The organism is Pyrobaculum organotrophum (assembly GCF_055384425.1).
In genome coordinates this window covers 665,154-721,945 of the sequence record NZ_AP042430.1, presented here as the reverse complement: position 1 = coordinate 721,945, position 56,792 = coordinate 665,154, and the positions used below count along the sequence as shown (strand labels likewise).

General features: G+C 46.6%; 57 protein-coding genes and 7 pseudogenes (2 of these 64 cut by a window edge). 38 read left to right on the top strand and 26 right to left on the bottom strand.

The features are described 5' to 3' along the window. Positions 1-31, bottom strand: partial view of a hypothetical protein gene (locus ACZ49R_RS04300; RefSeq protein ID WP_464733880.1) — the 5' end (the start) only. Its footprint begins 98 nt before the window's first position; only the first 31 of its 129 coding nucleotides appear in the window; the start codon lies at positions 29-31; its stop codon lies beyond the left edge, outside the window. A gap of 149 nt (positions 32-180) precedes the next feature. Between ACZ49R_RS04300 and ACZ49R_RS04295 the strand changes: the two genes are divergently transcribed. The 3 genes from ACZ49R_RS04295 (at position 181) to ACZ49R_RS04285 (ending at position 2,710) form a co-directional block, all read left to right on the top strand. Continuing rightward, positions 181-765, top strand: a complete 585-nt coding sequence (locus ACZ49R_RS04295; protein ID WP_464733879.1) for a GTPase domain-containing protein — start codon at positions 181-183, stop codon at positions 763-765. A 405-nt stretch (positions 766-1,170) separates the two neighbouring features. Then, entirely contained in the window at positions 1,171-1,482 is a 312-nt protein-coding gene (gene cutA, locus ACZ49R_RS04290) for a divalent-cation tolerance protein CutA (protein ID WP_464733878.1), read from the top strand. Next, positions 1,475-2,710, top strand: a complete 1,236-nt coding sequence (locus ACZ49R_RS04285; protein WP_464733877.1) for a 2,3-bisphosphoglycerate-independent phosphoglycerate mutase — start codon at positions 1,475-1,477, stop codon at positions 2,708-2,710. The genes cutA and ACZ49R_RS04285 overlap by 8 nt, the downstream gene beginning before the upstream one ends. 242 nt (positions 2,711-2,952) lie before the next feature. On the opposite strand, the gene ACZ49R_RS04280 is transcribed toward ACZ49R_RS04285, so the two are convergent. Further along, complete coding sequence (locus ACZ49R_RS04280) at positions 2,953-3,777, bottom strand: hypothetical protein (RefSeq protein WP_464733876.1); 825 nt, start codon at positions 3,775-3,777, stop codon at positions 2,953-2,955. Between the two features lie 399 nt (positions 3,778-4,176). Between ACZ49R_RS04280 and ACZ49R_RS04275 the strand changes: the two are divergent. Then, positions 4,177-4,631: pseudogene (locus ACZ49R_RS04275) on the top strand (zinc ribbon domain-containing protein); the annotation flags it as partial. Between the two features lie 97 nt (positions 4,632-4,728). Next, complete coding sequence (locus ACZ49R_RS04270; RefSeq protein WP_464733875.1) at positions 4,729-5,325, top strand: orotidine 5'-phosphate decarboxylase / HUMPS family protein; 597 nt, start codon at positions 4,729-4,731, stop codon at positions 5,323-5,325. A gap of 86 nt (positions 5,326-5,411) precedes the next feature. On the opposite strand, the gene ACZ49R_RS04265 is transcribed toward ACZ49R_RS04270, so the two are convergent. Beyond that, a complete protein-coding gene (locus ACZ49R_RS04265) occupies positions 5,412-6,533 on the bottom strand; it encodes a DUF763 domain-containing protein (RefSeq protein ID WP_011762810.1) in 1,122 nt (373 codons plus the stop codon). 47 nt (positions 6,534-6,580) lie between these two features. Between ACZ49R_RS04265 and ACZ49R_RS04260 the strand changes: the two genes are divergently transcribed. Then, on the top strand, positions 6,581-7,870 hold the full coding sequence (locus tag ACZ49R_RS04260) for a phosphomannomutase/phosphoglucomutase (RefSeq protein ID WP_464733874.1): 1,290 nt from the start codon (positions 6,581-6,583) through the stop codon (positions 7,868-7,870). Between the two features lie 28 nt (positions 7,871-7,898). Here the strand turns inward: ACZ49R_RS04260 and ACZ49R_RS04255 are convergent, their stop codons facing one another. Continuing rightward, on the bottom strand, positions 7,899-9,290 hold the full coding sequence (locus tag ACZ49R_RS04255; RefSeq protein ID WP_464733873.1) for an FAD-dependent oxidoreductase: 1,392 nt from the start codon (positions 9,288-9,290) through the stop codon (positions 7,899-7,901). A gap of 165 nt (positions 9,291-9,455) precedes the next feature. Here ACZ49R_RS04255 and ACZ49R_RS04250 point away from each other — a divergent pair. Beyond that, positions 9,456-9,869: pseudogene (locus tag ACZ49R_RS04250) on the top strand (zinc ribbon domain-containing protein); the annotation flags it as partial. 252 nt (positions 9,870-10,121) lie between these two features. Further along, complete coding sequence (locus tag ACZ49R_RS04245) at positions 10,122-10,292, top strand: hypothetical protein (RefSeq protein ID WP_245218327.1); 171 nt, start codon at positions 10,122-10,124, stop codon at positions 10,290-10,292. Positions 10,293-10,325: 33 nt separating this feature from the next. Here ACZ49R_RS04245 and ACZ49R_RS04240 read toward each other — a convergent pair. Then, positions 10,326-10,918, bottom strand: a pseudogene (locus ACZ49R_RS04240) (hypothetical protein); the annotation flags it as partial. A 148-nt stretch (positions 10,919-11,066) separates the two neighbouring features. Between ACZ49R_RS04240 and ACZ49R_RS04235 the strand changes: the two are divergent. Together ACZ49R_RS04235 and ACZ49R_RS04230 are read left to right on the top strand one after the other, a co-directional pair. Continuing rightward, on the top strand, positions 11,067-11,414 hold the full coding sequence (locus ACZ49R_RS04235; protein ID WP_464733872.1) for a hypothetical protein: 348 nt from the start codon (positions 11,067-11,069) through the stop codon (positions 11,412-11,414). A gap of 253 nt (positions 11,415-11,667) precedes the next feature. After that, positions 11,668-11,805, top strand: coding sequence for a hypothetical protein (locus ACZ49R_RS04230; protein ID WP_464733871.1), 138 nt, complete (start codon positions 11,668-11,670; stop codon positions 11,803-11,805). 43 nt (positions 11,806-11,848) lie between these two features. Here ACZ49R_RS04230 and ACZ49R_RS04225 read toward each other — a convergent pair whose 3' ends face one another. Both ACZ49R_RS04225 and ACZ49R_RS04220 read right to left on the bottom strand, forming a co-directional pair. Then, positions 11,849-13,165 (bottom strand): NfeD family protein, encoded by a 1,317-nt coding sequence (locus ACZ49R_RS04225; RefSeq protein WP_464733870.1) that lies wholly within the window; start codon positions 13,163-13,165, stop codon positions 11,849-11,851. Continuing rightward, positions 13,162-13,953 carry a slipin family protein gene (locus ACZ49R_RS04220; protein ID WP_464733869.1) on the bottom strand — a complete coding sequence of 264 codons (792 nt, stop codon included), beginning with the start codon at positions 13,951-13,953 and terminating at the stop codon, positions 13,162-13,164. Before ACZ49R_RS04220 ends, ACZ49R_RS04225 begins: the two co-directional genes overlap by 4 nt. A 229-nt stretch (positions 13,954-14,182) precedes the next feature. Here ACZ49R_RS04220 and ACZ49R_RS04215 point away from each other — a divergent pair, with 229 nt between their 5' ends. Both ACZ49R_RS04215 and ACZ49R_RS04210 read left to right on the top strand, forming a co-directional pair. Then, positions 14,183-14,500, top strand: a complete 318-nt coding sequence (locus ACZ49R_RS04215) for a hypothetical protein (RefSeq protein WP_464733868.1) — start codon at positions 14,183-14,185, stop codon at positions 14,498-14,500. Continuing rightward, positions 14,497-15,528, top strand: a complete 1,032-nt coding sequence (locus ACZ49R_RS04210) for a V-type ATPase subunit (RefSeq protein WP_464733867.1) — start codon at positions 14,497-14,499, stop codon at positions 15,526-15,528. Before ACZ49R_RS04215 ends, ACZ49R_RS04210 begins: the two co-directional genes overlap by 4 nt. Here ACZ49R_RS04210 and ACZ49R_RS04205 read toward each other — a convergent pair. From ACZ49R_RS04205 to ACZ49R_RS04195, 3 genes are read right to left on the bottom strand one after another with little or no spacing between them, the layout of a single operon-like run. Then, a complete protein-coding gene (locus tag ACZ49R_RS04205) occupies positions 15,525-15,806 on the bottom strand; it encodes an ATP synthase subunit C (protein WP_011762800.1) in 282 nt (93 codons plus the stop codon). The genes ACZ49R_RS04210 and ACZ49R_RS04205 overlap by 4 nt on opposite strands. Before the next feature lie 14 nt (positions 15,807-15,820). After that, positions 15,821-15,970, bottom strand: coding sequence for a hypothetical protein (locus ACZ49R_RS04200; protein WP_011762799.1), 150 nt, complete (start codon positions 15,968-15,970; stop codon positions 15,821-15,823). Positions 15,971-15,992: 22 nt separating this feature from the next. After that, the gene (locus tag ACZ49R_RS04195) at positions 15,993-16,592 is read right to left on the bottom strand and encodes a V-type ATP synthase subunit D (RefSeq protein WP_464733866.1); all 600 of its coding nucleotides are present in this window, start codon (positions 16,590-16,592) and stop codon (positions 15,993-15,995) included. A 46-nt stretch (positions 16,593-16,638) separates the two neighbouring features. Between ACZ49R_RS04195 and ACZ49R_RS04190 the strand changes: the two genes are divergently transcribed. Together ACZ49R_RS04190 and ACZ49R_RS04185 are read left to right on the top strand one after the other, a co-directional pair. Then, the gene (locus tag ACZ49R_RS04190) at positions 16,639-17,409 is read left to right on the top strand and encodes a GTPase (protein ID WP_464733865.1); all 771 of its coding nucleotides are present in this window, start codon (positions 16,639-16,641) and stop codon (positions 17,407-17,409) included. An 84-nt stretch (positions 17,410-17,493) separates the two neighbouring features. Beyond that, positions 17,494-17,967 carry a hypothetical protein gene (locus tag ACZ49R_RS04185; protein WP_464733864.1) on the top strand — a complete coding sequence of 158 codons (474 nt, stop codon included), beginning with the start codon at positions 17,494-17,496 and terminating at the stop codon, positions 17,965-17,967. Positions 17,968-18,068: 101 nt separating this feature from the next. Here ACZ49R_RS04185 and ACZ49R_RS04180 read toward each other — a convergent pair whose 3' ends face one another. Beyond that, entirely contained in the window at positions 18,069-18,623 is a 555-nt protein-coding gene (locus tag ACZ49R_RS04180; protein WP_464733863.1) for an NERD domain-containing protein, read from the bottom strand. A 765-nt stretch (positions 18,624-19,388) separates the two neighbouring features. On the opposite strand from ACZ49R_RS04180, the pseudogene ACZ49R_RS04175 reads away from it, so the two are divergent. Continuing rightward, positions 19,389-20,024: pseudogene (locus tag ACZ49R_RS04175) on the top strand (transposase family protein); the annotation flags it as partial. A gap of 194 nt (positions 20,025-20,218) precedes the next feature. On the opposite strand, the gene ACZ49R_RS04170 reads toward ACZ49R_RS04175, so the two are convergent. After that, entirely contained in the window at positions 20,219-20,446 is a 228-nt protein-coding gene (locus ACZ49R_RS04170; RefSeq protein WP_053240339.1) for a hypothetical protein, read from the bottom strand. Between the two features lie 45 nt (positions 20,447-20,491). Between ACZ49R_RS04170 and ACZ49R_RS04165 the strand changes: the two genes are divergently transcribed. After that, the gene (locus ACZ49R_RS04165) at positions 20,492-21,157 is read left to right on the top strand and encodes a TIGR00296 family protein (RefSeq protein WP_464733862.1); all 666 of its coding nucleotides are present in this window, start codon (positions 20,492-20,494) and stop codon (positions 21,155-21,157) included. On the opposite strand, the gene ACZ49R_RS04160 is transcribed toward ACZ49R_RS04165, so the two are convergent. Beyond that, entirely contained in the window at positions 21,117-21,581 is a 465-nt protein-coding gene (locus ACZ49R_RS04160; protein ID WP_464733861.1) for a hypothetical protein, read from the bottom strand. The genes ACZ49R_RS04165 and ACZ49R_RS04160 overlap by 41 nt on opposite strands. Positions 21,582-21,644: 63 nt before the next feature. Here ACZ49R_RS04160 and ACZ49R_RS04155 point away from each other — a divergent pair. Then, a pseudogene (locus tag ACZ49R_RS04155) lies at positions 21,645-22,102 on the top strand (transposase family protein); the annotation flags it as partial. A 95-nt stretch (positions 22,103-22,197) separates the two neighbouring features. On the opposite strand, the gene ACZ49R_RS04150 reads toward ACZ49R_RS04155, so the two are convergent. Then, positions 22,198-22,929: a TrmB family transcriptional regulator gene (locus tag ACZ49R_RS04150; RefSeq protein WP_464733860.1), complete on the bottom strand. Its 732-nt coding sequence runs from the start codon at positions 22,927-22,929 to the stop codon at positions 22,198-22,200. Positions 22,930-23,006: 77 nt separating this feature from the next. Between ACZ49R_RS04150 and tes the strand changes: the two genes are divergently transcribed. Beyond that, positions 23,007-24,728 (top strand): tetraether lipid synthase Tes, encoded by a 1,722-nt coding sequence (gene tes / locus ACZ49R_RS04145; RefSeq protein ID WP_464733859.1) that lies wholly within the window; start codon positions 23,007-23,009, stop codon positions 24,726-24,728. Between the two features lie 249 nt (positions 24,729-24,977). Here tes and ACZ49R_RS04140 read toward each other — a convergent pair whose 3' ends face one another. From ACZ49R_RS04140 to ACZ49R_RS04130, 3 genes are read right to left on the bottom strand one after another with little or no spacing between them, the layout of a single operon-like run. Next, positions 24,978-26,828 carry a hypothetical protein gene (locus ACZ49R_RS04140; protein ID WP_464733858.1) on the bottom strand — a complete coding sequence of 617 codons (1,851 nt, stop codon included), beginning with the start codon at positions 26,826-26,828 and terminating at the stop codon, positions 24,978-24,980. Then, the gene (locus tag ACZ49R_RS04135) at positions 26,825-27,589 is read right to left on the bottom strand and encodes an ABC transporter ATP-binding protein (protein ID WP_464733857.1); all 765 of its coding nucleotides are present in this window, start codon (positions 27,587-27,589) and stop codon (positions 26,825-26,827) included. The genes ACZ49R_RS04140 and ACZ49R_RS04135 overlap by 4 nt, the downstream gene beginning before the upstream one ends. Continuing rightward, positions 27,580-28,716 (bottom strand): ABC transporter permease, encoded by a 1,137-nt coding sequence (locus ACZ49R_RS04130; RefSeq protein WP_464733856.1) that lies wholly within the window; start codon positions 28,714-28,716, stop codon positions 27,580-27,582. The genes ACZ49R_RS04135 and ACZ49R_RS04130 overlap by 10 nt, the downstream gene beginning before the upstream one ends. A 53-nt stretch (positions 28,717-28,769) precedes the next feature. Here ACZ49R_RS04130 and ACZ49R_RS04125 point away from each other — a divergent pair, with 53 nt between their 5' ends. The 5 genes from ACZ49R_RS04125 to ACZ49R_RS04105 all read left to right on the top strand — a co-directional run bounded on the left by ACZ49R_RS04125 (position 28,770) and on the right by ACZ49R_RS04105 (position 33,595). Further along, positions 28,770-31,340, top strand: coding sequence for an MMPL family transporter (locus ACZ49R_RS04125; protein WP_464733855.1), 2,571 nt, complete (start codon positions 28,770-28,772; stop codon positions 31,338-31,340). Between the two features lie 141 nt (positions 31,341-31,481). Beyond that, the gene (locus ACZ49R_RS04120) at positions 31,482-31,664 is read left to right on the top strand and encodes a hypothetical protein (protein ID WP_464733854.1); all 183 of its coding nucleotides are present in this window, start codon (positions 31,482-31,484) and stop codon (positions 31,662-31,664) included. Continuing rightward, positions 31,661-32,272 carry an HAD family hydrolase gene (locus ACZ49R_RS04115; RefSeq protein ID WP_464733853.1) on the top strand — a complete coding sequence of 204 codons (612 nt, stop codon included), beginning with the start codon at positions 31,661-31,663 and terminating at the stop codon, positions 32,270-32,272. The genes ACZ49R_RS04120 and ACZ49R_RS04115 overlap by 4 nt, the downstream gene beginning before the upstream one ends. Positions 32,273-32,296: 24 nt before the next feature. Further along, complete coding sequence (locus tag ACZ49R_RS04110; RefSeq protein ID WP_011762765.1) at positions 32,297-32,518, top strand: hypothetical protein; 222 nt, start codon at positions 32,297-32,299, stop codon at positions 32,516-32,518. A gap of 84 nt (positions 32,519-32,602) precedes the next feature. Beyond that, positions 32,603-33,595 (top strand): TIGR00269 family protein, encoded by a 993-nt coding sequence (locus tag ACZ49R_RS04105; RefSeq protein WP_464733852.1) that lies wholly within the window; start codon positions 32,603-32,605, stop codon positions 33,593-33,595. Here ACZ49R_RS04105 and ACZ49R_RS04100 read toward each other — a convergent pair. After that, positions 33,578-34,234, bottom strand: coding sequence for an ACT domain-containing protein (locus ACZ49R_RS04100; RefSeq protein ID WP_464733851.1), 657 nt, complete (start codon positions 34,232-34,234; stop codon positions 33,578-33,580). The genes ACZ49R_RS04105 and ACZ49R_RS04100 overlap by 18 nt on opposite strands. Before the next feature lie 72 nt (positions 34,235-34,306). Between ACZ49R_RS04100 and ACZ49R_RS04095 the strand changes: the two genes are divergently transcribed. After that, positions 34,307-36,706: a valine--tRNA ligase gene (locus ACZ49R_RS04095; RefSeq protein WP_464733850.1), complete on the top strand. Its 2,400-nt coding sequence runs from the start codon at positions 34,307-34,309 to the stop codon at positions 36,704-36,706. On the opposite strand, the gene ACZ49R_RS04090 is transcribed toward ACZ49R_RS04095, so the two are convergent. The 3 genes from ACZ49R_RS04090 to ACZ49R_RS04080 are packed head-to-tail and all read right to left on the bottom strand — an operon-like array spanning position 36,698 to position 40,502. Further along, positions 36,698-38,932 carry a DEAD/DEAH box helicase gene (locus tag ACZ49R_RS04090; RefSeq protein WP_464733849.1) on the bottom strand — a complete coding sequence of 745 codons (2,235 nt, stop codon included), beginning with the start codon at positions 38,930-38,932 and terminating at the stop codon, positions 36,698-36,700. The two genes, ACZ49R_RS04095 and ACZ49R_RS04090, sit on opposite strands and share 9 nt — an antisense overlap. Beyond that, positions 38,929-40,011 (bottom strand): MFS transporter, encoded by a 1,083-nt coding sequence (locus tag ACZ49R_RS04085; RefSeq protein ID WP_464733848.1) that lies wholly within the window; start codon positions 40,009-40,011, stop codon positions 38,929-38,931. The genes ACZ49R_RS04090 and ACZ49R_RS04085 overlap by 4 nt, the downstream gene beginning before the upstream one ends. Continuing rightward, entirely contained in the window at positions 40,008-40,502 is a 495-nt protein-coding gene (locus ACZ49R_RS04080) for an adenosine-specific kinase (protein ID WP_011762771.1), read from the bottom strand. Before ACZ49R_RS04080 ends, ACZ49R_RS04085 begins: the two co-directional genes overlap by 4 nt. An 80-nt stretch (positions 40,503-40,582) precedes the next feature. Here ACZ49R_RS04080 and ACZ49R_RS04075 point away from each other — a divergent pair, with 80 nt between their 5' ends. The 9 genes from ACZ49R_RS04075 (at position 40,583) to ACZ49R_RS04035 (ending at position 50,132) form a co-directional block, all read left to right on the top strand. Next, entirely contained in the window at positions 40,583-40,978 is a 396-nt protein-coding gene (locus ACZ49R_RS04075) for a Fur family transcriptional regulator (RefSeq protein WP_464733847.1), read from the top strand. 249 nt (positions 40,979-41,227) lie between these two features. Next, the gene (locus ACZ49R_RS04070; RefSeq protein ID WP_464733846.1) at positions 41,228-42,478 is read left to right on the top strand and encodes an NAD(P)/FAD-dependent oxidoreductase; all 1,251 of its coding nucleotides are present in this window, start codon (positions 41,228-41,230) and stop codon (positions 42,476-42,478) included. Beyond that, positions 42,475-42,642, top strand: a complete 168-nt coding sequence (locus ACZ49R_RS04065; protein WP_011762774.1) for a hypothetical protein — start codon at positions 42,475-42,477, stop codon at positions 42,640-42,642. Before ACZ49R_RS04070 ends, ACZ49R_RS04065 begins: the two co-directional genes overlap by 4 nt. Before the next feature lie 55 nt (positions 42,643-42,697). Next, entirely contained in the window at positions 42,698-43,846 is a 1,149-nt protein-coding gene (gene sucC, locus ACZ49R_RS04060; protein WP_464733845.1) for an ADP-forming succinate--CoA ligase subunit beta, read from the top strand. Continuing rightward, positions 43,843-44,724, top strand: a complete 882-nt coding sequence (gene sucD, locus ACZ49R_RS04055) for a succinate--CoA ligase subunit alpha (RefSeq protein WP_464733844.1) — start codon at positions 43,843-43,845, stop codon at positions 44,722-44,724. Before sucC ends, sucD begins: the two co-directional genes overlap by 4 nt. Positions 44,725-45,030: 306 nt before the next feature. After that, positions 45,031-46,230 carry an aminotransferase-like domain-containing protein gene (locus ACZ49R_RS04050; protein WP_464733843.1) on the top strand — a complete coding sequence of 400 codons (1,200 nt, stop codon included), beginning with the start codon at positions 45,031-45,033 and terminating at the stop codon, positions 46,228-46,230. Beyond that, positions 46,227-47,435: a threonine ammonia-lyase gene (gene ilvA, locus ACZ49R_RS04045; protein WP_464733842.1), complete on the top strand. Its 1,209-nt coding sequence runs from the start codon at positions 46,227-46,229 to the stop codon at positions 47,433-47,435. Before ACZ49R_RS04050 ends, ilvA begins: the two co-directional genes overlap by 4 nt. A gap of 475 nt (positions 47,436-47,910) precedes the next feature. Further along, positions 47,911-48,627, top strand: a complete 717-nt coding sequence (gene alaXM, locus ACZ49R_RS04040; protein ID WP_464733841.1) for an alanyl-tRNA editing protein AlaXM — start codon at positions 47,911-47,913, stop codon at positions 48,625-48,627. After that, positions 48,627-50,132: a cation:proton antiporter domain-containing protein gene (locus tag ACZ49R_RS04035; RefSeq protein WP_464733840.1), complete on the top strand. Its 1,506-nt coding sequence runs from the start codon at positions 48,627-48,629 to the stop codon at positions 50,130-50,132. Before alaXM ends, ACZ49R_RS04035 begins: the two co-directional genes overlap by 1 nt. 12 nt (positions 50,133-50,144) lie before the next feature. Here the strand turns inward: ACZ49R_RS04035 and ACZ49R_RS04030 are convergent, their stop codons facing one another. Next, positions 50,145-50,507 (bottom strand): hypothetical protein, encoded by a 363-nt coding sequence (locus ACZ49R_RS04030; protein ID WP_464733839.1) that lies wholly within the window; start codon positions 50,505-50,507, stop codon positions 50,145-50,147. A gap of 210 nt (positions 50,508-50,717) precedes the next feature. Here ACZ49R_RS04030 and ACZ49R_RS04025 point away from each other — a divergent pair, with 210 nt between their 5' ends. Next, positions 50,718-51,686: a hypothetical protein gene (locus tag ACZ49R_RS04025; protein ID WP_464733838.1), complete on the top strand. Its 969-nt coding sequence runs from the start codon at positions 50,718-50,720 to the stop codon at positions 51,684-51,686. Here the strand turns inward: ACZ49R_RS04025 and ACZ49R_RS04020 are convergent. Both ACZ49R_RS04020 and ACZ49R_RS04015 read right to left on the bottom strand, forming a co-directional pair. Then, positions 51,676-52,497: an HD domain-containing protein gene (locus tag ACZ49R_RS04020; protein ID WP_464733837.1), complete on the bottom strand. Its 822-nt coding sequence runs from the start codon at positions 52,495-52,497 to the stop codon at positions 51,676-51,678. The genes ACZ49R_RS04025 and ACZ49R_RS04020 overlap by 11 nt on opposite strands. 178 nt (positions 52,498-52,675) lie before the next feature. After that, entirely contained in the window at positions 52,676-52,852 is a 177-nt protein-coding gene (locus tag ACZ49R_RS04015; RefSeq protein WP_464733836.1) for a hypothetical protein, read from the bottom strand. A 425-nt stretch (positions 52,853-53,277) separates the two neighbouring features. Here ACZ49R_RS04015 and ACZ49R_RS04010 point away from each other — a divergent pair, with 425 nt between their 5' ends. Next, positions 53,278-53,469, top strand: coding sequence for a hypothetical protein (locus ACZ49R_RS04010; RefSeq protein ID WP_464733835.1), 192 nt, complete (start codon positions 53,278-53,280; stop codon positions 53,467-53,469). Continuing rightward, entirely contained in the window at positions 53,448-53,795 is a 348-nt protein-coding gene (locus ACZ49R_RS04005) for a hypothetical protein (protein WP_464733834.1), read from the top strand. The genes ACZ49R_RS04010 and ACZ49R_RS04005 overlap by 22 nt, the downstream gene beginning before the upstream one ends. A gap of 184 nt (positions 53,796-53,979) precedes the next feature. Here ACZ49R_RS04005 and ACZ49R_RS04000 read toward each other — a convergent pair. Then, positions 53,980-55,231 (bottom strand): annotated as a pseudogene (locus ACZ49R_RS04000) (zinc ribbon domain-containing protein). A gap of 466 nt (positions 55,232-55,697) precedes the next feature. On the opposite strand from ACZ49R_RS04000, the pseudogene ACZ49R_RS03995 reads away from it, so the two are divergent. Next, a pseudogene (locus ACZ49R_RS03995) lies at positions 55,698-56,012 on the top strand (zinc ribbon domain-containing protein); the annotation flags it as partial. Between the two features lie 151 nt (positions 56,013-56,163). On the opposite strand, the gene ACZ49R_RS03990 reads toward ACZ49R_RS03995, so the two are convergent. Further along, a complete protein-coding gene (locus tag ACZ49R_RS03990) occupies positions 56,164-56,301 on the bottom strand; it encodes a hypothetical protein (RefSeq protein WP_167827628.1) in 138 nt (45 codons plus the stop codon). A gap of 187 nt (positions 56,302-56,488) precedes the next feature. Here ACZ49R_RS03990 and pyrB point away from each other — a divergent pair, with 187 nt between their 5' ends. Then, positions 56,489-56,792, top strand: the beginning of a protein-coding gene (gene pyrB, locus ACZ49R_RS03985) for an aspartate carbamoyltransferase (RefSeq protein WP_464733833.1). Its footprint extends 611 nt past the window's final position; 304 of the gene's 915 nt are visible here — the first part of the coding sequence; it begins with the start codon at positions 56,489-56,491; its stop codon lies off the right edge, out of view.

The window sequence follows — 56,792 nt, the reverse complement described above, 5'->3', positions numbered from 1 at the left end:
CTATGATGTATTTCTTTTCCACTATACTCATAAAGTGATTATCAATTCCTAAATGCTTACTCCTAAAGCTCTCGATAGACTTGGCGAAAATCCTAAAATGTAGAAAATTGCACCTCCATAATCGGAAGTCTCGTCCTCTAGGGGCGAGGAGGAGCGCTTATTTTCTATGTATGACACGCTATGGCTAAAATTCGCCACACGGCAGAAGAGCCCATATGTTTCTCAACCCTAAAGCGGGTTTTAATTGAGAAGAATAAAAGCGTGGACATTTGTATAACAAGTGGCGCAAAGGGCGGGACTGGGAAAACTACTTTTGCTAATGTATTTGCGTATACATATTACATCTTAACGGGAACTTCAACAAGAGTAGTAAAACCGTTAGATAGTTACCAAGGTATTAAAATTGCTATTGTGGACTTCCCAGCGTTTCAACTGACAGATAAAAAATATTTGAAACGTCTCCTAAGATGTGACGCCGTATTGTACATCGTTGAGGAAGACTTTGAAACACTACGTGCAATAGAAATTCTACATATGCTAATTAAGGCGGAGGTACTTGGCGTTGTTATAAATAAAGTAATAGAAAAACCAAGTAAAGAATTTATAAGTATGTATAGTAGATTTGGTAAAGTATATATTATACATTTCGATAAGAAGCTAGCAATACATAAGAGCGTAGGCATACCACCGTATAGACTAAGGTCAATAGCCACATTAGAAATAGCTAAAGCCGCAGTAGATATAATTAGGAAAGTAGAGGTGTAGTTGTGATATCACAACACTGTTTTATTCTCTGTCACGAAAAATCTCGCTCTTTACAAACAACATCTCCTTGCTTGACGCCGAACTCTCTCCTAGGCCCAAGACTGTGAGAGTCAAGGGCTTAGACATAGAGCGCTGAAGCGGTCACACTAGACGCCACAGTATTTCCACCTTTGGCATCCTGTAGACTTGGCTCATGGACACATGCGGCACGGAGGGGAAAAACTAGTTGGAGACGCGCCTACTCTCGTCCCTAAGAAGCACCACGATAGTTACAATGGAAAGCGTTGATATAGTTGACATTGCGACGAGCCCCCGGGGAGGGTCGGGAGCCACAAAGGGGGCTTGGACATGACTTTAGTCAGCGACACAATGGTTATATACAAAATGTATACCAACCCACCTCGTATGTACTTAGTTGTGTTGATTACAGCTCCTGACAATGAAAACGGTAGGAAAATAGCAAGACATCTTCTTGAAAAGAGACTTGTCTCATGCGTTAATATTACACAAGCAAGCTCGATGTATTGGTGGGAAGGAAAAATAGAAGAGACTAATGAGGTACTTTTAATAGCGAAGACTACCGCAGATAAACTCGACGAGTTGATAAAAGAGGTTAGGTCTATTCATCCGTATCAACTTCCAGAGATTATTGCACTACCTATTGTAGGCGGGTATATCGACTACCTAGAGTGGGTTAAGAGAGAAACTCATGCCTAGCGTTTTCTGGATATTATTCGACGGGGGAGGCGATAGACCTGTAGGCGGGAGAACTCCTTTTCATACCGCATTTAAGCCAACAATAGACTATCTAACTTCTCTTGGGTCTTGTGGAATCTTAGACCCGATAGCCCCTGGCGTACGCCCAGGCTCTGACACTGCGCACCTAGCTCTCTTCGGTTATGACCCGTATAAGTATTACACAGGGCGTGGCGCTTTTGAGGCGCTGGGGGCTGGCTTAGAGTTAAAGCCAGGCGATGTCGCATTTAGAACCAACCTCGCTACAATAGACGACAACGGCATGGTTTTAGACAGACGCGCAGGTCGCTACATTACGCCAGAAGAAGTAGAGGCCGTAGAAAACCTCATGGCCAATATAGCCGAGGATATAAAGAGAAAATATGGCGTGGAGATTATCTATAAATCCACTGTGGAACATAGAGGTGTTTTAGTACTCCGTGGGTCTGTAAGCCATAAAGTAAGTGATACAGACCCGCATAAAGTTGGCGCAAAACTGTTAGAGTCGCGGCCTCTGGAGAATAGTAAGGAGGCCGTGCTCACGGCAGAGGTTATAAATGAGGTCACAAAACGGTTTTCCGAAGTTGCCAAAGACTTAGAAATAAATAGAAAGAGGAGACTAGAGGGGAGGTTGCCTATAAACGCCATTTTGTTAAGAGGTGGAGGCTATATGCCCCAGATTGAGCCAGTTAGGGAGAGGTACAATATCAAAGCCGCGGCTATAGCTGGCGTCGCTTTAATAAGAGGTGTCGCGCGTGCAGTCGGTATGGACGTATACACAGCACGAGGCCTTGGTGGAACTAAAGACGATATGTTTGACGAAGCTGTAAGACTTGCGGTAGAGCTAATGGGCCGCTACGACTTAGTATTTCTACATGTAAAGGGCACAGATAGCGCCTCACATGATGGAGATTTTAAAGGCAAGGTTTCTGTAATAGAAAGACTAGACAAAGCACTAACGCCATATTTAGACAGACTACTAAATAACTATGTAGTGATTACCTCAGACCACGCCACTCCAATATCTGTAAAGGAACATACGGGGGAGTCTGTACCTATTTTACTATATGGGCCCGATGTTGTAACAGACGATGTAAGTAAGTTTTCAGAACTCACTTGTTGGCGTGGGGCTCTGGGGAGAATAAGAGGTATAGACATAATGCCTATACTTGGAAGCTATTTGGCACTTACAGAAAAATTTGGCGAATGAAACACTTGGTACCACTATCGCGACTGAAAAAAGCGTTAGAAGAATTGGGGGGACAAATATGGTTTTTCATAGATCTCGAGCCTTTCCGGACTGTATACACCCTGGCCCTCTGCGGAGGGCAACCGTGTGTGGTAGTATCGGGACAAGATATGATGCCTGTCCAACTATCTCTTGAGGAGTACCTGAGGATAGAAACGGATAAAAAACGGCTTGAAAGTTTAGATTATACCATTAGATACTTACTAGAGAAAGTGTATGGGGATTCTGAGAGAGAGTCTGTATAGTAGGTGTGTTGCGACAGCAAGCTTTCTCCTCTTGATATCATTGCTCCTCTTTATAACAATATGCGGATAAAAGCCGGAAATCGTTAACTCTCTCGCGCCCATATAATATGCGAGATAAGCAGCTCTATCTCCGTCAGTAAAGCCAGAGATGTTAAATGTACAGCCAATGGGCCACGTCTGTACTGTATAGACCCACCTTCTGTTTGGAATACGCCAATAGTTATCGCCATGTACATGCACTACCTGCGTCTTTCCAAGCTCTACTCCATCTGGCTCAAAATCGAGGTCGCTGACAACTACGTCTGCCTTTATATTACGCCTAAGTAATTTTTTAGCGGTATAGCCCTCTACTGCTATAGTGACAGTGCCTTCGGCCAAAATCTCAAAGGGAGGCATATATATAACTGGCGCTTCCCAATTGAAGTCTCTTAAAACTTCGATAGATATGCCGTTTAGTCTGCTCGCAATCTCAGTGGCTGTGTTGTCTCTATGAAAAGAAAGCTCGGGTAGCAACGCCTTTGCCAAAGTTATTACATACGCCCATTCAGCTGGGTCAAAAATCGTCGGTTTGCAACTCATCTCCCGCTTGTCGGAAGTGAGGAGTCTGTCCAACTCCTCCGGCGCGAGCCCGGCCCTCTCCTTCTCCATTGACTCCTTCGACAGCTTCCTTGCAAATTCCTCCGCCGCAAGGCGCATCCTCGTCACAAGGTCAAGGACGTCTGGCCGCTCTTCGACTAATCGCCATGGGATTCTGATCTTCAACACTCTGTAGACTTGGCCCATATGCGTAAAGGGCGTGGGGGAGAAAAGTTTTGAAACATTCTTTCAGCTCTCCCGACTCACCTGCTTGACGTCGTCGCTGTCAGGCAGGTGAGCCGAGGTAGTAGAAAGTGGTGTGTGGTTGCGTTAGAGGTGTGGACGGGTTGAAAAACGGGTTTGCGGCGGTTTTCGCCGCGAGTGCCGCGGTGGGTATCGCCAGTGTGAATTGGGCTTGGGGCGGCAACGGCGGGTGTCAACACGTTGCTTACGACGACGGTTGTTCTTGTGGCGGCGAAGGTCATGGCCAAGCCTCCTAACGCCGCCTTCACGACGGCGCCGTGGGTTTGTCTTGTGAAACTTTTGGCCTGCCCCCATGCGCCTTCTATAACCAACAGAGATTTCAGCCCCACCACATATACACACATGTACGTATACAGAACGCTGAGGATAGAAATCCCCTGGAAACTCATCGAAGAGAGGCCGGACGTTCTAGACCTTGTGACAAGAATGCACTTGGCCGTTGAGGAGTACGCCAGGAGACTGTTGAAGGAGATTGCGGGGCAAGAGGAGCCGAAGCTGACGACGGAGGGTTGGACAGACTCATCACGCCAGACAGGCGCGAGTTGGCGCGCCAGATTATCGAAGAGGTGTTTCCCAAGTACGGACTTAAGAGATATATCGCAGAGTGGGCTAAGTTCTTCTGGCGTGACGTAGTGTTCCACCGGGCGGTTCCGCTCAATGCCTAGTTGAGAGTCGAGGACGAGAAAGATATAAGTAATGTCGTTTTCGTTGACCTCAAGAGCGGCGTCATCAAAGTGTGGAGATTAAGAGAGACGTTTGTTGTAAAATTGAAAAAGAGCGACGTCGCTTGGATCAGATAGAGATTGGAAGAAGGTGCTAAGTTGAGACTTGCATTTCTCGGTGTCGACGTAAGGGGTAGTGTCAAAGGATATAAGTTGTTACAAGAGTATTCTCGTGTACCCAGTAGTGGTGGCATTGGATACGGAGGTCTTAAAGGCTCTTGACGTTGCAAAAACGCTTAAAGACTTAGTCGCAGGATTTAAAGTCGGATGGGACTTAGTACTTGCTAGTGGTGCATCTATCATCGGCGAGATTGCGAGATTTGGTAATGTAATTGTCGATTTAAAAATTGCTGACGTTCCACATGTGGCAAATAGAGTAATCGAGAAACTTATCAACAGAGGTGCATGTTGCGTAATTACCCACGGCTTCCTATATCCGTCTCTCCCAAGGGGCAGACATATATACGTCCTAGCTAAAATGACAGCGCCAACTCTATATGACAAAATATGGGAGGAGTTGTTAGATGTGGGAGACGTCAGGGGATACGTCTTGCCTGGCAACCAACCAGATGTTATAGCCCACGCTCGTAGGAAACTAGGCTGTAGCTACAGAATTATTTCGCCCGGCATAGGACTGCAAGGCGGTAATCCGGGCGACGCCATACGAGCAGGAGCCGATTTTGAAATAGTTGGGAGATACATCCTCGAGGACGTGTCCAGGGTTACACAGTGGTCTCAATATAAACCCAGCTGCTTTGAAACTCTATGACCCACCAGAGAGGTAGCACATAGCGGAACCTCCACTGCGCTCCTCGCCTTAAAGGGCTAGGCTTGTTGTAGTTGTCAAATAAGTTGTTAAGTAGGTCTCTTTTTATCTTCAGGAAATTTCCACATCTCTGCCTTCTTTGCCAAGTGGGCAAGGTAGCGATAAAGCCCAGGGTTTGTATGGGCTTTTTCTACAACCGCATCAAGTAGGGCAATTAATTCGTCGTATACCTTTTTGTTAACTGGATACGGCACTCCGTCTTTCCCTCCTACTGCAAAGGAGAATTTAAACGGGTCTACAGCTGGGTCGCTCCAATCTGCGGGAGTTTTAAAAATAATTTCTGCAACTAAGGCAAGTGCGCGTAAAGTCTTAGGCCCCACTCTATATTTGAGCAGAAGTTCTTTAAAATCGTCTACAGACTTAGGCGGCGGTAGATTTTTCAAAACTGTCTTGATGTCTATGTCGATGCTGGTTTTTACATATGGATGATAGTAGGGGGTGTCTACCAAGGTTGTCTGACCGCGCAGAAGGGCTAGGTACTTTGCAATTTTTGTAGCTCCCTCATTTACGAGTTCTAAAATTATCGACCTATTATCTCTACTGTTTTTAGACGCTAAATTGAGGACGTTGTTATGGCGGAATCCGATAATCCCTGTGTGGGGACTATTGAAGAAATCCTCAGTAGAAATCCAATGGTAGCGACGCGCCATTTTAACCTCTGGGTTCATGCCTTGTTGAATAACACACCATCTGCCTGTCTCAGATATAAAGAAGGCATGGTGGTATATCTCGTACCCATCTTGTATCAACGTGTTATCTACCTTAGCGGTGAGTCTAGAAGCTGTTATAAGCTGTGTGGCGTCTAGACCAAAACGCTTGGCGATTTCTTCTATCTCATTCGGCGTTTTTAAGGCTTGACGGCCTTTCCCCCCAGCCACTCTCACAGGTATTACGTCAGAATTTCGTAAAACCTCTTTTACCACCGCTGTAGTTACAGTGGTGCTACCGCTACTATCCCAGTCCATGCCTATAATGTTGTTAAAGGCTTGGAAAAAGACGGGGTGTGCAAAACGTTCAATAATGCCGTCGGGGCCGTAGAGGTCGTACATCACATGTAAAATCAACGAGGCGAGTTTCCTCATGCGTATAAATAACCAAGGCGGCACATGGCCGTCGTGTAGCGGCAAGTCTGCGACTCCGCCAAGTCTCACAGATATATATACGTCAAAATATATAATTTTGCAGTATTGAAATTGCGATGACGGTATTTAAGGCATATGATATTAGAGGTGTAGTAGATAAAGAGTTGACGATGGATTTAGTTGAGAAGATTGGATACGCTATTTCGAAGTTTTTCAACGGCGGAGATATTATAGTCGGTATGGACGTTAGAACACACTCATTTAGAATTGCCGAAGCGTTATCTAGAGGGCTTCTCGCGGGGGGCAACATCGTGTTTATAGGCACGTCTACAACCCCTGTGACGCATTACGCATCGTATATATTCCAAAAGCCCGCGGTGATGATAACAGCATCTCACAACCCGCCGGAGTACAACGGTATGAAGATCATGAAGCCGGGAGGCGTAGATTTAGAGAGTCATGAAATTCAACAACTAGCAAATATGTTAGAGTCCCCTCCTCCAGCGACTCGCGGCGTTGTATATGTCAGCGATATTTTGACAAAGTACATCGACTATATAACGGCGAGGTTTAGAAGATTAGATCTATCTATAGGATTTGACCCGGCTAATGCGGCTGGCGTGATATTAAAACCTCTGTTAGAGAGAAGTTTTAGAAAGGTCGTTGCAATAAACGACTTTCCAGACGGCAGATTTCCAGCTCACTTGCCAGATCCAGAGAAGGCGGAAAATCTAAAACAACTTCAGAAGTTAGTAATAGAGAATAGACTAGATGCAGGTATTGCGCTTGATGGCGACTGCGACAGAGTTGGCCTTGTTACAGCCAGAGGCGAAGTTTTTCGGCCTGAAAAAATGGTTTATACACTCATAAATTACTATGCAAAACCAGGCGATACTGTCGTGTTTGATATCACTATGCCTCTATATCTAGAGAAAGTCGCAGAAGAGCGGGGGGTTAAGATAATCAGGCAAAGAGTAGGCCACAGTTTCCAAAAGCCCACGGCGGCGAGATATAACGCGATTTTCTGGGCAGAGTATAGTGGACATATCGGGTTTAAAGAAAATAACTATTTTGACGACGGTATATATGCGGCTTTAAAAATACTTTCTATTATCGAAGAGCGAAACACGACACTAGACAAAATACTAGAGGAGGCGCCTAAGGTCTATGAAGAACGTCTAGATCTCAAAGTTGCCGACCCTAGAAAAGCAGTTGAAGAGGCAAAAAAGAGGGCTGTTTCTTTCGAATTTTATGAGCTAGACGGAATAGATATAAGAACTAGGGATGGAAGGCTATTAATCAGGCCTAGCAACACGGAGCCTGTGCTTAGAGTTAAGCTGGAGTCTAATTCTAAAGATGGGCTAGAGAAATTAAGACAGTTGTTAAGCCAACTGGTTTCTGTATAAAAAATACCCAATTGGCGTAATTTTCTGGCTACTGTGGGAGTTTGCCGTATATAAAGTACGACGGCTTCTGTCCTAACAGTGCCCCTAGTATTATTGTTGCGTAGGGTAGGCACATAGATTCGGCACATACAGATTCTCCAAATGAAAGCTGTGGGAGCTTTAATTGCCTTAGCAGTTCAACGTCTTTATGTGTTATCTTTGTCTTTATCTCTTTCAGCCTATTCGCCTCTTTTACCTCCTTTAACACTTTATCTATAGGCGTATTGTCACAGGGGCATATGATGACGCCTTCTATATCTTCTTCTTGTGGCCAATACGAAGCCCAGTGTGGGACGTCGATAACATTAGGCTCTATGTATCGTCCTGTGTTGTCTGTGCCATATTCAAGTCTGTTGCCAAGGTTATAAAGCCAGTTGGCTTCTACCGCAAGTGTGGCGAGGAACTTACCTAAACCATCTTTAACTTTTTCCCCATCTTCAAGCCCATCTTTAGAAGCTATGTACATAGCCAGCAACCTGGCTTGTTCTACAATGTGGTTTTCTCTCACTGCGCCATAGAGGTGGCCAGTCACGTAGATATTACTCCCGCCGACGGCTCTACCTGTGTCATCTAGTGTCAAAAGTTCGCCGAGGTTGGTGCGCCTGGGTATAAGAGAATTTAACTCAAAGCTGTAATACACTTTAAACCCCAGCTTTGTGACTACATACGGGTTCACCATTCTTACAGTCGACACTATAAGATCGAGTTTCTCCTCTCTTTTCTCTATAGTCCTTTTTTCAGTTATAACGTTGTATTTTAAAACTCCTCTGTCATAACTCTTAATCCTTACAGAGGTGGCAATGGGGAAATCTATCGTCTTCTTGACCTTTTCAAAATATTTCGTATCTCTTATATATGCAGAGTTATCTAAAACTATTACGTCGTTGCCAAGTCTTTTTAATGTAAGTGCAGTACGTAGCCCCCACTCGGTTGTGCCCCAAACGGCAATTTTAAGACCTGTGGGTTGTTGTAATAGAACCTCTTCTGCAGTCTTCTGAGGCGCCTTGATGCTATTTGGAAATGTTATCGGTGCATCGAAACCCCCTGTAGCTAAAACTAGGTGTTTATAGCGTACTCTATATTTTATACCTTTATGATATATGTAAATTCCATCAAAAAACCCCTCTATTACGTCTAATTCACTGGCTTTGCTTATTATTGATTGTACATCTATATAGTCCGAGTACCTTGGCGCATTTCCTAAAATATGGTGGCCGCCTAAATGTCCTATGTAAACTACCCTAGGTCTATAGCCGTATCTCTTAAGTTCTAACGCTGTTACAAGACCCCCAAATCCGCCGCCTACTATTATCACATCGGCAACGAGCTCATCTTCGCGAGATGCTCTAGGTGTACAAAATACAGCAGATGTACAACTCACAGCGTGTCCACCTTTATACTATATAAGTTATACTCCTGAGGAGGTGGATGTCCATAACTGTGAAATGACATGGCTTAGGTCTCTACCAGAAGACATATCCAAGGCCTTGTACGGCGTGAGTTTGGCTCCATTGCGCAGCGGCGCACGACCTCGCAGCTTGCACATATCCGCGAGGTCGTTATAAACGCCGCTCGCGAAATCATAAAACTGGCCAGAGAACGTCAAGCCGCCATAGTCGTCGACACGATGGAGGACGAGAGTTACCGAGAGCTGAAGGAGGGCAACGGAAACGACGTGAGAAAACACTTCCTAGACGGGCTTGGGCAGTTAAGGAGGAGGTTGAAGGAGTCGGCGCAGTAGTACGGCGTGCCGTATCTAGAGGGGAGGTTGTACTCAACCGTCTGCCCCCGTTGTGGCGCTAAGATGGCAAAAGAGGAAGGCCGCTTCATGCGTTGCCCCGCCTGCGGCTTCAGAGCGCATAGAGACAACATGCCCATGATATGGGCTGAGAGGAGGTACTGGGAGCTACTCCAGAAACAACCCACTTTTTCGGCGACCATCACATTTTTAACCTCGTAAGTTTTCTTGCTTCATAAACGACGCCTAGCCCCTGGGGCGGTTGACGGGGGCGCGCAAATAGGGAAAGTTAATGACTTTGCGCCACGTCCCCCAGGTGACCTGCCCCCTCGCCCCGGTGTACCCGGGGCGGGCCCCCGAATCCCCCGGAGAGGGGCCAAGAGAAAGATAGGGGGACGTACTGCTATTACGTCATGTCAAATGTAAATACCGGTGTTATATTGCTAGAGAGATAGCTCAATTATGTTCATATATATGATGGCAATATATGGCGCCATAGTTTTAGCCATGGGCGTTGTTGGAAATGAGGCTGAATTGGTAGTTTTCGGCCTTGTGATGTTATTCCTGGGAAATCTCCATAGGCTTGGGAAAGTTTTGCTAAGGGCTCAAAAACATTTTAAAGCCAACCCAAGTTCTTCCAGGTGACGAACTAAGGGTCTCCTGAATCGTGAAGAGACGCTTTAGCTGACTTACTTCTCTAGCAAAGATGAGAGCGATATACAAGCCACCGTACGTTGGCCCCTTCTTGCCTTTCCATTTCTCTACGCCGAGAAATGCCACCTTGAGTTTCGCACCCTCTTCCAACCGCTTTCTGATCCAAACGACATTGCCCTTCTTCAACCTGACGGCGAAAGGCAGTATGCCGGTTTTTCATACTCTGGCGACGCCGCTCTTGAGGTCAACGAAAACGGCTCTACTCACGTCTCTTTCGTTCCCAACCCTAAGTTTGGTGCTCAACGGAACCGCCCTGTGGAATACCACGTCGCGCCAAAACACCCTGGCTTGCTTTACGAAGTACCTCCCCAACCCGTATTTGGGGAACACCTCCTCGATAATCCGGTGCGCCAGCTCCCGCCTGTCCGGCATGAGGAGCCTGTCCAGCTCCTCCGGCGCGAGCCTGGCCCTCTCCTTCCCAACCAGCTCCTTCGACAGCTTCCCTGCGTACTCCTCCGCCGCGAGCGCATCCTTACGGCAAGGTCGAGGACGTCCGGCCGCTCCTCGACCAACCGCCAGGGAATTTTTATCTTTAGCGTCCTATAGACTTGGTTCATATGCGTAAAGGGCGTGGGGGAGAAAAACTAGTTGAAGAGTCTCTCTTTCAACTATTTCGACTCACCTGTCTGACGTCGCCGTCGGGCAAGTGAGCCGGAATAGTTAAAAGGATGTTTCTGGTTTTTCACTTACGTGTCACATGTAGACATGGGCCAAACCGAACGCCGCCTCACAGTGAGACATTCTGTTAGTAAAATGGCATATTTTTTAGCGCCTATTATTCCAATTTCATTTTTCTGTTATCTTGTCTTTGCTGGCGATTTTGATATACTCATGTTTCTGCTTCACACAGCCATTTTCCTGACGCTGTATTATGCAGTTCTAGCATACTGCAGCCCTAACGGCGCTATGTTCATGGCCATAGCTTACAATTTGGGGAGACCTTATGATCGCGATATATTTAGTGTATTGTTTATGTCTGTGTCTTACCTTGTATCGCTTGGCTTGGTCTACTTAAGCAGGGGCGAGCTGTGCAAAGCCGCGCGTGAGGTGTAACGCCGATTTGCCGCGAGGCTCAACGGAGGCGGCTCTAACGCGGCCTCTTCACAACAGCTCTCCCGACTCAACCGCCCGACGGCGACGCCGTCAGGCAGGTGAAGCGGAGGAGCTGAAAGTGCGTTTCCGACTTTTCTCCTACGCGCCATATGTGGGGCCAAACTTTGAAAACTGTACCAATCTCATGGTGGAGCAGTTCATTAAACTGATTGAAACTCTGCGGGAGTAGGGGCTTCTAGACGGCGCCTTGTTTATGTTTGAGTCTCTGTCTATAGTCGACGCGGGCGGCGTGTATACGTACTACGACGTCTTCACCGAAGTCGTTAAGTCGGAAGTTGTCGTCGGCAAAGACGGCACATTTGACGACGCCGTCCTCGGCAAATATCAGTAGGACGGCGAAAAGCGGACACAGACTAAATAACCCCCTCTTTCCATCACTTTTCTCCCTCCGTTCCCTCCGGCGTGTTGATACCCGCCGGCTCAACCTTTAATCTATCACCTTGTACCTCAAGAACCCTTATTTTACAACCCCTTTTTATAGACACATCTGATACGGCCTTCCAATACTCTCCAAAAACTTTTACAAAACCCGGCACGCCGGGTTCAATGTCGTCTAATGCTACGCCCTCCATACCTCTTAGGTTTGTCAAAAACTCAGAGGGGGGTTTTACTTTATGAACTGCCACAGCCTTGTAAATTATTAGGCCAATAAAGCCGACTAGTACTGCTATGTTTATATAAAGCCCGAGCTGTATCAACCACCAATCTTTGATATGTATAAGCTCTCTGCCAAACACACTAGCTGGGTATGCCGATAAGAAGCCAATTACAACTAAAACTGCGCCGACGCCAGCGACAACTCCATGAGCCGCCATACCTGCTAAAATTTCAAATACGATAAGAGACGCGCCCATAATTATCAAAACGAGACTAAGCCATGCAGTTGGGAGAATAGAAAACATAGAGACAACTAGTAATATAATCGCGGCTGCTATGGCCGCTGGGTGGCCTGTCAAAAAGGCTGTTAATAGAAGTATAAATGCGAGTAGAGATAAAATACTTGACACCACGGGGTCGCTCAACCACATCTGTAAGGTTTCTGTAGGCGTGGGCGTAACCGGCTGTATAGCACTTCCAATAACCACGATTTCAACTCTCTGGTTTCTCAAGACAATAGAACTCCCATTAATTTTCCTTAACAAATCGTCTATATCGTTTGCAATTATATCAATAACCTTATATCTTAATGCCTCGTCTGCGCCTAGATTCACATTTTTAGTTATACATAGCCTGGCAAAAGTACCATTTCGCCCATAAGACTTGGCAACAGTTTCTAGATACCCTATCAATGCGTTAAGAGTCTTCGATTCGTTAACCGGCGTCCCTCCGGCAATAGGCTGACAAGACCCTATTACTGTATGTGGCGCCATAGCCGCTATATGCGTCGACATTAATACATAAGTGCCCGCAGACCAAGCGTAACTATAATCTGGATATACGAAACCCACAATTGGAACCGGCGAGTTTCCTACCTCTTTCATAATTTGAAGTGTTACATCAGCCAAACCGCCTGGCGTAGACAACAACAGTAGGACAAGGCCGTTGTTTTGCTCGGCAAGAGAAATCGCTCTCTCTATTTGCGAGAGCGTATATGGGCCTATTATACCGTTTATTTCAACTGTATATATAGTGTGTACTATATAAGCGTTAGAAAAACATGTCAAAAGAAGTAGAAGTATCCACTTTTTCATTCCTTCTTTTCTCTCTTGGTAACAGCCAAGGGCAGAGCTACGTACTCCAGAGTGGGCGGCGTGACAATGATTAAGTTATGTTCTCTAGCTATTTCAATCAATGCGTCTATCATTCTTAGTTGAACAGCAGTGGGATTCTGAGAATAGCGCTCGGCGGCCTCGAGGTAGATCTTACTTGCTTCATATTCAGCAGAAGCCAGCGTAATTTTAGCACGTCTAACTCTCTCTGCCTCTGCTTGACTGGCCATTGCGCGGAGTAATACATCAGGAAGCTTTATATCTTTGATAGCAACTGCGGTTACTTTTACACCCCATGGAGTTACATGTTCGTCTACTATTGATGCGATCTTTTTCGCAATTTCGTCTCTATGTGTGAGTAAAGTGTCGAGATCCACCATGCCAACAACATCGCGGAGAGTAGACGCTGCATATATTGCAACAGCTGGTACATGGTTTCTTACAGTTAAAGCAGTTTTCAACGGGTCAACTACTCTAAGGTATATTGCTGCGTCTATAGTTACTTCGACATTATCCTTAGTCAACGCGCGTTGTGCAGGCACGTCTACTACCTCAACACGTAGGTCATATCTCATTATAGTATCGATTATCGGAATTATAAACACAAGCCCTGGGCCGACTACGCCTACGACACGGCCTAGTCTAAATTTAACAGCCCTTTGGTACTCAGGAATTATACGAATAGATGACGAAAGTATAGTAACTAGGATTATAAGGGCGAGAAGTAACAACACGGCAAATATTATTTGTTCAGCGATTTGGAGAACCACAATAGTTACTGCGTAGGTAAATAAATTTATTGACATTACAAATCGGGCATAAGGAGTTGTACGGAAAATATTAAATACCGCTGCAGTGAGAAAGTTAGGTGAAGTTACACGGGGACGGGCTGAAAATGATGTTAATTCCGCGCGTCTGATCAGATGCGAGAAGTATCTTCACCACTCAGTTAGTCCTGGACTCATCAACTTTATATAAGCCCAGCTTCAATGCATAAATATGTTTAAAATAGATGAAATTTTAAAGCGACTTGAAGAGATAGACAAAGTTATAAAGAGCGCCGATGAGACAAAAACAAACGTCCTAATATATGTAGAACAAGTGTCTAAAAAATATTCTGATGAAATTATTAAAAAAATAGAGGGAATCGTTAGTAATGCCATATTAGAATATAAAAACAAGGCGGTTGAAGAGGCAAAAAAAGAGGCAGAGAAGATTATAAAGAGCGCGGAAGATAAGAAAGAGAAAATCTTATCTAAATACCGGGAAAACAAAAACAAGCTTATCGAGAAGGCATTAGCTATTCTCAATTTATGAGTTCAATACTGAGAAGACCTTCTTTAGGCCCTAGAGTAAGAGGTCTCCGTATAAAAGAGCTACCACGTGATAAACTTATCTCTCTAGTTTATGTAAATACACTAGACGAGTTTTTAAATATTTTAAAAACAACACATTACAATATAGCTCTTGATAAACTTACTAGAGACAACCTAGATGAGTTACGTAGGGGCTTAATAAAAATATATCTAGACAGAGTAAAATCAATATTTCTAGGCTCGAGCGGTGATGCAAAAGCTGTGATACTATCCTCACTTAAGTATTTTGAATATGAGAATATCAGAAACTTAACAATAGCAATTAAAGCAGGTAGAAACCCAGAGGATTTCATACTCTGGGAACCTCTCGAATTTACTAGAAGACGCCATATAATAGCGAGTCTTCTCGGCGTCAAAAACATAGAAGAGATTGGAGATAGATTAAAACAGATGAGACACCCAGCTTACAAGGCCTTTGAGCTAGCGTCGAAATATGGCGAAGATAAACTAAGCGTTTTTCTAGACAGACAGTGGATCGAAGACTTCTCTGAGACGGCGCCCGTGAGTAAAGACAAATCTTTGAATATGTTTATCACAGAGCTAAAGGAATACCTCAATGTCTTAATAGCAATAAGAGCAAGAATTTGGGGGCTAACAGAAGAGCTAAACGAACTCATCATTGGCAAACCAACGCCGCTAGTGACATCTGCCGTAAGAGACCCACCGACAAAGTTCTTAGAGAATGCAGGAGCTGTGCCTTGGGGCAAGATACTAATAGATATGGTGGCAGAAGCCCCCACATTAGAAAATATCTCAATAGCGATGGACAATATATACCCGGCATATGTGAAAAAGCTATCAGATATATATATAGCAAGGTTCTCCGAGTTTTCTCTCGGGGCGCTGGCTGCACATTTAGAGTATATGAAGGCAGAAGTAGTTACGTTGATTAGAGTCGCTGCATTGCTTGCGGAAGGCGTGCCAACAGAAAAAAGAAGAAGAGTGTTTGAGCCTCTTACTAGGGCTTAGGCAGTAAACACCAGCAGACCAATCAACAGGCCGTAGATCGCTATCGCCTCCGCAAGCGCTAGAAATATTAAGTACCAAATCCGCTCTTGAGGCTTTTCAACAAGAGCGGATATCGCTGAAGCACCCGCTATACCAACGCCAATTCCAGCGCCAAGACCAGCGAGGCCGACGGCGAGGCCAGCCCCTAAGTACTTCTCGCCCCCTGTTGCTGTGTGTGTTGTCTGGGCCATTGTTAACATCGCCATTAATATAACCGTGACTAATGCTTTGGCGTTCATAGGCTCTAAACCTTTTAGGTTTTTAAATATTGACGGAGCTCCTCTATTTTCTTATCAATAAGAGATGTGACTTCTCTAATTTCTTCTTTTATATTTGCCATGGCTTTTTCAATTTCTTTGTCGACAAGCTCTTTGATAACTACATTGAGATCTTTCATAGACATGCTAGTGTCTGAAGCACCAACCTTATATACGTGACGCTATTATCTTTCTCCTTATAAACTCCTCTCTCTCACCCTCTTCTAGCGCAAGTCTAATGTACTGCATATTCTCTCTTATGCGGGGGATTATTACGTAGTCTATGCTATTTATCATCCTCTGATACTCACGTACTCTGTTTAAAAGCGTATAGAACAGAGTTTCTTTTTCAGCAAATTCCACAAGTTTCTTTAAAAGCTCTCTTGTCTTCACTAGAGCGATATCGAGCTCAGCCGCCTCTGTCACAATGCTATAAGTCGGATACATCACGTAGTCTCTCACCTCAAGGCCCATGTGTGTACCTCTATTTACAAGCTCCACCTTTACAGTCTTGGGGGTTAAATCTGCTATACTCTCTATTCTATCTATGCCTGTCTTAGCTACCGCAGTCTTGAAGTTTGTTGATATCTCTACAAAGTCGTCCGCAATTTCACGACGTAACTTTTCCAAGTCTGTAATTAACGCCCTTATTCTCTGGATTGTAGAATTTCGAGCATCTTCTAAAGTCTTCCTTATCCTTTGAAATAACGTAAGTTGTCTTCTTAATTTAATAAGTTCTAGTCTTGAAGGTGGCGGCTTAAATGACACATTGCGACAATAGCTACATTTTTTAAATGTTGTCTAAGAATCTGACGTGAAAGAGACTTGGCGGCTAGTAAGAAGAGTTATAGAAGATGGCGATGTAGTACTTGAAGTTGTTGACGCAAGAGATCCAGGGGCTACCAGAGTAGAAGACGTTGAAAAGCTGGCAGATAAATTAGGCAAGAGGTTGCTAATAGTTTTAAACAAGGCGGATCTTGTAGAACGAGACGTGTTAGAGAAGTGGAGGTCCTATTTTAAAAGCCTAGGCAGAGCCGTAGTTTATATAAGTGCCAAATATAGACTTGGCACGCGAAAGCTGATAGTAGCTATTAGATCGCTAGCTCCGCGCATACCTGTCACAGTCGTTGTCGTGGGCTATCCAAATGTCGGTAAGTCGACAATAATTAACTACCTAAAGGGGCGCTACGTCGCCCCAACGAGTCCCAAGCCAGGGTGGACTAGGGGAGAACAACTAGTGAGAGCTAAAAGCTGGCTTTTGGTGTTAGATACGCCAGGCGTTGTAAAAACGATGTCGACAGGCGACTTAGCTTTAGATGTTATCAAAGGCTTGGTAGATCCAGGCACTATAGACGACCCAGTACCCTACGCGTATGCACTACTTAGACGCGTATTGTCCTATAACCCAAAAGCCCTTGTGGAAGCCTACGGCATCGACTGTGATTTAGAAAACGCACTTGAGGAGATAGGAAGAGTTAAAAAAAGACTTCTAAAAGGCGGAAAGGTAAACATCGATGAAGCAGCGCGTATAGTGCTTAAAGATTGGATAGTCGGCAAACTGAGATATTCAACAATGCCGCCGTAGCTAGATAATATAAGCGTTTAGAACCGAGAAATTTACAAAATGTCGCCAATGAAAAACTTCAAATAGGGAGAAGAGGGGGTGTTTGTGTTATTGACATCTATGGCGGCTGTACTAACTGTAGTAATACTTGCGATAGGCCCTTTTGCAAAACCTATTTACGCGACTATCCCCGTAGATATTGGAAACTTTGAAATAGTTGTAGGTGGAGAAGTTGAAAGATTTCTAAACATCCCCTGGGCGCTCTCCGCTATTTTGTCGATTGCAATATTAGCAACCTCCGCATATCTGGAGTTTTTTGTAAAAATGCGTATTGGACAACTTCCCAAGATTATGGCGCTTCTTGCACTAATTTATGCCATGCCTCTACCATATATATACATAGTTAAGTTTAATGACATAGTCGTGGTGCTGAGTAATTACGCAAAGAGCGTGTCTCTCTCTATTTTTGGACTCGCGATTTTAATAGCTGTTACTGAAAAATTCCTAGTCCCACAAAAGAGGGCTAGAGTTGTCGCAGATCTTTCCATCACCGAAGAGAAGACAGAAAAGGGGTTGTGATCTACTGCTTCTTCTGCACACGCAGACTTGAAACATATAACATAGTGAAGATAAAATCCGAGCTTTCTATCGCCATATATACATATGCATGCGACGAGTGTCTATTTAAGTATAATGACGTAATTCTTGAAGTCGTGAAAAGAGGCGAGAAAGTTCCCAATTTTTCTAATAGATACCACAGGGACTCCGCCGGAAATAAAATTAACATCAGTAGAGGAGATTACAAGCGGCACAACAAAGGGAGCAAAAACAAGTAGTTTAGAAATACACATTTTAACTTTCTTTAGGTGTTTACACGCGATCTCTTCCCACTTGCCGCCCCCGCCTTTCCACTTCTTAGCCTCTACAACAAACGCCACATCTCGGCTCCATGCAACGACGTCAAACTCAGCGCTTCTTCCACAATTTAGTCTAACATTTAACACCACGTTGTAACCAAACTCCGAGAAGACGTAGCGTATAAACTCCTCGAACTCCCTCCAGTCTAGGTACTTGACGTAACTAGATACGTCTATGCCATACTTAAGGGCTTTGTAAAGGACGTACCCCCTTGTGGCTGGCTCCTGCCTATTTAAAAGGCCGAACTCTCTCAGAGCATCTAACGCAGATCTGTCGCCGGCCAGATACCTCTTCACTGCAACCTCTATGCCTTCCACATTTTAAAACGCCGTATCATAATAAATATGTGATGACGCTATACCTGTTGATAGATGATCGGGGTCCAAAGCGCTGAATTTCCAACTCTTCACCTTTTAATAACCACAGAGAGATAAACCATCTCGTTCCCCTATCTTTTTCTTGGCCTTTCTCTGGGGGGCTTGGGGGTCTGTTTTGGGTGTGTCGGGGTGGGGGGTTGTTTCTAGCCCCCAGTACCTCTTCTCTGCCATGTCATGGGGGCGTTGTCTCTATGAGCCGCAGGTGGGGCAATACATTACGCGACCCCTCTCCCATCTTAGCGCCACAACGGGGGCAGGCGGTTGAATACAGCCGCTCCTCTACATAGGGCAAGCCGTACCACTGTGCGAGCGTTTATAACCTCCTTTTTCCTGTCAATTCTCTCGTCTCTCTTGTCTTTTAGCGCCGCAAGGCGGCGTTGGGAGGTATGTTGTTGACCTTCGCAGCCACAGGAGCAATCGTTGTCATAAGCAACATATTGATACTCGCCGGCGTCATACGCCGCCGTTGCCACCCCAAGTCTTGTTCATACCGGCGATACTCATCGCCGTGTCGACGGCACTCGCGGTAAGACCGCCATAGAACAAACCCGTTTTTAACCCACCCAAGCTTCTAAACAACGCGGTCACACACCTTGACCAACGCCTCGCCTGCCTGACGGCGTGCCGTTAGGCAGGTGTGTCGAGGGAGTAGAAAGTCGAAATACGTCTTCTAGTTTCTCTCTCCCTCGCCGCATGTGCTCATAGTTGCTCATGGAGTTGACAGGAAAGGAGGGTCCGAAGCTCACATCGGAGGAGCTAGACCGCTTGCTTACTCCCGATAAGCGCGAGTTAGCCGTCAGGATCATTGATGAGGTGTTCCCAAAGTACGGTCTTAAGAAGTATTTCGTGGATAAAGCTAAGTTCTTCTGACATGACGTGGTATTCTACAGGTCGGTTCCACTCGACGTCCAACTGAGAGTGGAAAACAAGAGAGATGTGGACAGGGCCGTCTTTGTTGACCTAAGGAGTGGCGTCAAAGACGTCGCGGGCAAGATAATTGTACTCGCCAGGGCATACAACGCCGGTCGTGGTAGACACAATGGGAGATACAAGTTACCGAGAGCTCAAGGCGGGAGTGGAGTACTGAGGAGAAGGTTGAAGGAGTTGGCGCAGTGGTACGGCGTGCCGTATCTAGAGGAGCGGCTGTATTCAACAGTCTGTCCAAAGCGCGACGCAAAGGTGGTAGAGGAGAGGGGTCGCGTAATGCGTTGCCCCACCTGCGGCTTCTCGAACTATAGGGATCGGATCCCCCTGTTGCGGACAAAGAGGAGGTGCCGGGAACTCCTCCGAGAGACAAAACAACCAGCTTTTTCCCCGTCCAGACAATCATCTTACTTTTAAACTCGTAAAACATTCCTTTCCATGTACCAACCGGCCCTGGGGACCCGGCCGGCTGTTGAAGTCCGCCAAGCCCATCCGCCCGGACACGGCCAGACCCCCACGTCCCGGATTGCCCAGCGCGACTCGGGTGCGTGCCCCGAACTCCCCCGGGGGAGGGCCGACGCCATAAAAGGAGAGCCTAACAGACAATACGTCTATGAAAGCGATTTTACAGTTTTGGCAACATAGTTGTCGCACTGCTTCTTAAATGTACAAAAATTGCACGCAAGGGGGTTCTCGCCTCTTAACCTACGCTCGACAACTCTACATAAGTTCTTTATATAGTACTGCGGAAAACAGTCCTTACATACAAATATGTTTTCACGTATGTACGCGACGTTCTTAAAATTGACCTCTCTCCCACATACTGCACAATAGGGCACAGATAGTCGTAAATAACGCATTAATAAACATGTACCAAAATCTTCGTGTTTCGCCCATACACAGTAGAAGAGGGGGCCTATCTAGTCAAACTCGCAAGATCAACTGTAGAAACATTTCTCAAAACGGGCAAGATAATAATCCCAGAGAGCCCGCCACAAAGACTTCTTATAGATAACTATGGGGTATTTACAACAATAGAAACGGTCTCGGGCGATAGATATGAGCTACGCGGATGTATAGGATATCCAGAGGGATATAAAAATACACTATATGCAACTATCTACAGCGCCATAGGCGCGTGTTGTCAAGATCCACGCTTCCCAGCCCTACGCATAGACGAACTCCCCCATGTAATATTTGAAGTGAGCATTTTAAGTCCATTGACTCTTCTACAAGACGACCCTAGGAAATACCCAGAGCTTATTCAAGTAGGCCGTCACGGCTTAGTTGTCAGAAGAGGCCCCTATGCTGGTTTATTACTACCTCAAGTAGCTGTAGAAGAGTGTTGGGACGCAGAAGAGTTTTTATTACATGTATGTATGAAGGCGTGGTTGCCTGGCGATTGTTGGCTAGACCGTAGAACTAAGCTCTATATATACGAGGCGCAGATATTCCGCGAAAAAACGCCTGGCGGCGAAATATACGAGCGTAACCTCGTCGCCGAAACTGCTAAATGTAGTCCAAAAACTCGTAGAGAAAACGAACAGTAAGATAATCCAAGTACTGATTGCCCACTGCCACAAGTTTTTTCTCGTCTCTCTTTATGACATATACATAGAAATCTCCTATCTTAGCCTGTAGAAAATCTGTCTCTAACTCCTCGAGCCTATCAACCTCCGGAGGCCTTCCGCCTAGCTCTTTCTCGCCGAGCTTAATATACGTAAATCCCAACAGGTCTTTTAACTCCTCAAGAGAAGACGGGATATAGCCAACTTTCCCATATGGCGGGATTATCTTCTCCAACCTCTCCCTAATCTCGCCTATTTGTTTAATAATTTCTTGTTCGCCGGGGGTATATCTGGCAACAACATCTTGAGGTGGAGGTGGCTGTCTACGCGATATAAACAACACAATTAAGACGAGAGCAACTACGGCAATAACCAACAAGGACAACTCCAGCACTTGGAGATACATGAGATGTAGTACAAGTAACATTATATAATAGTTACAGCTAAATATCGTTATATAATTACAGACGCACGTGCGGACGAGGACAGGGATCGCGCAAGGCCCTCGACCTCCAGAGATAACTGTGGAAGCTTAAGACGAAGCGCTACGGCGTAATCCGCGAGGTCGTAGTAGACGCGACGCGTGAAGTCATAAAGCTGGCAAGAGAGCGCCAAGCCGCCGTCGTAGTTGACGCAGTGGAGGACGAGACGTACCGAGAGCTGAAGGAGGGGGGCGGAGAGAAGAAACACCTCTACGACGGCCTCGGCCAGCTGAAGAGGCGCAGTGGTACGGCTTGCCCTATGTAGAGGAGCGGCTGTATTCAACCGCCTGCCCCCGTTGTGGCGCTAAGATGGGAGAGGGGTCGCGTAATGTATTGCCCCACCTGCGGCTCATAGAGACAACGCCCCCATGACATGGCAGAGAAGAGGTACTGGGGGCTAGAAACAACCCCCCAGCCACCACCACCCAACCCCAACTACACATGAACAACGCCGGCCCCCGGCGGCAACCTACGGCCACATAAGACCCCCGACACACCCAAAACAAACCCCCAAGCCCCCCGGAAAGGGTCAAGAAAGAGTTAAGGGGGACGCAAACTAGAGGCCTTTTGCCATACGTGGATAAAGTAAGTACGTGCTATTTCTATCATAAAGCGGTCATTTGAATACGCACCAGATATTTCTCCGCTGTATTTAACATAAATTACGACAGCTCCCCCTATCGCGCCACCGCCGAACATCTCAGCTACTGTCTTAACTTCAACGCGTGGAGGGAGGTTAAGTCTATGTATAAGCTCTTCTGTAACAAGCATTTTTATTGGTATACGTTTTGACTCTTCTATAAGCGTATCTACTATCTGTGGCGTAATTAACTCTGGAAATGGAAATGCGAGATAAGCCACATCTTCTGAAGACTTCAAAATCTCTACTATAAGCTCGCCCACTCTATCAGAGCCGCGGACTAGAGTTAGAAAAGTTGGAGCTGTTGCATATCGGCTTTCGTAAATTGTTTGGAGATTATCAAATATAGGCTTTAAAGTTTTTAACGTTTCTGAAAGTGTATTAACAAGAGACCTATATATATCTATAGGTGGAGAAGCTTTAAATTTTACAGGACGAGATTTTTCATTTCGTGTAATAAATCCTAACTTAATAAGTTTATCAAGATATATATAAGTCTTTGTATACGGAATTTTTAAAATATCTGCAATATCTCTAGCAGTAAGCTCTCCTTTTTCTACAAGCGTTATATATATGTCTATCTCTCTCTGGCCAAGTCCTAAAAGTTTGGACACTTTCTTTAGTTGTTCCACAGAGAATAACGGGCAGTAATTAACTTTTTTTCGGTAATTTAGTTAAAATGTTTAAATCTCCATAACCCTTGGGGGCTATGACTGTACAGGCGGTGCTAGAGAAGCCTGTCAAGTTGGTAGATCTTTCAAAATACAATCTGCCCGATAGGTATAGGTCTACACTTACAAATGAGAAGTGGCAACAGACGTTAAAAAAACAGTATGGGTTGCCAGAAAGCGCAAGAGTAGTCAAAGTAACACTATCTCTATGTCCAGTATGCGGCAGGAGGATACCCGCAGTGGTATATGAAGAAAATGGAGCTATCTGGATGAGAAAAAGATGTCAAGAACACGGCGTGTTTGAAGACCTCTATTGGGGCGATGCTGAGATGTACTACTATTTCCTCCAGTGGGATAGGCCAGAGTATATAGCAAAGGGCCTAGCTAATCCATATACAGACCTAGAATTTTATAAAGAAGCTGGCGAGTGTCCAAACGGTTGCGGCCTTTGTCCAGTGCACAAGTCTAACACCGTCTTGGCGATAATAGATGTCACAAATAGATGCAATATGGCTTGTCCAATATGTTTTGCCAACGCCGGAGCTGCAGGCTACGTATATGAGCCCACGCTTGAACAAATAGAGTATATGTTGAGGACCTTAAGAGCGCAAAAGCCTTGGGCTCCAAACGCAGTACAATTATCCGGAGGAGAGCCGACGCTTAGAGACGACTTGCCCGAGATCATTAGAATTGCCAAAAGGCTAGGATTCGTACATGTAGAAGTTAATACAAATGGCATAAGACTTGCCAATGATATTGAGTATTACAAGGCGTTGTTAGACGCGGGTCTTTCGACATTATATCTACAGTTTGATACTATTGACGAAAAGAACGAAGGCGTATGGAGACATAGAATGTATCACCCCAAGGCGTATAAAATAATAAGAGAGAAGGTTATTGAAAATGCAAGAAAATTAGGCCATCGATCTATTGTACTTGTGGTTACACTAGCTAGGAACTATAACGATAAGGACCTTGGAAAGATAATAGATTTTGCAATTCAAAACAGAGATGTAGTTAGATGGATTAATATCCAACCCGTCAGTTTCGCTGGCCGTGCCAGGCTCTATAGCAAGGAGGAGCTTAGGAAGCTTCGTATTACAATACCGGACACCATCATAGAAATTGAGAAACAGACAGGCGGAGCGATAAGCAGGTGGGATTGGAGACCCACCAACTGGCCAGTAGCTGTGGCCAAGATGGTGGAGGCGCTAACAGACTCACCAAAGCCCTTGTTCTCCATGAACCCCGTATGCGGCGCCGCCACCTTCATATACTACGACGAGGACGAGAAGCGCATATACCCAATAACCAAGCTTGTAGATGTAGACGCCTTTGAGAAAGGAGCATGGGACGTCTACTACACGGCGGCGAAGGGTGGCATATATAAGCATGTTGCCAAGGTGAAGGCGCTGAAGCTCCTGAAGGCCGTGAAACATAAGAGGGTGAGGGATTTGATATACGACTTCCTGGTCAAGAAGGACTACGACTCGTTAGGCCGCTTCTTTTTCAACGTGGTGGGGATAGGCATCATGCACTTTATGGACACCATGAACTATGACATAGAGCGTGTTCAGCGTTGCGATATACACTACGCAACGCCTGACGGCCGCGTGTTCCCATTCTGTACCTACAACGTGGTGGGCCACCGCGAGAAGGTAGAAAGCTCGTTTAAGATAGACGCAAAAACCTGGACAAAGATCACGGGACTATCTCTAACTGGTTGGAGCAGACAGAAATTCATAGAGCTGAGGGCATAACTTCTCTAGCTTTCTCTACGGCGAGTTATGGTAGCCACCGTTTTATACCTAACCCTGGCCCCCCTTTTGCGGCTTCCGGCCCTCTCTGGGAGGGCTCGGGGCCCGCCCGCGGAGACGCCTTTTGGGCGACCGCGGGCGAGGGGGCTCGGGTCGCTGGGGGCTGGCTGTGCCCCCTGGTCGCCGGGCCCCCAGACCGGGGATTTCGTGTCCTGAAGCGGAGGATACATGCGCTAGGTCAAGACGGGGCGACTACCGTAGTTGTCGTAGCTTTTCCCTCCGCCGTAGGGCTAGAGACATGACGGCGGCCACCATAACTACTGCAATCAACACAAAGGCAGAATGCTGAAGCTCAGCCATAGGCTTTTGACTCGCCTGGTGACCCATGGAGGGAAGGGTAAAAGTTATGTTTTCCACGACTATGGGAAGCTGTATGTAATACTGTAGCTCGACTCTGGAAACGTTGACGACGTTGTAGTACCTCTTCAATGCCGCCGTCTGTATCTCAATGACTTTCCTCTCCCTCTCCACAGCCTCTGTGAGGTTGTAGACTGTGGATTCCACATAGCCAAGCTTGGGCAAAGCCCTCAGCTGTTCCTTCCTGTAGCTTTCTAGGGCGTAGGCGGATTCCACAAGTTGTCTTCCCAGATCCCGCAGAAGGCGAGAGGCGTTGTGGAGCGGAGCGACTAATCTGTAGACCTCGTCTGCCGTCTTGTATAGGTTGTCTGCCACTGCGAGAAGGTTCTTCGAAGCGTTGAGAAGGATCTGTGGCATGTCCCTCTTAAGCACGGTGGCATTAGCACGGGTTGAAGATGCCGTATTGTTAAGTAGCGGGGCCAGCTCTCCCAAGCTCCTTCTTATCGCGTCGAGCATAGCAATTGTAGAGTCAATTGTGGAAATAAGTGTGTCGACGGTTGATATGTAAGAGTCTACGGCTGCTCGTACCGCGACTAGTTGCGTCTCGGTTGCGTCTAGCAGAGAAATCGTGAAGTTTACCGCCTGCTTCGCCTCCCTCGTGGTGACGTTGAGCGCGTTCAATCTCCTCTTGGCCTCTTCCACGTTTTTGATCAAGGTGTCCAGTTGTTGTCGCGCGGTAACGAGGTTAGATCTGACCGTATACAGCTGACTACGGGTGTTAACAAGGCTTTTCTCCGCCTCGCCGGCAGCGGCGTTGTAAAAGCTCAACGCGGCCGACTGCGCCTCAAGGAGGTTTGCGGCCGTGATCAAAGCCGTGTATTGGTAATCGACTAGGAGGAGACTTTGGTTAAGTGTCGTGGCGACGCCGCGCGCGGCATCACTAAGGGCAAGTATCTGCCGCCTTAGGGCCTCCACGGCATAAGTGGAGACGTTGACGGCAACGGCTCCCTGTTCCATCGCGGCGCCGGTCGCGTTTAGGATCTGGACTAGACGTGTGAGGTTCTGGATCTGGCCGTAGACCACATCGGTAAATGTGGACACGGCCCTTGTGAAGTTCCTAAGCTGCGCCAAAGCTCCCTCTAGGCTCCGTCTACGTGCCTCTAGTGATTCAACAGTCTTGTCTATGTCCAACACGGTGACTACAGACACCGTGGGCATTCTAACCGCGCCGAAGCTACTGAACTGCCTTACCCTCAGCCTTATCCGAAACTCCGTGTAATTCTCCACGAGGAGACTCCAGTAGTAGACTGTGGTCCCTGACACCTGGGATATAGAGGAGGGGGGCTCGCCGTAGAGGAGAGCCACCTTGTCGTCCACGGGGATAGAAACCATCACAGGCACAGCCGCCGGCAGGAGGCTATGCATCCTCAGCGTAAGATCTATGGCAGTCCCCCTATTCCCAACCAGTGCCCCTTCTGAAAGCGTTCCGTTGACGTAACGTACGTCGATGTCGATCCTTAGGAAGGGCGGGTAGAGGTTCCCCACGGGCCGCTCCACAACCACCGCCGAGTAGGGGGGCACCACCACCCCGGAGAAGTTGAGGGGGGCCGAGCCGTTGTTTATAACCACCTCCCTGACTGCGGCCTCCGCCGATATCGCTCCCCCAGGCTTCACAGTGTATGTGACAACGAGGGTAGACGCTGCTAGTAGATACGCCAAGACAAGCGCGTAAACTAGCGCCTTCATATCCCAATCAGCTCGTCTATGTGTTTCAACTTCTCATACACTGCGGCCGCCCGCTCGACGTCTACCTTGAGCTCCCTCCTGGGAGGCTCCACGGTCTCGTAGAGCTTGCCGCCTCTTATATACACCAGCCTGGTGGCTATGCGTGCCACCTCGGGATCGTGTGTGGCTATAAATACAGTGGATTTAAACAGCTTGTTGACCACATAGATAAGGCCGAGGACTTGCGAGGCGTTGTCGGGATCCACATTGGAGGTCGGCTCGTCTAGGATGAGGATAGGCGGGTTAGCCGCCAAAGCTCTCGCCACGGCGACCCTCTGTTGCATACCGCCGGACATCTGATGGGGGTAGAGCGCGGCCGCCTTTTCAAGACCTACCAGCTCTAGAAGTAGCCGCGCCTTAAGCAAGGCGAGCTCCTTCTTAACCCCCAGCGTGACTAGAGGAAGAGCCACGTTCTGCTCCGCCGTGAGGTAGGGCACAAGGTTGTAGCTCTGGAAGAGGTAACCTATGTTACGCAGGCGGAATCTCTCCAGCTTCCTCTCCGGCATCTTCGCTACGTCAACCCCCAGCACGTACACCTCCCCGCTGGTGGGCCTATCCAGCGTGGCGATTATGTTCAACAGCGTCGTTTTGCCAGACCCCGAAGGCCCCATTAGGACAACCGCCTCGCCTTGAGTAACACTAAGCGAAACGCCGTCTAACGCCACCGTCTTAACGCTGCCGTTGCCGTATATCTTAGTTACGTTTTTCAACTCTACCGCCATAGTTGCATGATTTCAAGCGGCCTTAACTTGGCCACCTTGTAGAGGGGGGCAACAGCACCAAGCAGAGCCACAGCCAGAGAAGTAGCCATACCCAGAAGAACGTACTGCGGCCTGAAGGCTATAGACACGTTGAAATTAACCCCCATGCCCACCAGCGCCTCCTTAACTGCGTTTGCCCCAAAGTAGCCCGCCAGAACTCCCACGGCCCCCGCCACCGCGGCTATTATGAAAACCTCTATGAGAACAGAGAGCGTAAGATCGCGGGACGGAACTCCCATGGCCTTGATGAGACCGAACTCCCTCAGACGCTCCCTGACAGTTATAGACATGACGGCGAAGGTGGTTATGGCGGCGGTTGCCAGCGCCGCGCCGCTTATGGCAGAGAAGACGAAGTCCAAGGCGTTGAAGACCTGGGTGACGGTCTGGAGCAGGTTTTCCTGTGTGTAGACCTGGGCGTCTCCGTACGTCTCCTTAAGCGCTTGGTAGAGGGGGGCCACGTAGGATTTATCCCTCGCGGTGATCAACACCGCGTTGACGAAGGGCCCAGTGTCCAGTCTGTTTTGTAGCCAGTCGAGGGGCACCACCACAAGGTTTAGCCTAAAAGCCCCTATAAACCCCCGTAGGAAGCTCCTCATCACCCCCACGACCTTCACCCTAATGGTCTTCTCGCCGCCGGACACTCCGTAGATCTTTATTTCCATATCGTCGCCCGGCTTAACGCCCAGAGACTCCTCAACGACAGCCTCTCCGTCTGACGCAGGTAGTCGCCCCGCGGCGAGGTCGACAGCGAAGTAGTCCACGTCCCTAAGAGGTATCCCAACTATGGAGACAACCTTCCCCCGGTAGACGCCCGTCGTTATTATTATGCCCTCAGCCGTCTGAACGAGGGGATACCCCCTTAGGTAGTCTACGAGACGTATGGGGATGTTTATAGACTCCGAATACAGCATGATGTCAGCTGGGTACAGCCTCAGGAGGGTCTGTTGTACATACTCTCTTGTGGCGTCGCTCACGGCCGTCAGGGCGACTAGGAGGGCGACGCCAACCCCTATGGCCAAGGCCGTGAGTATGTAGCGGACGGCCCGCGCTTTGAAGTCGCCCATGGCAATCATGAAGATGTGTTCCACAGCCAATACCCGCTGTTGATATATAATTTTAAATAGGTAAAGTGCCTACCTGCGTGAACAAGACGGTTGCAGCCGCGCTTGTCCTCCTGGCAGTTTACATATACCTGGCTAGCCATGCGTCACGGGTCTTTGACATATTGATCTACGACGAGTCTAAGCTCATGCCGCCGGACATCGAGCCGAAGAAGGTTGAGTCGATAATAGGGGCTGGGGACAGGGGCAAGGCTGTGCCTGTAGTGATCTGGGGGCCTCACATCGAGGAGAAAGCAAGAAACCTAACGCGGCTTTACCCAAACGCCATAACCGCGTGGACAATCTTAGACGCTGCGATGAAGATCTACAGAGAGAGGATAGACGCAGCTGTAGACAACGCTACCATGCGCTTCAGAGAGGCCGCCCTCCTCATATCCAACTCGACGAGGGATATGTGTAATAAGCTTGAGAGTCTAGAGAGAGTCTACGTAGAGACCAAAGAGGCGGCAAGACGCCTTATCCTCGCCACATACGGCGTTGCGGCCTCGGGGAGGGCGTTTGACAACAAGACGAAGAAATTCCTAGAGACATATGCGAGATACGCGGCGATCTACGATGTGGATACCGCCGTCAGAAGGGCGGCTGATGAAGCATATGGCAATGTCTCGATGTACCTAACCAACGTGACCTGGAAGACCTGGGCGAGCGAGAGGGCGGTGGAAAACGTCACATACGCCATACTCGGGAGCAAGCTGAACTCCACCGCCTTGGAGATCGCCCAAGTGGTAGCTACGGTGGGGGTGAGGCAATACGTGTACCTCTTAGTCTTGAATAAAACCCCGCCGATTCTCAGACCCTACCTGCCTCAGCTGGTGTGCGGGGGAGATGTGGAGAGGGCTGTGTCGATGTTTAGAGAGGAACTTATACGGAATTTAACCGCGCATTTCCCGCCGCCTACTATATACACAATAGAAGCGGCGGCGAAGTTAGTCTACCAAGGCAGATATGCCCTGGCGATAGTGGAGACAAACCAAACGCCTAGTGTGCCACGTGAGCTTGGGGTCCCCGTTTCCTCGGCCCTCCTCCTCAAGAGCTTTACAAACGTAGTGACCGAAGACGTATCTAAGATAGACAGAGCGACTGCTGTGTCTCTCTTCGTGGTACTCCTCTACGTCATGGGCACCCTCCTCACCCCAGCTCTGATAGTATCAGCTGTGGGGTTGACATATCTGGCGGTCCTAGGCTTCTTCTACCAGATACACGACATTCAGAAGATCTACTACATCACTGTGTATATGGCGGCACCGGTGGTCTTCGCCATAGGCGTCGACTACATGTTGTTGATGGCTAGCAGATACGCGGAGGAGCGCGCCCTGGGGAAGGAGAAGGACGAGGCTATAGCGTCAGTGAGGCGCTACGCCAACAGAGCCATAGCAGCCAGCGCCGCGGTGGTCGCCACATCTCTCGGCTCCTTCGCCCTATCCCGCATGCCCTTTATGCAGACGATAGGAATAGGCTATCTCATAACTACCGCCTTCGTCGTAGCGACCGTGTTTCTGATCTTCCCAGCCCTCCTCTACCTCCTCGGAGATAGGATATTCTGGCCTAAAAAGACCGTCTCCCACGTCGGCAGATCGCGGATAATGGAGAAGGCCGTGGTAGCGGCCCTTAGAAGGCCCTTCCTCGTGGTGGCTCTTGCGGCGTTTGCCACCGCCCTCTCCGCCCTCTACTTGGCAACCAGCCTGAAAATAACGACAAACCCTGTCGTGGCGATGCCAGAGACAGAGTACAAAAGAGCGCTTGAGATAGCCACTACCTACTTCCCCAACGTCACAGCGATATCTACGACGTACATAGCAATGAAGGGTCCCCCACCGCCGGGCCTACTACAGGAGGTGGAGAAGCTACCTCACTACGTTAACTACACGGTCGAGAAAAGGGGGGAGTGGTACATCGTATCGATAAAGCTGTCTGTGGAAGACACGTCGGATGCCCTCCTGGAGATATACCATAGGCTTGACGAGCTTAGACAGAGGTACGGCCCCTACCTGATTGGAGGGTCGGCCTCCTGGAAAAATGTGATCTTTAGTGAGATATACGTTAGGTTCTGGAGCTTTCAGGTCTACGTGGTCGTGGTAGCCGCCTTCATGGTACTGGCGTTCCTTCTCAGGAGCTTTATAATACCGCTACGTCTAATTGCCACAGTCTTGATGTCTATCGCATGGAGCCTAGCCGCAGAGGTCGCGCTATTTCAAGATCTAATGGCACAGCCAACTTACTGGCTGGTCCCCATAATACTCTTCTCCTTCCTAATGGCGGTGGGGACAGACTACGACATCTTCATAGTCACGAGGATAAGAGAGGAGCTAGAGCAAGGCTACGACGAGAGAGAGGCCATACGGAGGGCCGTAGTCACGACGGGCCCCATTATCACCGGCGCTGCGATAATACTCGCCACAGCCTTCTCAACCCTAGCTCTCTCACAGATCCTGCTACTGAAGCAAGTGGGCTTCACCATAGCGCTGGCGGCCCTGATAGACGCCTTTGTCGTCAGACCCTTCGTGGTGCCGGCGTTGATGGTGTTAGCAGGCAGATACAACTGGCTCTGGATCGGTGGATACAGCGTGGTATATCACCGCGTTGAACCGTAATTATAGTCCTATGATCTATCCCATCGTAAATAGTGCACACGCAGTTAGACTTATGTATTCTCTTCTACATACCCCATGGCGATTAAACGACAGCAATACGTTATAAGGGAAAGTATAAGAATTTCAATTTATGCGACACACGTGGAGACTCTGCATAAGATATTGATACGGTTGGGAAGAGAGGCGGATTTGGAAACTATAATAGACGAGGCTTTAAAAATCGGCATTCCGCCGCCTATTGCAAGTAGATATTTAATGCGTCTCATAGAAAGAGGTAGGGTGAAGATAGTCTGTGGCCCCTCGCTTCAGTACCGCGCTGTATGAATTACATACTCAGCTTCTGGGGTCTTCTAGTCGATAAGTTAGACTTTTGGGAGATATGGCGTAGCGTATTAGGCCGTAGCGATTTTGTAAACGAGATATCTCATTTTGTAAATGAAGTGAATATGGCCGGTTTTGAAATCCCCCTAAAGGCAGTCGCCCGTATATTTGCGTCTAAAACTGGCAAGAATCCAACAGAATTAATAAGGAGGTTTATAGAAAAGACAATGTCGCAATTGACGCCGAAGCCTTGTGTTATTGATTTCCTTAAATCGATAAAGGGAGATGGCAAAGTCGCTATTTTGTCAAATACCCCGTGTAGATGTTTTATAGAGCTGTTTCTCTCAAAATGGAGTGTAGAGGCGGATTTAGTTATTACGTCAGACATAATATTGAGAAGAAAACCGTCAAGAGCCGTCTTTAAATACGCCCTGCGTAGGTTAGGCACAGAGCCTCATGAAGTTATATATATAGGCGATAGCGAAGAAGATCTAGGTGCAATGGGAGTAGGGCTTTTTACAATAATTGTAGGATCATACGGAGGGCATGTCAACTTCCCCTCTTTATGCGAATTACAAAATTGGCTTATCGAAAATTTAGGCAAAAATTAATATACACATAGCGTGATATTATAGGTGATCACATGTCCACGTTGTGGTTTACCCGAGTGGGAGGCTTTACCAGCACCATATACATACCGTCATAAAGGGCCGGAAAACACTGTAATGATAGCTAGATGTAAAAACTGTGGACTAGTCTTCTATATATTTAGAACCCCTTTAGATACTTTCACTCTAGAGATCGAAAAAGCAGAACGAAAACATGGGACAATACCACATATAAACCTAGAGAAATAGCGGTGAAGATCTGCCTGATCTATCGGAAGAACCGGCACCACGCGGAGAGGTCTTCGCAACCAACCTTTCTAAGCGGTATATAATATGACGATTTGTCAACGCTGCGGTAAAAGACCGGCGCAGTACCTACGTGTAGTAAGCGGCGAAAGACTTTGTCTCCGTTGTCTTTTTAATTCCGTGGAGGATAAAGTGCTTAAGACAATTAGAAGATACAGACTCATTAAACCGGGCGACTATGTAGCGGTGGCAATATCCGGCGGCAAAGACAGCTTAGTTCTCCTCTACATACTTGGTAAATTTCTACAGCGCAACTTATTGAAAGATGTAAAAATAGAAGCCTTTACGATTAATGAGGGACATCCGTATAGCTGTTTCTATAGAATGTCAAAGCGTGAATATGTAAAAGAGCTAGCTTCAAAATTCGGCATAGAATATAACGTCTACCACTTCAAGGATATATTTGGAGTGACCGCAATAGAGCTTGCGGAAAGCTTGTCTAAAAGAGGCCACGAAGTCCACATGTGTACTATTGATGGAGTTTTGAGACGTCGTGCAATGAATATAATTGGAAGGAGGAGAGGGTGGACAAAAATAGCAACAGCACATAACCTTGACGATGAGGCGCAGACTGTGCTTATGAATGTCCTAATGGGAAACCTTTCCCGCCTTAGTTGGTATGGGCTATACGAAGATGCCGAAGAAAAAGACCTTATACCAAGGATAAAGCCTCTTAAATACATAAGAGAGGAGGAGATAGCCATATATGCATACTACCACGGCATCCCGCTCATGGAACTCGAGTGTCCATATGTTGTAACTAACCCTAGGTACAACCTAAAATTTACACTAGCTACACTAGAAAAAGAGATGCCATCGGTTAAATATAACCTTGTGTCATTTGGCGAAAAACTTTCGGCTATTCTACGAGCGTCGATGCAACAAGAATCTCTAAGGCGCTGTAGATACTGCGGCGCTACATCGGCGAGAGATGTGTGTAGAGTTTGTGAGCTTTTTGAAAAGGCAGGGCTTTTAGAACATTACTTAGAAAAAACCAGATCGTTAAGTCTCCAGTCTTAGGCAAGTCCCCTCATCTATGACCTTGGCCTGAACCCCTAGCTCTTTGAAAAAGGTTTCAAAATATCTCCGCGCTAACGGCTGTGCCAAGTTGCAAACTCTAGCGACAAGTCTTCCGTCTTTAATCGCGGAACTCTCTACCACGGCAAGCCCCCTTAGTTGAGCTATGTAAAGCGCTTCTTCTAAAACCACCGCGTTTATTACAGAAACAAGTTCTTTCACAGTCTTTGCATCTCTTCTGGCGATCTCTTCGGCGAGTTTTACAAGATCGCCTAGGTAGCCCACAAGTTCTTTTTCAACAGCTAGGCTGGGCTTGCCGTTAATTACATGTGTAATCCACCTTGGGACAAAAACTGGCGCTGTAGCAACTCTGTGTTTAACCCTTTTGACAAAGGCAAACATTTGCAACTGTTTTAAAATCTCTTGTAACTGATCCTCAGAAATCATGGTTAGATCCGTTATAAAGTGGAGATGCTGACGTAGTCCATCTATGGCTATATTTATTATATTGACGTCGTGTTCTGCAAAGATATTAGAAAGAGTGGCCAGGATACCTGGCTGGTCAAAATTTAACTCCACGAGAAACTCCCCCAACCTATTGCCTGCGCCATTGACAATTAGGTAGATCTCACGGTTAAGCATTATGCGCAACTTAAAGAATATTTAAAATGTTTGTCCCTAACTCAACTTAAAAACTCTTTGAGTTCTGCTTCTGTGGCACATAAATTACCTACTAGATGGGATATAAGGTGGGAAGAAGAGTTGCTTAAAACTTGGGAGAACGAAGGCAGATTTAAGACAAAAATCTCAGGCTCTAAGCCGATATTTGTAATAGATACGCCACCCCCTTATCTCTCTAGCAATAGGCCACACATCGGTCAAACCGCGTCTTATGCGCATTTCGACATGATAGCTCGATTTTTAAGAATGCGTGGCTTTGATGTTGTATTCCCCTTCTACCTAGACCGGAACGGACTTCCAATAGAGGTGCAGGTGGAAAAGAAATACAACATCGTAGCACACGAGATACCCCGAGAAAAATTCTTACAACTATGTAAAGAGGAGCTAGACAGATACGAGAAAGAGTTTGTAACAGCTCTAAGGAGGTGGGGTCTCTCTTTCGACTACTGGCCTCAGGGTACGGACAGCCCAGAGTATAGGCGGATGACGCAGAAGACATTCATAGAACTTTGGCACAGAGGTCTAATATACGAGGCCGAGAGACCCACGCCTTGGTGTCCTCGTTGTCGTACGGCGCTTGCAGAGCCAGAGATCGAGTATAAGGAGGAGGAGACATACCTCAACTACATAAAGTTTAAAGTCCAGGAGACAGGCGAAGACATAGTCATAGCCACGACGAGACCTGAGCTTCTGCCAGCCACAGTTGCCGTTATATTCCACCCGGAGGACGAGCGGTACAAAAAACTAGAGGGGAAACACGCGATTGTGCCGCCCGAGGGCCAGGTGGTGCCCATACTCTCACACAGAGCCGCTAACCCCAAGTTCGGCACAGGTCTCGTTATGATATCCACCTTCGGAGACACGAGAGACCTCATGATCGTTAACGAGCTTAAACTACCGACTAGGATCATAATAGACGAGGCGGGGCGTATCAAGACCGGCAGATACGCTGGTCTCACAGTTAGGGAGGCCAGGGCTAAGATCATCGAAGACCTCAAGGCGGAGGGTCTGTTAGTAAGGCAGGAAAGGCTATCTCACAACGTGCCCGTCTGCTGGCGCTGTAAAACCCCCTTAGAGATCATAGTCACTAGGGAGCTCTTTGTAAAACAGGTAGAGTTTAAAGACAAGCTTGTGGAGTTAGCACATAGGATGGAGTTCTACCCGCCCGAGTACCGCCAGGTCCTCATAGACTGGATAAGGTCGCTGGAGTTGGACTGGCCCGTGTCCAGGCGCCGCTACTACGCCACAGAGGTCCCCATATGGTGGTGTGTTAAGCCTAACGGCGACCGCGTCCCGCTTGTGCCAAAGGGAGGGGAGTACTACGTGCCGTGGAGAGATGAGCCGCCTCCCGAGGTTAAGGAGGCATGTAAAGACGGGAGACTAGAGGGCGACACGAGGGTGTTAGACACTTGGTTCGACTCATCAATCTCCTGGATGTACGCCTCGGGGGTGACCAAGGACTTCAACGTTTTCCCGAAGGTGTATCCCCACTCCATATTGAGACCCCAAGGCTACGACATAATTAGGACGTGGCTGTACTACGCCCTTCTAAGGGCCTATCTGCTGTTTGGAGATGTGCCCTTCCGATATGTGAGGATTAACGGCATGGGGCTAGACGAGAAGGGCGAGGCAATGCATAAGTCGAAGGGCAACGTCATAGACTTGTTGTTGCCCGTTGAGAAATACGGCGCCGACTCCGTGAGGTTCTGGGCTGCCGCAGCGGGGAGGCTGGGGAGTGACTACCGCTACAACGAGAACATGATTAGAGAGGGAAAGGAGTTTGTGACCAAGGTCTGGAACATATCACGGTTCGTCCTCTCCTTCCCAGAGCCTCAGTCTAAGCCGGCGTTGACACCAGTGGACAAGGCGGTGCTGGCCCGGCTGTACGGAGTTGCCAAAAGGGCGATCTCCGCGTACAACAAATTCGACGTTTACGAGCCAGCCCACACCCTCTACAACTTCATATGGCACGAGTTCGCCGACCACTACATAGAGCTGGTTAAGTCGCGTGCCTACAACCGCGATGGCTCTTACACAAGGGATGAGCAAAACGCCGCAGTGTGGACCCTATATACGGTGCTGAAGTACAGTCTGAAGCTACTGGCGCCAATCATGCCATTTGTCACAGACAAGATCTGGCGTGAGGCCTTCGGGAGATCTATACACGACGAGAGGCTGGAGGACCCGCCGGAGGAGTGGAAAGAGGGTGACGAAAAGTTGTTTGAGCTCATCAAGAAGATAAACAGCGCAGTGTGGCGCTATAAGAACAGGAGAGGCATGAGTCTCGCGGATCCGCTTGATGCGGTGCTCTACGTGCCGGACGCCGCGCTACAGGCCGCCAAGGATCTGAAACACATGCACAAGGTGAGGGAGGTGAAGGCGGGCCGCGGAGTTGAGCAGATAGACGACGAGGGCCTCGTCTGGCTAGGCTAGAGCACCCGCCTTGGGGATCTCCCTCACCGCGGGTGTCCCCGACTTGTTAAGCACCGCTTCTAGAACCTTGATGGCATTTCTCCGTGACAACATCTTATTGTTGTTTCCACAATATGGCGAATAGACACATTTAGGGCAACCGTCTACACAGTCGCAACCCTTTACTATTTTGAGCGCTATTTCGGCTACTCTTCTGAAGTTTTTCAATAGGAGACGTGTAGTGCCATTGCCGCCTATATGCGAATCGTATATTACAATTACGCCATCTGGATAACTAATGCCGCCCAGGTCGGTCTTAGAGGCGCCTATTGCGATCTCCGTCGCAGATATTAACACATGTTCTGTAGCGTGATAACCCTTAGTTCTTGCCTCCCAGTCAATTGTGTCATTTGTACTAAAGCGTATATACGGCATATAAAAAACGACACCCTTTGTCTCAAACTCATAGGAGAGCGGCTCTATGTTATACTCTCCAAGAGTCTCCTCTGTGGTAAAACGTTTGAGAGCATACCCATATACCGTTATCTTTATTCTTAGACGACCAAATTGATAAGGCACGCCCTCCGTTACCCCCTCTTCATATACCTCTATAATTTCCGGCTCCATATCTTCCAACGCCTGAGTCACTAAGTCTTCTGCATCTACAGGCTTAACTACAGCAATGCGACGTGTCAAATCAAGCAACTCGGATACATATGTCCTTCCCCCATGCATATATATAGCCTCTGGATGTAACTCATAAAGCGCTAATGGGAGCTCTCTCTCGCCTATTACGCTTCCATCTATCGTCTTTATCTTAACCACATGAGGCGACCCTCTAAGACTAAGGGATGAAAGCATCTCCCGTCCCTCTTTTGTGATTCTCAAAAAATTACCCACCCTTTTGAGTCGACCTTTTTTTAGTAGGTTTTCCGCCAGCTCTTGTTCAAATGGTGTGAGTTCCTCCATTTTCAACGGCATGTCTGTTGCAGCAGCTAATAAATGGAGCGACGCTATGTCTTCATTCTCTTTTTCAAATCCAAGTGGTTCAAGCGATCTCGAAAAAAATTCGTGTGGGTAGTTGCGATAGTATTGAGAAATAGGGTCGTTCCCCAATATTTGCACCACATAGCCAGTTTGACCCCGTCTTCCCACTCTGCCAATTCGCTGAAGATATCTATTGTAAGAAGGCGGTATTGATGCTAATATTGCCGCGTCTATATCGCCTATATCTATACCTAGTTCTAACGTCGGCGTTGAAATAACTACATTTACATCGCCTCTCTTAAACGCCTCCTCTACATTTTTTCTCTCCTCGGGCTCGAGACCTGCTCTATGAACTGCTACTTTATCTCCATAGCCCCCCATCTTTAAAGCTCTATATATAATCTCGCTATATCTATGGCTATCTGTAAAGACAATACACTTAAGCCCGTTTTCTATACATAGGGAAGAAAGGCGAGCAGCTTCAGCCCACTTAGATCTAAACTTCGGCCTTACAAGTACTTGTATTAACCGTCCCTTCCTGCCCAACGGTCCCCAAACGACGTTTATTTTATTACTATCAAAGAGGGCTTGGGCAAATTCCGCCGGGTTTCCTACAGTGGCGCTCGTCGCAATAAAAACAGGTCTTGTAAATCGCTTAAGCCGTCTCAGGAGGTAATACATATGCGAGCCAAAAACGCCGCTATAGACGTGGAAATCATCTAAGATAACGTATTTCAATCGTTTTACAAGTTCTCTAAATTTTGCCACGTGCATAAGGGCAAGGCTGACCATGTCGGGATTGCTAATTATTATATGCGGCGGCATTTCATATAGAATTCGTCTCTCTCTTTGCGGAGTGTCGCCATCATACACCATGACTCTTACTCCAAGCTTGTCTGCAAATTTTCTAAATCTGGCAAACTGATCCCGAGCCAACGCCTTAGTGGGATATAGCACAAGCGCCACCGGTCCTCCTAGCGACTCTAGAGACGCCTCAAAAAGCGGAGCTAAAAAAGCCTCGGTCTTACCCATACCTGTTCCAGCAACAATTACGGTATCTCTATTACTCCTAATGCTTTGAATAGCGTCATATTGATACCTATATAGATGGGAAATTCCAACAGCTTCAAAGACTTTTGCAACAACTGGCATAAGCACTTGGTGTACACTACAACACTTTTCAACGACCTCAGCTTCGTCTGTCTTTATATAAACAACCTCTCTACCAGAGTCGCTTAATATTTGTTCGAGAAAACTCACATCTTCCGCTTATGTAATGCATATATAAACAGAGTCCCCATGTTTGCTAAAAGAAGTAGTGGCACATAGTATAAAACGCCATAGCCAAAATGTTCTACTAGCATGCCTGCAAAAATTGGCCCAATGATCGACCCCAAATCCCAACCCATGGTATAAACAGCACTAGCAAGACCTGCGTTTCTACTACCAGCAAGGGCCAATATTTGATATGTAACAACAACGGCGCCTTGCCCCAGGCCGTATATCGCCCCGGCCACTAAGAAAAGAGGTAGATCCCTTGCCACAGCTACAAGCGCTAAACCAGCCATTGTTATGGCAGATGCAAGTCCGGCAGTGATATGATTAACAAACCCCATCCTAAGTAAAAAAGCCCGAGGTATTAGGCTAGAAATTGCTGCAGTTGAAGAAAAAAGACCCCAGTAGGTTATTGGCAACCCTTCGTCTTTTAAACGAAGTGGCGTAAAAGTAGAAATGCCCATATAGACAGTTGCATAAATTGTTAACAACGCCGTGAAGAAAAATACACGTGTCTCAGGCATAAGTATGTCCCCTCCCTTACCCCGAGTTTCTATAAATACGGCCCCGTTTATAAAAAACCAATTGATTGTATGTAAGAGTAATGCCACCGTGATGGATAGACGGCCCCCGCCAAGGTCGTATAGTATGGAACCTACAAGGGGGCCTACTACGTTTCCGATACCAACAGCTAAAGAGCGTGTTGCCATGGCTTTGGCCCCCTCTGTGACTGAAATAGCTATAGACATCGGAAGAAAAGTTCCTATTGCAAAACCGTGAAAAACTCTGCCAATTTGAACCCATAGCGGGTTGCTAAGTAGATACATAATTTGCGACATAACAGCAAAGACAACGCCTATCCTCATCACTTTTACATAACCCACTTTATCTCCTATAAAGCCGCTTAACGGCCTTACTATAACGGAGACGAAAAACGCCGTAGATATTATTGTGCCTATCGTAGATTCGCTGATCACTCCTAAGTCGCGTAAATAGGGTGGAATAGCAACTACAACTATGCCGTTAGCTATGAAAAAAAGGAGAGTTGCGAAGTTTATTCTCAAAGTTTATACTTAACTACGTCTCTTAGGAACTTTTTCCTTTCCTCTCTATCTTTCTCCGTCTCTACGCCAAGCGGCGAGTGGCCATCAACAACTCCAACTACGCCGCGTCTCTCTGGCTCTACCTCCGCAACTATCACTTTTAGCGGGTTTGCTGTGGCGGCAAAGATCCGTACTACCTCTTGCACATTTTTTATAGCATTTAGGACGTTAATGGGCCAAGCGTTGCGTAAATATATAACAAAGACGTGCCCAGCGGCTATTTTTTTACACACTTCAATCGCTAAGTTTCTGAGTTCCTCGTCGTTTGCCTCATGTCTAATAAGCCTCTTACCAGAGGCCTCGCAAAAAGCTATGGCAAATTTAGCTCCAGGTACTGACGTTACAAGTACTTCGTAGAGGTCCTCTACCGTTTTTATGAAGTGGGCCTGGCCGATAATAACATTAGCCCCCTGGGGAATAGGCACGTCAATAACATCGAATTTGACAGACATAGAGTCCCATAAAACAACTGCCTTTTATATTTACCTTAGAGGAGAATTAAATTTTTATATTAATAAGAAATTTAATGTATATGGAAATCTCACAAATGACACAAGCCCTCAAAGAGAGGGGCTATCGCATAACGCCACAGAGACTTGAGGTTATAAACATAGTAATGGAGAAATTAGCCAAGAAAGAACACCCGACATTTAACGATATCCTAAATGAAGTAAAGCAAAAGATGCCATCTATAAGCGCCAGCACAGTCTACTCCGTCCTTAAGCTGTTAGAAGACGGGGGCTATATTGTCTCTTTTGAACACAACGGGCGTACATACTATGACAGCACAACTCCACACATAAACGTCGTATGTACAAACGTAAACAAAGTCATAGATTTAGACAACAGAGAAATCATAGAGATGCTTAAAAAACAGGGGATATTCCCCACCTCAATAGTAGTTAAAGCTATTTGCACCGAAAAGTAATCGCAAAAGATAGCAATTGTCTAAGTTCAGCTGTGGACTCTCATATCACATCTCATCGGCGCGGTTTACCTCATCACGTAAGCTACAACTAGTATTTGACAATCTACGAAGAGAAAACCATAAGGGATTAAAAATTAGCCTCACAAAACCGTTACCGTTTTTATTTGCTAGACGTACTATATAGTCATATAATCATGAAGTGTACAACACCTCTTTTAACTGATATATAGTGGTATTTATCTAGATACTATGTATGATTATGTAATTGTTGGCGCCGGTGTTATAGGTATGTCCATCGCATATCACCTTAAACGTCTCTCTCCACGTTCAAAGGTACTAGTAGTAGACCAATATGCGGGAGTTGGAATGGGCGATACGGCTAAATCTGCCGCGGCTTTTAGAACAATTTTTACATCTCAGATAAATAGGGTATTGTCTAAAACTAGTATAGATTTTTACCGCGATATACAAAAAAGTGGAATTGACCTTAACATGAGGTTTGTTGGTTATCTATTTCTTGTACCTAAAGAAAATGCCGAAACTATGCGCGCAATTGCACAAGAGCTAGGCAAAATAGGCGTAACAGTCGATCTTTTTGAAAGATTAAACATGCCGCTTAGGTTTAAAGTAACAGATGACGAAGAGGCTAGAGAGATGGGCTTACCAGATATAGCCTTGGGGCTACTAGTTAAAGAAGCCGGAATTATGGATCCCGAAAAGCTCGTACGGTATTATTATGAAGCTTATACCAAAGAGGGGGGCGAAGTCCTATTTAACGTCAAAGTAGAGTCCGTGAGTTTTAGACCAAAGAAACCTCTCAATATCCCTGGCGAACCATTTACGTGGCAAGATGTGAAAGTAGCTGGGCTAGAGACGTCGGCGGGCTATTTAGAGGCTAGAAACGTTATTTTTGCCACAGGTGCTTGGACTGAACAGCTTATGAATATGGCCGGCTTTGGCCTGCCTCTTAAGCCAAGAAAGAGACAGGTCTTTGTAGTTAGAGCTGATGGAGAACTAGACGATTTACTTAAGTCTGGCTTAGCAGATAGGGAGTACGCGCCTATGATAATATTACCTAAGGGTATATATGTGAGGCCAGAGCCAAACGAGAAGACCTTCTGGATTGGGGTGGCTGACAGAAGGCCCTTCCGTTTTGAAGAAAAACCAGAGCCGGAGGAGGCGTTGTGGCGTTATGGCATTTACCCAGTGTTGACAAAATACATCCCGGCGTTTGAAGGCCGCATGCCACAAAACGCTTGGGCTGGACACTACGATGAAAACATAGTAGACTATCAGCCTATTGTAGATAGACTTGCCGAGGGGCTTTACGTCGCCGCTGGAACATCAGGCTCGGGTATTATGAAAGCAGATGCAGTTGGTAGAATAGCGGCATATCTTGCCATGGGGTATGAGAAAGCGGAGCTCTACGGCGGCGTTATAGTTGAAAGTAATATGTTAAGGCGTAATAGATGTTTTGAGGAGGAGAGGCTAGTAATATGATAGAAGAGGTGCTACAGAGGTGGACAGAAGTTGCAATAAAAAGCGGAAAGAAAGGCTGGGTTTTGATAAAAAACGGGTATATAGTTGGTACCTTTAGAGAAAGAAAAGACGCAATTTTAGCTGCCAGAGAGCCCGGCATATATCTTTTGATATTTGTTGAATAGACTTTGGGCATCAAGCTTACAAAGAATATTTTATAGCTTAGATTCTTTGTACTTTATGAAATTACATGAGTATGAGGCTAAAGAGCTCTTCCTGAGATATGGAGTTAAAATACCCCCTGGCAAATTAGCCCTAACCCCAGATGAGGTACGCAAAATCGCAGAGGAAATAGGCACGCCTGTAGTTTTAAAGGCACAGGTAGTTGTAGCAGGCAGGGGTAAGGCAGGCGGTATAAAGATAGCTCAGACCCCAGAGGAGGCATATGAACTTTCAAAAAAGATGTTTGGCATGAACATAAAGGGGCTTGTAGTGAGGAAGCTTTATGTGACTAAATACGTAGAGGTCGAACGGGAGATGTACCTTTCGCTTATCATCGATAGAGCTTCTCGTAGATATCTATTCCTAGCCTCTCCAATAGGTGGGGTAGACATCGAGGAAATAGCCAAAACAAGCCCAGAAAAGATTAAGAAGGTATATGTGGATCCCTCTATTGGTTTAAGAGACTATCACATTAGGTCTATAATATCATGGCTCGGCTTTAAACCTGGGTCGCAACAGTGGCAACAAACCGCTTCAATTATACAAGCAATGTATAGAATAATGGTAGATTATGACGCTGAGCTAGTTGAGACGAACCCGCTTGCGTTATCAAAAGAGGGCGAGATAATACCCCTTGATGCAAGGGTGATAGTTGACGACAACGCCCTCTTTAAACATCCAGATCTTGAGAAGGCGTTGGAAGAGGATCCACGTGATATAACAGAATTTGAGGCGTATGCAAAAAAGATAGGATTTCACTATGTGGAATTAGATGGAGATATTGGAATTATTGGAAACGGCGCTGGTTTGACCATGGCGACAATGGATCTCGTATATCACTTCGGCGGTAGACCTGCGAACTTTCTCGATATAGGCGGCGGCGCAAGTAGAGAAGTTGTTAAGGAGGCAGTCAAAGTATTGCTTAACCATCCCAGGGTCAAAGTTATATTTGTCAACATATTTGGAGGAATAACGCGTGCAGATGAGGTAGCGCTGGGCATAAAAGATGCGCTTGCAGAGGTTAAAGAACATACAAAGAAAATTGTAGTGAGAATAAAGGGCACAAATGAGGAACAAGGCAAGGCAATACTCTCAGAAATTGGAATACCGTTGTTTGAAAACGCAGAGGAGGCGGCAAAAAAAGCTGTAGAATTGGCGAAGATATGACCGTGTTAGTAAGTCCTAAGACAAGAGTAGTTGTACAAGGCGCCACAGGCCGCGAGGGCTCTTTCCATCTTCTAAGGATGTTAGAATACGGCACAAAAGTCGTCGCGGGAGTTACCCCTGGCAAAGGCGGTACATCAGTACACGGTGTACCTGTGTATGATACAGTAGAGGAAGCTGTAAAAAAACAAGGGGCTAACGCCAGTGTGGTGTTTGTGCCTGCGAGATTTGCTGCAGACGCTATACTTGAAGCCGTAGACGCAGGCATAGAGCTTATAATTGTTATAACCGAACATATACCAATACACGACACTTTGAGAGTTGTAAATTACGCTAGGGCTAGAGGAGTTACAGTCATAGGGCCCAATTGTCCTGGCATAGTGGCGCCGCCTCTTAAAACGAAACTAGGGATAATGCCAAATAGTATATACCAAACGCCTGGGAGAATTGCTATAGTGAGCAGATCCGGGACTTTAACATACGAAATATCGTATCAACTTATAAGAGCGGGCTTTGGTATAAATATAGCTATAGGTGTAGGCGGAGATCCAATAGTAGGGCTAGACCTTATGGAGGCCACTCTCAAAGTAGCAGAAGATCCAGAAGTAGAGGGCATAGTTGTAATAGGCGAAGTAGGCGGTGACGCTGAAGAAAGAATAGCAAAATTATATGCAGAAGGCGCTTTTAACAAGCCTATTGTAGCATATGTCGCCGGACGTACAGCGCCGCCGGGCAAACGCATGGGACATGCCGGTGCAATAGTGATGATGGGCACAGGCGACGCTAGAAGTAAGATAGAGGCGTTTAGATCAGTTGGTATACCAGTTGCCGAAACTCCCTTCGAAGTTCCGCAACTGCTCTCGAAGTTGCTTAAGAAATAATTCCACAGTGATAAAATGCCAAATATGTGGTTTTGAAGAGACGGAGTTTAAATGTCCAAAATGTGGAAGACTTATATGTCGTTACGATTGGGCTGGAAAATACTGCATAGTTTGTGAAACCTCTCTTTGCAAAATTTGTAGGAGAAACTTTTCTATATCTACGTGTATTATATGTGGGAAAACCGTATGCGACAAATGTAGTATAAAGAGAGGATTGGGAAGAGTATGTATTAATTGTGCAAAAGCCTTAGCTCACGACTCTGATATATATAAATAAGTTTATATAGAAGTAAGAACTCTATTGGCATGAAAGTAGATAGTATACTTGCGTCGCGCACAAAATTTATGACTGCAAGTGAAATAAGAGAGTTGCTCAAATGGATAACCTCCGACGTTATATCTTTTGGAGGTGGACTACCTGATCCCTCCACATTTCCCGTCGACGAAATTTCTAAAGTAGTAGCATACGTGTTAGAGACCTATCCACAAAGAGCGTTACAATACGGCTCTACCGAGGGTGTCGCAGAACTCCGCGAAGAACTTGCTAAGTTTGTAGACTCTTACGCCGGCATTAAGGCAAGACCGGAAAATGTATTTATCACAGTAGGTAGTCAAGAGGCTCTTGAGCTCTTGGGGCGTGTGTTTATAGACCAAGGAGATGTAATTATTACAGAAAACCCCACATATATAGCAGCGTTACAAGCGTGGAGAGTATACCAGCCGAGGTTAATTGGCATACCAATGGACGAACATGGCATGGTTGTAGAGAAACTGGAGGATACAATCAGAAAACTCAAGGCAGAGGGCGCTAAAATAAAGTTTATTTACACAATCCCAACGGCACAAAACCCCAGCGGCTTAACAATGTCTCAAGAGAGAAGAAAATATCTTCTTGAGATTGCTGAAAAATATGATCTGTTGATAGTGGAGGACGACCCATATTCCTACTTTCTCTTCGAGCCTATACAAGTTACGCCTATTAAGACACTAGACAGATCAGGAAGGGTGATATATATCTCTACTGCATCTAAGATATTCGCGCCTGGCTTCCGTTTGGGCTGGGTTATAGCAGATAAGGAAATCCTAGATTGGTTTAATTTAGCTAAACAATCCTTAAATTTACACACTTCTACATTTGCACAATACGTACTCCTAGAGGGGCTCAGACGCAATATAATCTTAAAGAATCTGCCACGCGTAAAAGAACTTTATAGACGGAAACGCGACGCCATGCTAACCGCATTAGAGACTTATATGCCGCCTGGTGTAAGTTGGACGAAACCAAGCGGCGGCATGTTTATATGGGCCACCGTGCCGCCACATATAGATACGAGGGAGTTGCTAGTCACTGCAATCACTAAATATAAGGTGGCTTTTGTGCCAGGCCACGGCTTCTCTGTGGATCAATCGCTTACAAACGCTATGCGTTTAAATTTCACCTATCCAACTTTCGAACAAATTGAAGAGGGCATCCGCCGTCTTGCAATGGCAATAAAAAGTGCATGATATTACTAGAAGAGGCACTTTCAGTAATAAGAGAAAAACAGAAAGAGGGTAAGATTCACCGCACTCCTACCCTACGCTCTGAGTCGCTTTCTAGAATATCTGGAGGCGATGTATATCTAAAATTGGAATCTCTGCAAAAGACGGGTAGTTTCAAAATCAGGGGAGCTTACTTCGCCATGTACAAATATATGCAAGAGGGGTATAGAGAGTTTATAACTGCGTCTTCAGGAAACCACGCACAGGGAGTTGCATATGCCGCACAATTACATGGAGTGAAGGCGACTGTGGTAATGCCAGAGACTACGCCTTGGCTTAAGGTAAAGAAGACACAAGACTATGGCGCATCTGTAATACTATATGGCGAGAGTTACTACGAAGCAGAGAAGAAGGCTTATGAGCTTTTAAAAAGTGGTGCAAAATTCCTTCACGCATATAATGATTATTATGTCATATCAGGACAAGCTACATTAGGGGTTGAAATAGTAGAAGATGTAAAGGATGTAGATGTTGTCATAGTTCCCGTAGGAGGCGGCGGGTTAATCTCCGGCGTAGCATATGCCGTCAAAAAAATGAGACCAAACGCAAAGATAATAGGGGTTCAAGCCAGCGGAGCACCTGCTGTATATCTTTCACTTAAAGAGGGGAAGCCTGTCTTAATTGAGCGAGTCGACACAATAGCCGACGGCATTGCTGTAAAACGGCCAGGAGACATCACGTTAAAAATAATCCAGGAGTATGTAGACGATGTGGTACTAGTAGACGATAACGAAATCGCCGATGCTATATTTTTACTGCTAGAAAGGACGAGAGTAATAGCGGAAGGCGCAGGAGCTGTGGCAGTTGCAGCTCTAATGTCCGGTAAGGTAAATGTAAGAGGGAAGAAGGCCGTTGCTGTAGTGTCGGGAGGTAATATTGACGCTCCTATTTTAATGCGTGTGTTAATGAAAGCTTTAGCAAGACAGAGACGTATCATAAAACTAGTCGGCGAAGTACCCGACAGGCCGGGTACGCTAGCTAAAGCCTCATCTATTCTGGCGTCTCATAATGTAAACATACTTGAAGTTTACCATGAACGCTACGACCCTGAACAAAGACCCAACTACGTCCGCCTTGTCTTCATAGTGGAGGTACCCGGCACATTAGATATGTCAAAACTTCTAGATGAACTTGAAAAAAACGGCTTCTACTTTAAAGTAACGGCTTAATGTTGTACAGCTTCTTGGCCCATACTAATCGCCACATCCACATTTTTGTTAACATACCATCTGTCTCATGGACAAGAGGACGTAACTGGCGTTGGTATCGTCTACCTTCGCTTGACTTGAGAGTCCTTTTGTCCTAAAGAAAGGGCTCTCGTGTAACTGTCTGAAACTTGATGTTCACGGTATACCCCTCTTGGCCAACAGAGACCTCGCCTCGCCATAATACATAATCATGAACTCCAACGGAAGACAGACAGAGACTGCCGACGGCCACGCTCTAGCCCGGTCTCTACGTAAGCCACTCCTTCGCCCTACGGATCTCCGAGTCTCTCAGGAGGGGCCGGAAAAGATAGTGGAAGGTCTTCTCATGTAGGTCGCTAAGTTTCTCGCTATTCGAAAATATTATATAAAATCACCAAAGAGGTGCAGAAGTCAGGGAGAGGGGTTAAAGATTAAAAGTACAAACTCGGAGCCTTGTATGAGAACTAGGCTACTTTACCAAGAGGACTCCTACATCCGGGAATTTGAAGCATCTGTATTAGAGGTAATAGGCAACGAAGTTATCTTAGATAAAACAGCTTTTCATGACGGTACTGGCGGATTACAGGCGGATAGCGGGTTTATAATCTACAGAAGTGAGAAATATAGCACAGTGGCCTCCCACAAAGGCGGCGAGGTAGTCCACATACTAGATAGAGCGCCGGCTTTTAAACCAGGTGATGTAGTCACAGGAATACTAGATTGGGAAAAAAGGTATAGGAAGATGCGCTTACACACAGCGGCCCATATATTATCTGCCATACTCTACAAGAGATATAACGCCCTTATTACAGGTGGGGATATAACGCCGGAGTATGCTAGAGACGACTTTAATATCGAAGGCGATATGGCGACCGTTAGAAAGGCGTTTGAAGAGGCTGTGGCAGAAGCAAATGAAATAGCCCAAAGAGGAATTGAGGTAAAGATCTACTGGTTGCCTAGAGAAGAGGCTTTGAAAATCCCTGGAGTAGTGAAGTTAGCAGAAAAAATGCCCCCCGACATACCCCAGCTCCGGATTGTAGAAATACCGGGTGTAGATCTACAAGCAGACGGCGGCCCTCATGTCAGAAATACCCGCGAAATAGGCACGATCAAAATTTTGAAGGTAGAAAATAGGGGGAAAGGCAAGAAGAGACTTTACTACACTGTAGACTAGTGAATTCTCCGCTTGGCGAAATTTCGATAACTATTTTCCTTGGCGTATTATTTGCCTATCTATTTGATCGCTTAGGTTTTCCACCTTTTCTCGGGTTTTTTCTCGCAGGCGCTATAGTAGGGAAACTAGGCGCGGTAAATCTCCCTGATGTCTACTTACAGATTTTGCTATCTCTAGTAGCATTTGAGGTGGGCCGCGGTTTAGGCATAAGTGGGCTTTCGCCAGCCGCATTTTTTGCCGTAATACTAGAGAGTGCGCTTATCATTAGTCTGTCTATGTTACTTTTTAAACTAATAGGGCTTACGCTGACAGAGGTTTTAATTATCGCTATCATGATGCTTAGCTCCTCAAGTATTCTTGTTAATAGATTTGCCCAAGTTCTGCCAACAGAAGCCAGAGCTATTGCGCTTTCAATAACCACACTTGAAGACGCTGTGCTCTTCTTTGCAATAAGTCTCCTTTTCGGTAAAACGACTATTGAAAACCTGCCGGTAAATATTGTAGTCGTAACTGCAGTCAGCGTAGTAGCTTTGGCAGTGTTTAGATATGTATACAGACTGATAATCGGCCGCGAATACGCTATACCTTTTGCACTCGCCATAGCCTTCGGCTTTGTTTATGTTGTTCAATACTTCCAAATAGCTTCGCCTTTTCTCGGGGCATTTATAGGAGGTTACATATTTTCGCGAGCCGACACCCACGGTGTTCACATAAAAGAGGCTACAGCCCTTTCCAGCCTAATAATATACCTATATATGCTAGTCGTTGGATTTTCGATTCCAATGCCAGCGGTAAATCCGCTATTTATCGCCTTAAGTTTAGCCACAGCATTACTAGCAGTATTTGTTAGAGTAACAGCTGTCTTCCTAAGCGCACTTTTCACCACAGGACAGCCGAGGTTTTCTATTAACGTTGCGACGGCGACGGCGCATATCTCGGAGCTCTCTATAACTATTCCAATAGTTGCATATAGGTTAGGCGTCTTGAAAAATGCGGAGTTAGCTTTCGCATTATCTACCACGCCCATACTGACGCTTTTTCTAGCACCACTATTCTGGAGACAGCGTAGCCTACTGGAGAAATATGTGGCCAAACGTATAAGGGAATTAAAAATAGCTGTCGCATATGAAAAGCTGTATAAGGTTGTAACACACTTCTTTATAACAACGGCGAAGCTTGTAGTTCTCACTCTCGTTATAGCTATTGTAGTATCTTACCTTGGCATTTTCTCATTAGTACTACTCATACCAACAATCTACTATCTAATTAAATATTCTAGATATGTATACATAGACTTATTATTAGCACTTAGAGAAATTGAACAAGCCCGCTACGTAAGCATAATGGTTCTAGTATTGACTTTTGCCCTTGCGTCTTATGTCGTGTTTGCCTTAATAGTAAAAGTAGCCGAATTACACCACTATATAGCTCTCCTAGTAGTCACAGTTTTGACATATCTACTTATAGCTATATACAAAGAGCTTAGTAGTAATACCACCAAATAAAACCAAGAATGACTAAGACCTAGCTTCCTTATTTTGTATACAGAGGGTGCGGATAATTCTATTTAACTCATTTACTACAATTTTGTAAAATTCTTCTTCCACATGTGGAATTTCATTACACCTCTCTATCCCCTCCCGAAAGGCTTTTGCGAGACGGTAATCAAGACCTGTTATACTCTCTACGTCAGTTTCTACATCGGGTAATATCTGCGAAATTAATGCAAGGTGGTATGCATGATAACGCGCCGCGTTTTTTCTCTCGTCGCTAAGATATTCAGAATCTGCCAATGAGAAGGCCTTTTGTCTATGCACCTCTATAAGAGCGTTTTTTATCTCATTGATATCCCTCTTTCTTAAAATCTCTACAATATCCATAGTATCGATACAGAGGTAATATAAGACTTTAATACCGCTCAGGACGAACACCACCGCGGCCATGGCGACATTGGCCATCACGGCGGCCCCAAGGGCGTCAGCGGAGGCGGGCCCGGAGCCCCCAGAGAGGGCCGGCGTTATGAAGGGGCCTATAACAGGTTATACCATATAATGCGAGTTTTAGGTTTTAATCTCCCTCCCTATGATTCTGTGGTATTAATACGTATAGGCGAGCGCGAGGAGCGCATCGAATCTATAGAAGACCTAGAGAGACTATGTAAATTGTTGAGAGAAGAACTGCAAAAAGAGAGGTGTCAATACCACTCGTGGTATATACGTATATCTCCCGAGAGGTTGTTCGCGCTTTTAAAAAAGGCGTATGTAAAATATACACAAGGCGTAATCGACGTTAGTAGTGTCATAGCGGAGTTTCTAGATGAGAATAAACTGTCAAGAAGTCTATCTCGGACTATTACTCCTACGTTAAGCTCTCTTGGTATTACAACTTCCGGAAAATTTACTGCAATAGCTGTAGAAATAGGGAGGTTGTTCCATGAGGGAAAAATAGAAGAGGCAAAGGCTAGATTTCGCGAACTGGTATATAGAAACTGTATATTAAGGGAGGTTATTGAAAAAACTAGTGATTGTTCTGAGCTTGAAAAAGCCGTAACTAACGTACTAACGGCATATGGTAAAAGTATAAGATTTGATGAGTTAAAATACACAGCGGAGTTGTTGAAATTCATACATCCTAAGTGCGAAAATTGTGACTTTAGATGTATTACACCAGAGAAGATTTCTGCATGCGTAGAGAGGTTAATTCAACTTTTGACACCCCATATGAGAGAATTGTTTGAAAAATTGGATATTTCGCTTTTACCTGAGCATCTAGACTTTGTAAACACTGACAGTTCCACGTTTATTATCGGCGTAAAAGGCACAGAGAAGCACATAGGGCTAGTCTTAATTGGAAATCCCATAGAGAGCGCCGATTTGCAACAATTGAAAAACGCTTTGGCGAGACTAGAAGAGAAAATAGCAGAGGGGGTCTACGAGGTATATGTTAAGATATTACCTATATTAGAAGGAGGAGAGAAATGCAAGTCTGTCAAACTCTTGCTAGAAGTCGTACGAGGGGATCTTGAGAGAGTATCTAAATTTATTAAACTCAGCTCCTAATCACGTGTGTAGTTTCAAACGTTCTTGTGGCAAAAAGCTTCCCCTTGACATATGCCCGGACTTCTACATAAGGGGCTAAACCTGATGTGGCTATCTTTTGCCCTAACACAGAATCTATCTGAAAAATCCCGGTCTCATTTGACATATAGACATTTATAGCAAGAGGTCTGGTGTCGTTAGAAGTAAGCTCTACGCGCTCGATAGCCAAGGCGCTTAACGCGTGTATATCTAGCTTCCCAATCCGATAGGGAATTCTAGCACGACCACTAGACATATCTGTACCGTCAGCTATTTTAGCACACGCAGCTTCAAATGTTAAACATGTATATGTCTCGTCGTGACAAAACACGGCGTGTAGAACCTCTTGTTTAAGCATATACATTTTCTCTGTGTCTCCATAGACCTTAGATAGTATTTTTTCAGCCAACCTATCTGTTAACATAGCTGAATATATGGGGTGGTGTGTACGATGGACAGAATTACCTATGTCATGTAAATACGCGCCCATTAATGTCACAACCATAGAGTCCTCTATATCTCCTACTCCATCTGCCACTACACTTGGCCTAAAACCCCTTTCTGTAAGTATTTTATATATGGCAAGGGCACTACCAGCAACAATTCTAGAGTGTACAGGGCCGTGATCATTATATCTTAATCTCTGGACAGCAAAAACATTAGCCATTTTTAGATAGGCTTGAACTTCTGTATCTGTAATAAGTAAATCCCATATTTTCTTAACTTTGTCGCTATCTGGGAGCACCCGCTCTATTAGCTTTATACCGACTTCATAGGCGAACTCTTTTTGCACTCTATTATATAAAAAGCCTATTATTTAACTTTTGACTATACGCACATCTCTGCGATCTCCCTCTCGGCGCCCTGCCTTCCCGGGAGTCTGTGCCGAGACTCCGCACTCTCATCATAATGTTTTTCAGATTCACAAAACGACCCTATCTATACCTTGTTTTCAATTCTCAACTGGGCGTTTAACAGAACCGCTCTGAAAAAGATGGCATCCTGCCAGAAGAATTTGACAAACACCACAAGCGAATTTGCGAGCCTGTACTTGGGAACACCTCCTCTATTATCTTATGTGCCAACTCGCGCCTGTCTGGCGTGAGCAAGCGGTTCAACTCATTCGGCGTGATGTAGACTTGGCTCATGGGCGTGTACGGCGTGGGAGAGAAAAGCTAGTTGAAAGTCCATCCCTATTTCAACTCTCTCGACACACCTACCTCACGGCGGCACCGTGAGGTAGGTGTGATATTTGTTGTATACCAACGTGTAGTTTAAAAGGTAGAGATCAGAAAGAATTCTGAAAAACAGAGTTGGGTTAAACGCCGCACTTCAATTGTAAACAAGACAATACGCCACGCCGCCGGCCGGAGACACCGACAACTATGGGCAGAGAAGAGGTATTGGGAGCTGATAGAAAAGACAAAACAACCCGTTCTTTCAACCGTCCCGGTGACCACCTCACTTTTAACCCCCTAACTATGTTTCTCAAATTAACGACGTCTGGCCCCGGGGCGGTTGACGGGGGGTGTGGAGACAGATGCAAAATAAACGACTTGTGGCCGGCCCCCATATGAGCCGCCCCCTCGCCCCGGTGCACCCGAGACGGGCCCCTGAGTCCTCCAGGAAGGGGCCAAGAGAGGTGGGGAGACGTGACGACATTACGCTGTTCGTCAACGTAGCTTTGAGCAAGCTCTGCAGAGTAGAGACGACAAAGTTATTTAAAATAGGTACAACGATAGAGTGCCAGTGGACTATGCCCTAGAAGTGATAGAGGAGCCCGTCAAATATACCGTGTTTGATGACTATGGCCACTATGACGAGGATGTAGATAGTTTACTGCCGAGTACCGCGACGACGGGCAACACAACATTAAAGTTCTACTTGGGGTACACTGAGACAACTCCAGGCGAGGTAAGGGCAACAACGGTAGAGACGGCCGTTTTAAGACTTAAGAGCCGCCTGTTAACGAAGTTGGTAAAGAAATTTATCAAAATTGAGACATCGTATGGAAAAATAGTATTAGAAAAGCCCATAGGGGGAAAGCGTGCCTATGCCGGGACAGTCCTAGAATTTTTAAAACATCCATGAGTTGCGCGCCCCCTTTCAAAGACTGGCGCCCCGGCCCTCTCCCGGGGGGCTCGGGGCCCGTCTCCGCCAGACGCCCTTGGCGGGCGGGGCGGAGGCGAGGGGGGCCGGCCGTGCCCGGGCGTATGGGCGCAACAGATCGGCCGTGCCCCCAGGGCCGGGGAATGTGGTTCATAAGTGAAGAAACTTACGAGCTTAAAAGTGTGATGGACGCCGGAGTGGAGGAAAAAGCGGGTTGTTTTTGGAGGATTTCCCGGTACCTCCTCTTGGCCCACAACAACGGGATGTTATCTCTGTGGTCTGAGAAGCCGCAAGCGGGGCAACGCATTATGCGCTTCTCCTCTCTCTTCATATTTGCTCCGCAACGGGGACAGACCGTGCTATACAGTCTCTCCTCGAGGTACGGCAACCCATACCACTGTGCCAGCGCCTGTAGGCGCTTCCTCAGCTGGCCGAGACCGTCGTAGAGGTGTTTCCTGTCGCCGCCCTCGCCGCTCTGTTTCCTCGCAATATACGTCTCGTAGCCCATTGCGTCCACCACGACGGCGGCTTGGTGCTCTCTCGCCAATTTTACAATTTCGCTTGCGGTCTGTTCCACAATGGCTCTTATCATTCTATAACGCTTGGATTTGAGACGGCGGGCTTTACTCTCGAGAAAACTCCTTCTGGCGGGATCCTCCTCCCCTGCGGCCCGTCTTTCAAGGTCGCTTATCCTCTCGTGGAGTCTCCACAACTTTTGACCGCGCGCTCGTCGGGTAGCCTCTTCCGTTTAATTATCTTGCCGTCTACAAGGAGACCCACCATTATGCCGTGGTCAAGACGGTTGACATCAATAACGACAAGCGCCTTGGGCTCTATCTGTTGAACTTCGCGGGCAAAGACAAGGGCAACGTAGAGTCTTCCATAGGTCGGCTCCTTGCCCCTCCGCTTCTCTATGCCAAGGAATGCCAACTTGAGTTTGGCGTCTTCCTGTAGTCTCTCCATTATCCAAGTGATGTCACTTTTCTTTAACTCGACAGCAAAAGGCGGTATGCCCAACTTCCGTACTCTGAGGACGCCGTTTTTCAAATCGACGAAGACGGCCCTACTCACGTCTTTCTCGTTTTCAACCCTCAATTGGACGTTTAACGGAACCGCTCTGTGGAACACTACGTCACGCCAGAAGAACTTAGCCCACTCTGCGATATATCTCTTAAGTCCGTACTTGGGAAACACCTCTTCGATAATCTGGCGCGCCAACTCACGCCTGTCTGGCGTGATGAGTCTGTCCAACCCTCCGTCGTCAGCTTCGGCTCCTCTTGCCCCGCAATCTCCTTCAACAGTCTCCTGGCGTACTCCTCAACGGCCAAGTGCATTCTTGTCACAAGGTCTAGAACGTCCGGCCTCTCTTCGATGAGTTTCCAGGGGATTTCTATCCTCAGCGTTCTGTATACGTACATGTGTGTATATGTGGTGGGGCTGAAATCTCTGTTGGTTATAGAAGGCGCATGGGGGCAGGCCAAAAGTTTCACAAGACAAACCCACGGCGCCGTCGTGAAGGCGGCGTTAGGAGGCTTGGCCATGACCTTCGCCGCCACAAGAACAACCGTCGTCGTAAGCAACGTGTTGACACCCGCCGTTGCCGCCCCAAGCCCAATTCACACTGGCGATACCCACCGCGGCACTCGCGGCGAAAACCGCCGCAAACCCGTTTTTCAACCCGTCCACACCTCTAACGCAACCACACACCACTTTCTACTACCTCGGCTCACCTGCCTGACAGCGACGACGTCAGACAGGTTAGTCGAAAGAGTTGAAAGGGCGTCTCTGGCTTTTTGTAGTGGCGGGGGAGGTATGAAGTTGTTGCATACATCGCCTCGCCGCCGGGCGGATACTAACCGCAATTTCCCCCTATATCCAACAATCGCCGGCGAGATCATAAAATTGGCAAGGGAGTACCAAGCCGCCATAGTGGTAGACACGATGGAGGAGGAGAGCTACCGGGAGCTGAAGGAGGGCAACGGGAGCGGCGAAAAGAAGCACTTATTAGACGGTTTGGGCCAGCTGAGAAGGAGGTTGAAGGAGCTCGCCGAGTGGTACGGACTGCCGTATGTGGAGGAGCGGCTGTATTCGACCATCTGCCCCCGCTGTGGCGCGAAAATGAAAGAGCTGAGTAACAGGCGGATGCATTGTCCTTCTTGCGGTTTCAACGACCACAGAGACAATGTGCCGTTGCTTTAGGCAAAGAGGAGGTACTTGGAGCTCCTCCAGAAACAACCCGTTTTTCCAACCCAGGCCATACTTCTGGAACGCCTCCTCAATAATCTTGTGAGCCAACTCGCGCCTATCTCTTGTAAGCAAGCGGTCTAGCTCCTCTACCGTGAGTTTCGGCTCATCTTGTCCAGACAATTCCTTTAACAACGTTTGGCTCATGGGCGCATATTGCGTAGAGAAGAAAAACTAGGTCGTCGGGACAACCCGCTTTTCCAACCCCGGCGACCACCTTAAACTCGTAAGTCTTTTCGCCCATGGGACAACCGGCCCTAGGGACCCGGCCGGCTGTTGAAGTCCGCCAAGCCCGTCCGCCCGGGCACGGCCGAACCCCCACGCCCCCGGGTTGCCAAACGCGACTCAGGCACGTGCCCCGAGCCCCCCGGGGCCAGTTGTGCAAAGGGGGGCTTTGAAAACGTTTAAAAGACGGTACAGTCCATGTGTAGATGTGGCGTGGGAGAGATGTGATATCTGCACGCGACTTCAATAGAGTAGATCTAGAGGAGCTATTTGAAATGGCTAGATATATGGAGAAGTATGCTAAAAGTCGTGTCGAGTTTTTAAAGGGCAAAATTATGGCTGTGGCGTTTTTCGAACCCTCTACACGTACTAGGCTGAGTTTTGAAGTAGCAATGAAGAGATTGGGCGGAGATGTCATTGGATTCTGGGGGGCTGAAGGCACAAGCGTAGAAAAGGGCGAAACTCTTGCAGATACTATAAGAATGTTAGACGCATACTCTGACATAATTG

What these genes read in the sequence shown, in the direction of transcription:
- ilvA (WP_464733842.1), top strand. Translation starts at nt 46,227, where the DNA reads ATGATATTACTAGAAGAGGCACTTTCAGTAATAAGAGAAAAACAGAAA.
- tes (WP_464733859.1), top strand. Translation starts at nt 23,007, where the DNA reads ATGACTGTACAGGCGGTGCTAGAGAAGCCTGTCAAGTTGGTAGATCTT.
- ACZ49R_RS04015 (WP_464733836.1), bottom strand. Translation starts at nt 52,852, where the DNA reads ATGAGCCAAGTCTACATCACGCCGAATGAGTTGAACCGCTTGCTCACG.
- ACZ49R_RS04030 (WP_464733839.1), bottom strand. Translation starts at nt 50,507, where the DNA reads ATGGATATTGTAGAGATTTTAAGAAAGAGGGATATCAATGAGATAAAA.
- ACZ49R_RS04200 (WP_011762799.1), bottom strand. Translation starts at nt 15,970, where the DNA reads ATGTCTATGAAAGATCTCAATGTAGTTATCAAAGAGCTTGTCGACAAA.
- ACZ49R_RS04295 (WP_464733879.1), top strand. Translation starts at nt 181, where the DNA reads ATGGCTAAAATTCGCCACACGGCAGAAGAGCCCATATGTTTCTCAACC.
- ACZ49R_RS04070 (WP_464733846.1), top strand. Translation starts at nt 41,228, where the DNA reads ATGTATGATTATGTAATTGTTGGCGCCGGTGTTATAGGTATGTCCATC.
- ACZ49R_RS04050 (WP_464733843.1), top strand. Translation starts at nt 45,031, where the DNA reads ATGAAAGTAGATAGTATACTTGCGTCGCGCACAAAATTTATGACTGCA.
- ACZ49R_RS04140 (WP_464733858.1), bottom strand. Translation starts at nt 26,828, where the DNA reads ATGAAGGCGCTAGTTTACGCGCTTGTCTTGGCGTATCTACTAGCAGCG.
- ACZ49R_RS04225 (WP_464733870.1), bottom strand. Translation starts at nt 13,165, where the DNA reads ATGAAAAAGTGGATACTTCTACTTCTTTTGACATGTTTTTCTAACGCT.
- ACZ49R_RS04280 (WP_464733876.1), bottom strand. Translation starts at nt 3,777, where the DNA reads ATGGGCCAAGTCTACAGAGTGTTGAAGATCAGAATCCCATGGCGATTA.
- ACZ49R_RS04010 (WP_464733835.1), top strand. Translation starts at nt 53,278, where the DNA reads ATGAGCCGCCCCCTCGCCCCGGTGCACCCGAGACGGGCCCCTGAGTCC.
- ACZ49R_RS04245 (WP_245218327.1), top strand. Translation starts at nt 10,122, where the DNA reads ATGATGGCAATATATGGCGCCATAGTTTTAGCCATGGGCGTTGTTGGA.
- ACZ49R_RS03990 (WP_167827628.1), bottom strand. Translation starts at nt 56,301, where the DNA reads ATGGGCGAAAAGACTTACGAGTTTAAGGTGGTCGCCGGGGTTGGAAAA.
- ACZ49R_RS04080 (WP_011762771.1), bottom strand. Translation starts at nt 40,502, where the DNA reads ATGTCTGTCAAATTCGATGTTATTGACGTGCCTATTCCCCAGGGGGCT.
- ACZ49R_RS04075 (WP_464733847.1), top strand. Translation starts at nt 40,583, where the DNA reads ATGGAAATCTCACAAATGACACAAGCCCTCAAAGAGAGGGGCTATCGC.
- ACZ49R_RS04260 (WP_464733874.1), top strand. Translation starts at nt 6,581, where the DNA reads ATGACGGTATTTAAGGCATATGATATTAGAGGTGTAGTAGATAAAGAG.
- ACZ49R_RS04205 (WP_011762800.1), bottom strand. Translation starts at nt 15,806, where the DNA reads ATGAACGCCAAAGCATTAGTCACGGTTATATTAATGGCGATGTTAACA.
- ACZ49R_RS04135 (WP_464733857.1), bottom strand. Translation starts at nt 27,589, where the DNA reads ATGGCGGTAGAGTTGAAAAACGTAACTAAGATATACGGCAACGGCAGC.
- ACZ49R_RS04065 (WP_011762774.1), top strand. Translation starts at nt 42,475, where the DNA reads ATGATAGAAGAGGTGCTACAGAGGTGGACAGAAGTTGCAATAAAAAGC.
- alaXM (WP_464733841.1), top strand. Translation starts at nt 47,911, where the DNA reads ATGAGAACTAGGCTACTTTACCAAGAGGACTCCTACATCCGGGAATTT.
- ACZ49R_RS04230 (WP_464733871.1), top strand. Translation starts at nt 11,668, where the DNA reads ATGTTTGAGTCTCTGTCTATAGTCGACGCGGGCGGCGTGTATACGTAC.
- ACZ49R_RS04210 (WP_464733867.1), top strand. Translation starts at nt 14,497, where the DNA reads ATGAGTTCAATACTGAGAAGACCTTCTTTAGGCCCTAGAGTAAGAGGT.
- ACZ49R_RS04235 (WP_464733872.1), top strand. Translation starts at nt 11,067, where the DNA reads ATGGGCCAAACCGAACGCCGCCTCACAGTGAGACATTCTGTTAGTAAA.
- ACZ49R_RS04215 (WP_464733868.1), top strand. Translation starts at nt 14,183, where the DNA reads ATGTTTAAAATAGATGAAATTTTAAAGCGACTTGAAGAGATAGACAAA.
- ACZ49R_RS04100 (WP_464733851.1), bottom strand. Translation starts at nt 34,234, where the DNA reads ATGCTTAACCGTGAGATCTACCTAATTGTCAATGGCGCAGGCAATAGG.
- cutA (WP_464733878.1), top strand. Translation starts at nt 1,171, where the DNA reads ATGTACTTAGTTGTGTTGATTACAGCTCCTGACAATGAAAACGGTAGG.
- ACZ49R_RS04105 (WP_464733852.1), top strand. Translation starts at nt 32,603, where the DNA reads ATGACGATTTGTCAACGCTGCGGTAAAAGACCGGCGCAGTACCTACGT.
- ACZ49R_RS04285 (WP_464733877.1), top strand. Translation starts at nt 1,475, where the DNA reads ATGCCTAGCGTTTTCTGGATATTATTCGACGGGGGAGGCGATAGACCT.
- sucD (WP_464733844.1), top strand. Translation starts at nt 43,843, where the DNA reads ATGACCGTGTTAGTAAGTCCTAAGACAAGAGTAGTTGTACAAGGCGCC.
- ACZ49R_RS04115 (WP_464733853.1), top strand. Translation starts at nt 31,661, where the DNA reads ATGAATTACATACTCAGCTTCTGGGGTCTTCTAGTCGATAAGTTAGAC.
- sucC (WP_464733845.1), top strand. Translation starts at nt 42,698, where the DNA reads ATGAAATTACATGAGTATGAGGCTAAAGAGCTCTTCCTGAGATATGGA.
- ACZ49R_RS04160 (WP_464733861.1), bottom strand. Translation starts at nt 21,581, where the DNA reads ATGTATCTCCAAGTGCTGGAGTTGTCCTTGTTGGTTATTGCCGTAGTT.